This is a genomic window from Pantoea sp. BJ2 (assembly GCF_040255075.1).
In the GTDB taxonomy this organism is placed as follows: Bacteria; Pseudomonadota; Gammaproteobacteria; order Enterobacterales; family Enterobacteriaceae; genus Pantoea; species Pantoea leporis.
This window is the reverse complement of record NZ_CP158292.1, coordinates 1210364-1268034: the sequence shown is the minus strand read 5'-3', so window position 1 is coordinate 1268034 and position 57671 is coordinate 1210364. Positions and strand designations below refer to the sequence as shown.

The following is a 57671-nucleotide window of genomic DNA, read 5'->3' as shown; positions in this document are numbered from 1 at the left end:
TGTCCCATGTCTACCACGAGGTCGCGGATCACCGGCAAACCTGGCAGTGGACGGATAACAATTTTCTTCGAACCGTTGCCCAGCGCAGAGATCGGCGTGATACACGCCAGACCATTTTTACCGTTCATGTTCAGACCATCTGAACCGCACACGCCTTCACGGCAAGAGCGACGGAAAGCCAGCGTAGGGTCTTTCTCTTTCAGACGGATCAGCGCATCCAACAGCATCATGTCGCGACCATCTTCCGACTCCAGGGTGTACTCCTGCATGCGCGGCTTGGCATCGACTTCCGGGTTGTAACGATAGATTGAAAATTCGAGTCTCATGATGATCTCCGCAATTAGTAGGTACGCGCTTTCGGCGGGAAGGCCGCACGCAGTTTCGGTTGCATGTTCACCTCACGGCGCGTCATGCTTTCCGTCTGCGGAACATAGAGACTGTGGCACAGCCAGTTTTCATCATCGCGGTCCGGGAAGTCGAAGCGGCTATGTGCACCACGGCTTTCGGTACGGAAGTTGGCGGCAACAGCGGTGGCGTAAGCGGTTTCCATCAGGTTATCCAGCTCAAGGCACTCGATACGCTGGGTGTTGAAGTCTGGCGAACGGTCATCAAGACGCGCTGATTTCAGACGCTCACGAATCAATTTCAGCTCTTCCAGACCTTCACGCATCGCATCGCCATCGCGGAACACCGAGAAGTTGTTCTGCATGCAGCGCTGCAGCGCTTTACGGATTTCGACAGGATCTTCACCGGTGGTGTTATTTTCCCAGCGGTTGAAGCGCGCCATCGCTGCATCGATATTTTCCGGCGTGGCTTCACGCAGTTCGCCCTGCTCTTCAATACACTCCAGCAGATGCACACCAGCTGCGCGACCGAACACCACCAGATCGAGCAGCGAGTTGCCGCCGAGGCGGTTAGCGCCATGAACCGATACGCAGGCGATTTCACCGACGGCGAACAGACCCGGAATCACCTCATCCTGGCCCTGCTCATTCACGCGCAGCGCCTGGCCGGTCACTTTGGTCGGCACGCCGCCCATCATGTAGTGACAGGTTGGGATCACCGGAATCGGTTCTTTAATTGGGTCAACGTGGGCAAAGGTACGCGACAGCTCAAGGATGCCAGGCAGACGCGACTCCAGCACTTCGGCACCGAGATGGTCGAGTTTCAGTTTGATGTGCGGACCCCAGGGGCCATCGCAACCGCGACCTTCACGGATTTCCACCATCATCGAACGCGCAACCACGTCACGCCCCGCCAGATCTTTGGCGTTCGGCGCATAACGTTCCATGAAGCGTTCACCGTGCTTATTCAGCAGGTAACCGCCTTCACCACGGCAACCTTCGGTGACCAGCACGCCCGCACCGGCAATACCGGTTGGGTGGAACTGCCACATTTCCATATCCTGCACCGGCACGCCGGCGCGCAGCGCCATGCCAACCCCGTCACCGGTGTTGATGTGGGCGTTAGTGGTGGATTGGTAAATACGGCCCGCGCCGCCAGTCGCCAGAATAGTGGCCTTGGCTTTGAAATAGACGGTTTCGCCGGTTTCCATGCAGATAGCCGTACAGCCGACAATCGCGCCGTCTTCGTTTTTCACCAGATCCAGCGCATACCATTCGGAGAAGATGGTGGTTTTGTTTTTCAGGTTCTGCTGATACAGCGTATGCAGCAAGGCGTGGCCGGTACGGTCGGCAGCCGCAGCGGTACGCGCCGCCTGCTCACCGCCGAAATTCTTCGACTGACCACCAAACGGACGCTGATAGACGCGGCCATCATCAAGACGGGAGAACGGCAATCCCATATGTTCCAGTTCCAGAATCGCTTCCGGACCGACATGACACATATATTCGATCGCGTCCTGGTCGCCGATAAAGTCGGAACCTTTGACGGTGTCGTACATGTGCCATTCCCAGTTATCGTCATGGGTGTTACCCAGCGCAACGGTAATACCGCCCTGCGCCGATACGGTATGGGAACGGGTTGGGAATACTTTGGATAACAGGGCACAAGTCTGGCCCGATTGGGAGATTTGCAGAGCGGCGCGCATTCCTGCGCCACCCGCGCCGATCACCACGGCATCAAATTCTCTGACTGGCAAACTCATTTACACACCCCACACAACAACGGTTCCATAAATCGCATATGACAACAGCGCAACCACAATCACAAACTGCAGCAACAAACGGGTTGCAACAGGTTTCACGTAGTCAGTCAGCACCTGCCACATTCCAATCCAGCCGTGGATCAGAATCGAGAACAGCGTCAACATGGTGAACACTTTCGTGAAGGCGGACGAGAAGAAGCCATGCCAGACGTCATACGTCAGCGTGCCTGTCATCACGACAAAACCGAGGATGTAGAGAATATAGAGCGTAATTAAGATTGCAGCAGCACGCAGTAACAGCCAGTCATGGATACCGTTGCGTCCTAATGCAGAAGCATTGCTTACCATACGAGGACTCCAGCCAAAATTGAGAGCACGACAGTGATAACAAAAGCCGCTTGCGCGGAACGGGTTCCCACCTGCAGGGTTTCTGCTGTTACACCAAAATCAGCCAACATATGGCGAATACCGCTCACAGCGTGATACGCCAGCGCAGTTAAAATGCCCCACATGATGAATTTGGCGAAGAAGCTATCCATGATGGATGCCGCTTGCTGGAAACCTTCTGGAGAGGAGAGAGAGAGACCCAGTAACCAGAGCAGAATTCCGAGAGCGACAAAGGTGATCACGCCGGAGACGCGGTGGAGAATGGACGATATTGCAGTAACGGGAAACCGGATCGTCGAGAGATCCAAGTTAACAGGTCTTTGTTTTTTCACGGTTTTGCCCACACAGCTCTTTTTTATTTTGCTTCCTCCGGTCCTGAGTTGCATCAGAGACACAGCGTGTGTTCAGACTGCAACCGCCACCAAAATAGCAACATCCAGTGTTAAATAAAGCGGGTAAAACGCTGGGTGGCTCCTGGTGTCAGGGTGTTCCGGAGACCTGGCCGCAGTATAGGAGGATCACATTCTGATTACAATTCCCCTACAATCTCTTTGGTCACATTTAGGCTGAACAGTGATCAGTCTCACGAATTTCACAATTCATACATTTTTAATTATCTGATTTGACAAAAGATCAACATTTCAGTTACAAACAATCGCATTAAAGTCCTATGATGCACAAAAGTTATGGGGATACACTTTCCCCTAAGCTCAAGTTATGTAACATTGCCAATACAAGTAACACAAAGCATCAGGTTATTGGTTACCAAGAAGTTATGTCGTGACAGGAACTTTAACATCCTCGATGTGCAGCATGTCATGCCCCGACGCCACCGAATGGCCCAGTTCAGCATTTACTCTGTAACCCTGCACGACCAACGTTACCGCAGAGTGATGCTGTGAAGATTGTGGTTTTACGTAACAACATGGCTATTCTGGTGTCTAAGATCCTTACCTTAAAGGCGCTATGGAGACGAAATAATGACAGATAAAAAAGTGACGCTAACCCTACAAGATAATACTTCTGTTGAACTGGACGTGATGCAAGGCACGCTGGGACAAGATGTAGTTGATGTCCGCGCCCTTGGCTCACAAGGCCTGTTCACCTTCGATCCCGGCTTCACCTCTACGGCGTCCTGCGAATCTAAAATCACCTTTATTGATGGTGACGAAGGTATTCTGTTACACCGCGGTTTCCCGATTGATCAGCTGGCAACCCACTCTAACTATCTTGAAGTGTGTTACATCTTGCTGAATGGCGAAGCCCCGACCCAAGCCCAGTTTGAAGAGTTCCGCACCACCGTTACCCGCCACACCATGATTCACGAGCAAATCACCCGACTGTTCCACGGCTTCCGCCGCGATTCGCATCCAATGGCAGTAATGTGTGGTGTGACCGGTGCGCTGGCAGCGTTTTATCACGACTCATTAGACGTCAACATTGAACGTCACCGTGAAATCGCTGCGTTCCGCCTGCTGTCGAAAATGCCGACCATGGCAGCGATGTGCTACAAGTACTCGATTGGCCAGCCGTTTGTGTATCCGCGCAACGACCTCTCTTATGCCGGTAACTTCCTGCACATGATGTTCGCCACGCCGTGCGAAGAGTACAAAGTGAATCCAGTGCTGGAACGCGCGATGGACCGTATTCTGATTCTGCACGCCGACCATGAGCAGAACGCTTCTACCTCTACCGTCCGTACCGCAGGCTCTTCAGGCGCGAACCCGTTTGCCTGTATCGCCGCCGGTATCGCTTCTCTGTGGGGACCAGCACACGGCGGTGCCAACGAAGCGACTCTGCGCATGCTGGAAGAGATCAGCACCGTTGATCACATCCCTGAGTTTGTTAAACGTGCGAAAGATAAGAACGATTCGTTCCGTCTGATGGGCTTCGGCCACCGCGTGTATAAAAACTACGATCCACGTGCCACCGTGATGCGCGATACCTGTCACGAAGTGCTGAACGAACTGGGCATGAAAGATGATCTGCTGGAAGTGGCGATGGAGCTGGAACACATCGCGCTGAACGACCCGTACTTCATCGAGCGTAAACTCTATCCAAACGTCGATTTCTATTCAGGCATCATCCTGAAAGCAATGGGCATTCCGTCTTCCATGTTTACCGTTATCTTCGCCATGGCGCGCACCGTGGGCTGGATTGCACACTGGAAAGAGATGCACGACGAAGGCATGAAAATCGCCCGTCCGCGTCAGCTTTATACCGGTTACACCGAGCGTCCATTCACCTCGGCGCTGGATAAATAAGAGAAAGGCGGCCATCTGGCCGCCTTTTTTATAGCGCTACAACTGGCATCCCGGGCACCAGTAAAACGGCCGCGATGACAGCACGCCCTTCTCAATCACCGCGCCGCACCGCCGACACTTTTTCCCCTGCCGATGAAACACCTCGAAGCGAAACGCTGCTTCTTCATGATACTTCTTCATGCTGCCACGCATCTCGTATGACAAACGCGGCACCGCCAGCATCGCCTCACTTAACGCCGTCAGCTGCTGTTCGCTGAGGTCCTGCGCCCGATGCGACGCCAGCAATCCGGCATGCCACAAAATCTCCACGCGCAGATAATTGCCGAGGCCGGCTAAAAAGGCCTGATCAAGCAGCAAGCCGCTGAACTGGCGACGACGAAAACGCGGCGACAGCAAACGCTCGCGCACCTCTTCCACCGTTAAGCTGGCATCCAGCACATCCGGGCCCACGCGCTGCAAAAACGGATGCGCGGCTAAGGTATCGGCGTTGAGCAGCTCAATATCCGAGGCGCTATACAACAAAATGGTTTTATCCGCCGTCGCGAGCCGCACGCGCAGCTGACGCGTGGTATTCGGTTGCGTACCGGTTGGCACCACGCGCCACACGCCGTACAGCTGATTGTGGCTGTAGAGCGTCAAACCATTGGAGAAGTGGGTGAGCAGCGCTTTACCGCGCGTTTCGAAGGCGTTGATGGTGGCATCCATCAGCGCCGGTTCGTAGGTTTTCAGCTGTAGAAAGGCAAACCACACATCGGTAAGGGGTTTGCCGACCATTGCCTCTGCCAGCTGATCCGCCGCGCGACGGATCTCCGGTCCCTCAGGCATAACAACTCCTTTTAATGCGTAGCGCCACCGACGACGCGGATATCATTTTCGGTACTCAGGATCACCTGCAGCGAGGTTTCCAGCGCCTGAATCACGCTTGCAGTCGCCATGCTGGCCACGCCGGGATGGTGCACCGCTTGTTCCGGCATATACGGGATATGAACAAAACCGCCGCGCGCCTTGCTGTTGGTGGTGTGGATCCAGTGCAGCAGGCTGTACATCACGTGGTTACAGGTGAAGGTGCCGGCGGTTTGCGATACCGAGGCCGGCACACCCACTTCACGCAGCGCGGCAACCATCGCTTTGATCGGCAGCGTGGAGAAATAAGCCGCCGGGCCATCCGCCTCGATGGGCTGATCGATCGGTTGCTGCTGGTTGTTATCCGGTATGCGCGCGTCATCCACGTTGATCGCAACGCGTTCAACGGTAATATCGGCGCGGCCGCCGGCTTGCCCGACGCACAACACGCGGTCGGGTTGAATCTCCTCCAGCGCGCGCGTCAGCACTTCACCGCAAGTGGCAAATACCACCGGCAGCTGGCGTACCACAATGCGTGCACCGGCGATCTCTTTGCCGTCGAAGGTGCGCACCGCTTCCCACGAAGGGTTGATGTTTTCGCCACCAAAAGGCTCAAACGCCGTCATTAACACCGTTTTCATTGCAACCTCACAAGAACATCAGGAAGTAGAGCAGGAAAATATTCACTACCAACAGTAGCACACCGGTTGGCACCTGAGCCTTGATCACCGCGTTGCGGTCCGGCAGCTCTAGCAGGCGCGCCGGCACAATGTTGAAGTTGGCCGCCATTGGCGTCATCAACGTGCCGCAATAGCCGGAGAACATCCCAATCGCCGCCATTACCGCCGGATTGCCGCCGTGCTGCAGCACCAGAATCGGAATACCAATGCCGGCGGTCACAATCGGGAAGGCAGCAAACGCATTGCCCATCACCATGGTCAGCAATGCCATGCCACCCGCATATACCGCGACGGCAATCAGGCGATTATCTACCGCCAGATACTGTTCGGTGAGATGCGAAATTGCCGTGCCGACACCGGCGCTGGTGAACAGCAGGCCAAGCGTGGCCAGAATCTGCGGCAGAATAAATGCCCAACCGACCGCATCCAGCAGGCGACGGGTTTCCTGCATCGACTGCAGCGGCTTTTCATGGGTGATTTTCAACGCAATCAGCCAGCCCAGCAGGCAGCCAATCATCATGGAGAACAGCGTCACCAGCGTGGAATGATTGCCGGAACCAAACACCGTATCCTGCAAACCGGGAATATGGTTAAACGCCAGCACGCCAATCACCGTCACCAGTGGAATCGCCAGCGCTGGCAGGAACAGTTTGTTTTGCAGACGTTTAGCACTTTCCTGTTTCTGCTCATCGCTGCGCTGATGATAACGCCCCAGACGCACGCCGCCGAAACCGGCAATCAGCGCCATCAACACCACGGCCACGCCCACGCCGATATGCAACCCGCGGCGGCCCAGTTCCGCATCGCCCGCCCATTGTCCCATCAGCTGATAAGCACCGTCGCCAATCAGGAAAATCAGGCCATACAGTGCCCAGAACAGACCGGTGGTAAAACGGCGCGGGTTAGCGCTGTCACGCCATGAAAGCACGGCAACCACCAGCAGGATCACCCCTGCCAGCCACATCAAATATTGTTGCTGGAACATTACTTCGCTCCTTTGGCGTTCAGCGCCTGCTGGTTTAACGCGCCCAATTCACGCGACAGCTGGCGATCGAGACGCACCAGACGAGCTGAATGAATGAGGAAAGCACAGAGCGCGGTAGGAATGCCCCACAGCGCGATATGCAGCGGTTCGGTGCTGATACCGGCAGATTCCTGCATAAAGTTATGCATGAAGATAATCGCGCCAAAGGCAACGAAGATATCCTCGCCAAAGAACAGACCGACGTTATCGGTCGCCGCAGACATGGCGCGCAGACGATGGCGCACGTCTGGCGGGACATCACCGTAGCGGTTTTCTGTGGCACCTTCGGCCATCGGCGCCAGCAGCGGACGCACCATCTGCGGATGCCCGCCCAGGCTGGTTAAGCCCAGCGCGGCGGTGGCTTCACGCACAAACAGGTAGACGATCAGCAAGCGGCCGGCGGTGGCGGTTTTGATCTGCGCAATCCAGCTTTGCGCCCGCTCTTTCAGGCCATGACGCTCCAGCAAACCGATAACAGCCAGCGGCAGCAGCAGAATCAGCGGCAGATTACGCGTATTGAGGAAGCCAGAGCCGAGCTTTTCCAGAATGTCTGCCAGCGGCAGATGCGCTGCCAGCCCGGTGACGAAGCCCGCCACAATCACCACCAGCACCGGGTTAAAGCGCAGCACAAAACCCAGAATGATGGCGGCAATGCCCAGCAGCGGCCAGAGGTTTACCACGTTATCCATGTTGTTCCCTTATGTGAAAAGACAAAGCCCGGCGTGATGCCGGGCAATGAGTAAAAACGTTATGCGCTGGTGACCGCAATCTGACTGGTCGCAAATGCCGCGCGCAGCGTGCGGGCGAACTGCAGCGCATGTGCGCCATCACCGTGTAAACAGACGGTTTCGGCGTTAACCTTGACCCATTCTCCGCTGATGCTCTGCACCTGACGCTGCTGCACCATCGCCAGCGTTTGCGCCAGCGCCTGTTCGGCATCTTCAATCATCGCTTGCGGCTGGCTGCGTGGCACTAACGCCCCGCTCGCCAGATAGCCGCGATCGGCAAACACCTCTTCGCGGGTGCGCAGACCATGATGCGCCGCCGCCGCAATCGACGCGCTGCCCGCCAATCCGACCAGAATCAATCCGCTATCCACGGCTTTTACCGCGCGCGCGATGGCATCCGCCAGTTGCGGATCGCCCGCCGCCTGGTTGTACAGCATGCCGTGCGGCTTGACGTGTACCAGCCGTTCGCCTTCGCTCTCGGCAATGCTTTTCAGCGCACCAATCTGGTAGATCATCTGCGCATACACCGTTTCCGGCGGCAGCTGCATGGCGGTACGGCCAAAGTTTTCCCGATCGGGGAAACTCGGATGCGCGCCAATCGCCACGCCCGACGCTTTCGCCCAGCGCACCGATTGCAGCATGGTTTGCGCATCACCAGCGTGGAAGCCGCAGGCGATATTGGCTGAACTCACCAGCGTCAGCAGCTCCCGATCGCTGGCGCTGCCTTCGCCGAGATCGGCGTTAAGATCAATCTTCATGGGCCAATCCCCAGGCTATTTGGTCGAAGGAACGTTGTTGATGCTGTTTGGCGTGAATCGCGTCTTCCAGCGTGCAGTGGATAAAGTGAATCGGTTCGCCGAGACGAATTTGCGCCAGATGATAAAGATCGGCTTCGATGATGCAGGCAATGCGCGGATAGCCGCCGGTGGTTTGTGCATCCGCCATCAACACAATCGGTTGACCATTGGGCGGCACCTGTACCACGCCAGGCACTAAACCGTGCGACAGCAAATCGCGCGTCGCATCGCGATGCAGTTGACGTCCCTGCAGGCGATAACCCATGCGATTACTTTGCGGACTGAGCTTCCACGGGCTGCGCCAGAAACCCTGCTGCGCCTCACGCGAGAACTCGTTATATTCCGGGCCCGCTAAGGCGCGGATGCGGTTGCCCCACAGCAGTTGACGCACGCCGGCTTTATCTTTGAAGTCGCGCGTCGGTTTACCCAACGGCAGCTCATCGCCATCCTGCAGTTTACGTCCCTGCCAGCCGCCAAACGCTGCCTTGAGATCGGTACTGACCGAACCGAGCATGTCCGGCACGGCAAAACCACCGTTGACCGCCAGATAACTGCGCATGCCGCGCGTGGGCGTTGCCAGCGTCAGCACCTGCCCTTTTTTCACCGGCAGACGCCAGCCGGTCCAGACCGGTTTGCCATCCAGATCGGCATTGCAGCCCGCGCCCGTCAATGCAAACCAGCCATCACGGGTAAACTGCGTTTTAAATTGTCCCAGCACGATTTCCAGCACCGCGCTCTGCTCGGGGTTGCCCACCAGCATATTGGCGGTGCGCATTGCCGGTTGATCGAGCGCGCCGCCCACGCTGATGCCATATTGGCGGAAGCCGGTGCGGCCGTGGTCTTGCAGCGAGGTCATCATGCCCGCGCGGAGAATTTTCAACATACGCCCTCCTGCTGCGGCACAAAGCGCACGCTATCACCGGGACGTAACAGTGTCGGTGGATGCTGAAGCGGGTCGAACAGGCTGAGCGGCGTATGGCCAATCAGTTGCCAGCCGCCGGGCGCGGCTAATGGATAGATGCCGGTTTGGCTGCCGCCGATGCCCACCGAGCCGCTCGGCACCAGCACGCGCGGTTCAGCGCGGCGCGGCGTGTGTAAACGCTCATCCAGGCCGCCGAGATAAGGGAAACCAGGCTGGAAGCCGATGAAATAAACCACATAATCGATGCTGCTGTGCAGTTCTACCGCTTGCCTGGGCGTCATGTTGGCGCGCTCCGCCACCTCCAGCAGATCCGGCCCGCCTGCGCCGCCGTACACAACTGGAATTTCGACGCGGCGCGATTCCGGCAGCTGCGCTTCGCTCTCTTCCCACCAACGCTGCAAACGCTCAATCGCGTCCAATGCATTGCGTTGCGGATCGCGCAGCAGCAACGTCAGGTTGTTCATGCCAGGAATCACTTCCTCAACCTGCTCGTTTTGCTGCAGTCGCTGACACAATCCCCAGATGCGCTGCTGGCTGGCCAACGAAACCGGTGGCTCCAGTTCCAGCGCCACCGCGCGCTCACCTAGCAGATAACAACGTGCTCGTTGCAAAAACAACCTCCTGGTAAAAGTCTTACATGTCGCAGAACGAATGTTGCAGGATCGCCATTCATAGCGAACGAACTTCTCGTTTATGCGTAAAAGCCATAAGTTATGCGAAAGTGACAGAGATGTGTCAACAGATTTGCGCCCTTAACGCAGGTTAAGGGCGTGAGAGGAGAGAAATCAGGCCGGATTGTCGATGTCGATAAAGGTCACATCAAGGCCATGATGGGCAGCTAACCATTCGCCCAGCGCCTTGATGCCGCCGCGTTCGGTCGCGTGGTGTCCGGCGGCAAAGAAGTGCAAACCTTGTTCGCGCGCGCTGTGGATGGTTTGCTCGGAGACTTCACCGGTAATAAAGGCATCGACGCCAAAGGCTGCCGCGCTATCGATAAAGCCCTGACCGCCGCCGCTGCACCAGGCAACGCGCTTGATCAATGCCGGCGCGTTATCACCACTGTGAAGCGGTGTGCGACCTAAACGTTGGGCAATTTTTTCCGCCAGCGCCGCGCCACTCAGTGGTTGTGCCAGCTCGCCCCACGGTACCAGTGGCTGAATCTCGCCTTTCACTGCAATATCAAACAGACGCGCCAGCTGCGCGTTATTACCCAACTCGGGATGCGCATCCAGCGGCAGATGCCAGCCATACAAATTGATATCATTGGCCAGCAGCGTGCGCAGACGCTGGCGCTTCATGCCTTTAATCACCGGCGCTTCGCTTTTCCAGAAGTAACCGTGATGTACCAGCACCGCATCGGCGTTGCGCTTCACCGCCTCATCCAGCAGCGCCTGACAAGCGGTTACGCCAGTGATGATGGTTTTCACCTCGGCGCGCCCTTCCACCTGCAAACCGTTCGGTGCGTAGTCGCTGAAGGCGCAGTTATTCAGCTGCTGGTTAACGATCTGTTCTAACTCGACATTATTCATTACGGCTCCCTGACCGCCTCAAGCCGCGCTGCGGGCGCGCTCAAAGGCGTCTAGTGTCTTTTTACGTGCGTCCTTATGTTCCACGATTGGCGCGGGATAATCGAGTTTCTTGTTATTTTTCTGCGCCCACACTTGCGGCTGATGAATATCGCTGTCGGGCACGTCGCTGAGTTCCGGCAGCCACTGACGGATAAAGTCGCCCTGTTTATCAAAGCGCTCGCCCTGCGTGGTGGGATTGAAGATACGAAAATAGGGCGCGGCATCGGTGCCAGTTGACGCGGCCCACTGCCAGCCGCCATTGTTGGCGGCCAGATCGCCATCGATCAGCTGCTGCATAAAATAACGCTCACCTTCACGCCAGTCGATCAGCAGATCCTTCACCAGGAAACTGGCGGTAATCATGCGCAAGCGATTATGCATCCAGCCGAGCGTGTTGAGCTGGCGCATCGCCGCATCAACAATCGGATAGCCGGTTTTGCCCTGTTGCCAAGCCGTTAAATGTTCCTGGTTAGACTGCCAATCCACGTTGCGCGTCCAGTCGACAAACGGCTGGTGCTTACACAGCGCCGGAAACGCCACCATCAGATGACGATAGAATTCGCGCCAGATCAGTTCGTTCAGCCAGGTAAAGGCCTTGCCCTCGTTGAGCGCATCGGGATGCTCTTTGAGCACGCGATGAAGACATTGGCGCGGCGACAGCACGCCAGTGGTCAAATAAACCGATAAGCGGCTGGTGCCGTCAATGGCCGGTAAATCACGCTGATCTGGATAATGCTGCACCGCCTGTTTAGCGAAGTGGCGCAGCTGTTTTAACGCCGCCTCTTCTCCCGCCGGGAACAGGCTTTCATCAAAGGCTTCACAAGGATAATCAAAAGCGGGAATCTTCTTTTCGATACTGATGGGCGCACCATCACGCGCTTTCGGTGCCTGATGGCACTCCGGTAAGCCCTGATGTAAACGACGAACAAAGGCTTTGCTGAACGGCGTGAACACTTTGAACATGGTGTTGCTGCCGGTTTGCACGCTGCCCGGCGGCAACAGCAAGCTGTCATCGAATCCCTGACATATTACGCCCTGCGCATCCAGACGTTTCTCCGCCTGCGCATCGCGTTCACGCTCGTTAATTTCGTACTGGTAGTTGTAGAACAGCGCATCAACCCGTTGCTGCTGGCAAAATTTCGCCAGATATTCAATCGAAGCGGCAAAGTCATCACACTGATGGAAATGCAGAGGAATGCCGCGTTCAGCCAGTGACTTCTGCAACAAACTGAGACTTTGCTGGATGAACGCCGCCTGCTTTGGCGCCATATGGTGTTGCTGCCACTGCTGCGGTGTGGCGATAAACAGCGCAATCACTTTGGCCTGGCTATCGCGGCAGGCGGCGGCCAGCGCCGTGTTGTCATTGAGGCGCAGATCGTTGCGCAGCCAAACTAAATGGGTGGTCATAAAGCCCCGAAATTATTGGCCGTAGCGCAAACGCAGCGCTTCCGGATAAGGATCAAAATAGCGCTGCTGTGCCAGCCACGGATGCGGGTATTCCGCCATGTAGTGTTTCAGCATGGTGATCGGTGCTAACAGCGGCTGTACGCCCTGACGATAACGATCAATCAGTTGCGCCAGCTCCTGACGCTGCGGCGAACTCAACTGCGGACGGAAGTAGCCTTGTACATGCATCAGCACGTTGGTGTGATTGCGTCGTGATGCCTGATGTGACATCAGGTGCATCAGACGACTGCGGTACTCAAAGGCGTAATCCTCCAGCGAATCCCATTGGTCCATCGCCGCCACAAAGCGGCCCATCTCGCGATATTCGTCCTGCGCATGAGATAGCAGCAATAATTTGTAGCGACTATGGAAGGCCATCAGCTTGTGGCGCGATAATCCGCTGCGCCACATTTCGTTGAATTCGTGCAGCGCATAGACGCGTCCGATAAAGTTTTCGCGGATAGCGTCGTCATGCAGACGACCATCCTCTTCCAGCGGCAGCCATGGCATCTCTTTCTGTAAAAATGCGGTAAACATGCCGGTGCCCGCTTTACGATTGTTGTTGGTTTCAGGCTCGTAAACGCGGACACGTTCCAGCCCACAGCTAGGGGATTTGGCACAGAGGATGTAGCCGCACAGATGATGTAGCGACTTCACGCGTTCGGCGGACCAGCGCTGCATCTTTTCCGTCACCTCTTCGCCGCCATCTTTGCTGAAACAGAGATGGATGTTTTCATCGCTCTCTTTTACCAGGCGCAAAGCCGGACGCGGCGTCGGTAAGCCAATCGCCATTTCGGGACATACAGGTTCAAAGCGCACAAATGGCACGAGTTCGTCCGTGGCGAAAGCAAAACGTTTATGGCCACCATCAAATCGGACGTTATCCCCGAGCAGGCAAGCGCTGATACCAACAGGAATTTTCTCGCTCATACTTGTACAACCTCATAAATCTTGTAGAGGTTTTAAGTGTAGCTGAAATGCGCGGAGATAACAGCGGGAACGCGCGGTGGGCGTGAAAATTATCAATAAAAAACCCGGCGCTTCACGTGAAGTCGCCGGGTTAATACTGCGCTAAATTCGCTTACCAGTGAATGCCGGCAGCCGCTTCAGACTGCGCCAGCCAGACGGGTTTCGTGCTGGTTTTGCACCACATACGATGCAGGTAACTGTACAAACGTGCGCGATCTGAGCGGAATAACATCACTGGCAACGCCAGCAAACCGATTGCTACCACCAGCACGCGGCGCAGTACGATTTTATACAGTGGATATGCGCGATCCATCTTTGGCCCCCTTGTGGTAAACATTGCGTTGAAATGTGATCTGGTTCAGATATTAACCGTTGTTGTGTAATTTTACTACTCATCCGACCACTATATTTGCACTTTTTTTCAGCAATTTGTGTGGTGATGAAAGTTAGTTACAAGATTGTGAATTAAACGATGCTTTCAAGTTAAAAACTTCGTGACGGACGCCGGGCCGCTTTATTGCTAAAGTGATGCGTTAACTTTTTTGCCGCTGGAGGCAGCGTGACGACCATCTTGATAGTGGAAGATGAAAAAGAGATTCGCCGTTTCGTGCGCCTTGCGCTGGAGAGCGAAGGCCTTAAGATTGTGGAAGCGGAGCAACTGCAGCGCGGCCTGATTGAAGCGGCGACGCGTAAGCCGGATCTGGTGATCCTCGATCTCGGCTTGCCGGATGGTGATGGCAATGACTTTATCCGTGAAGTACGTCAATGGAGCAGCATGCCGGTGATTGTGCTGTCGGCACGGAGCGATGAGCAGGATAAGATTGATGCGCTGGACGCGGGTGCGGATGATTATCTCACTAAGCCGTTTGGCATAGGTGAACTGCTGGCGCGCGTGCGCGTGGCGCTGCGTCGCCATCAAAGCAACCAGCCAGAACCGATTGTGAAATTTGGTGAAGTGAGCATAGATTTAGCGGCGCGCCGTGTATTGCGCAGCCGACAGGAAGTGCATCTGACACCGACTGAATTCCGCCTGCTGAGTTTGCTGGTGAACAACGCCGGAAAAGTGCTGACCCAGCGTCAATTACTGAATCAGGTTTGGGGGCCCAATGCGGTGGAACACAGCCATTATTTGCGCATCTATATGGGGCACTTGCGGCAGAAGCTGGAAGCGAATCCCACGCAGCCCAGCCATTTGCTGACCGAAACCGGCATCGGCTATCGATTTATGCCATAAAAAAAGGCCGCTAAGCGGCCTTTTTTCTTCACTGCCCAATCAGGCGTTTTTCAGTACTTCGCTAACAATCTCAACCGCTTCTTTCTCGATTTGCTGACGATGTTCAGCACCCAGGAAGCTTTCGCAGTAGATTTTGTACGCGTCTTCTGTACCTGATGGACGCGCGGCGAACCAGCCGTTTTCCGTCATTACTTTCAGACCGCCGATTGACGCACCGTTACCTGGCGCGGCAGTCAGGCGTGCGGTGATCGGATCACCCGCCAGCGTATCTGCGCTCACCATTTCGGGTGACAGCTTAGACAACGCGGCTTTCTGTGCAGAAGTCGCCGGAGCCTGCAGACGGTTATAGCTTGGCGCACCAAAGCGTTCGGCCAGCTCGTCATAGTGCTGCTGCGGGTTCTTGCCAGTTACCGCCGTGATTTCAGCAGCCAGCAGGCACAGAATGATGCCGTCTTTATCGGTTGACCAGGCTGAGCCATCGAAACGCAGGAAGGATGCGCCCGCGCTCTCTTCACCGCCGAAACCGAAGCTGCCATCGAACAAACCATCAACGAACCATTTGAAACCAACCGGCACTTCCACCAGCTTACGTCCAATGTCGTTGACCACGCGGTCGACCATCGCGCTGGAAACCAGGGTTTTCCCTACAGCAACGTCTTTGCCCCACTGCGGGCGATGCTGGAACAGGTAGTTGATCGCCACCGCCAGATAGTGGTTCGGATTCATCAGACCCGCAGGCGTGACGATGCCGTGACGGTCGTAATCAGGATCATTACCAAAGGCCAGATCGAATTTGTCTTTGTACGCCAGCAAACCGGCCATCGCGCACTCGGATGAGCAGTCCATACGCACCACGCCATCTTTATCCAGATGCATGAAGCGGAAAGTCTGATCGATCGCATCGTTCACGATGGTCAGATCCAGTTTGTAGTGCTCAGCAATGCGCTGCCAGTAAGCAATGCCGGAACCGCCTAACGGATCGACGCCAATTTTCAGGCCGGCTTTCTGGATGGCGGCGAAGTCAATCACCTGAGCCAGACCTTCAACGTATGGCTGGATCAGATCCTGCTCAACGATGTGGCCGCTCGCCCATGCCTGATCCAGCGGCAGACGTTTCACGTCTTTCAGCTCGCCTTTGATCAGCTGGTTAGCGCGATCTTCCACCACTTTGGTAACGTTGGTATCAGCCGGGCCACCGTTTGGCGGATTGTATTTGATACCACCATCTTCCGGTGGATTATGCGAAGGCGTGATAACGATGCCGTCCGCCTGCGCGCCGCCGCGTTTGTTGTGCTCAAGAATCGCGTTCGAGATTGCAGGCGTTGGCGTGTAGCCATTGTCCTGCTGAACAATTACGTCCACGCCGTTAGCGGCCAGCACTTCCAGCACCGACAGAATCGCTGGCTCAGACAGTGCATGCGTGTCTTTACCGACGTAGCACGGACCGGTGATGCCATTCTTTTTACGCTCTTCAGCAATCGCCTGCGCGATCGCCAAAATGTGCTGTTCATTGAAGCTTTGGCGTCCCGCGCTACCGCGGTGGCCTGAAGTGCCAAATTTCACCGCATGATCCGGATTCGCCACATCGGGCTTCAGGACGTAATACTGCGAGGTTAATTGTGCAACGTTAATCAAATCGCTCTGCTGGGCAGGCTGCCCGGCACGGGGGTGATTGGCCATTGGCGCTTCTCCCTGACGCTTCAGTTAAATGGTGCCGCGAACTTTCTCTGTCAGTTCCTGCGGGAACTGCATAGCCAGCATGATGTGTTCCACCATGCTGCATTTGCGACCTGTATTGGTGTTCGTGATCACCCAGTACGGTGTGCCGGGAACGTGCTTCGGCTTGGTATGGGTGCCATTTTGCAGCAGCGTGTGCTCGTCGCCCGCAAAGTAGACGCGGGTACGGCCCTGCAGCGAGGCAGTAGCTTCAGCAAACGCAGCCGGATCAAGACGATAGAGCGTTGACAGTACCAACATGAAGCGGTTAACCGCCTTATTCTGCTCGGCATATTCATCGGAAAGCAGCAGCTCACGTACCGCACGGACGCGATCCTGAGGACGCGCTTCACGGCTGGCAGGTTGCGCTTCTTTCATTGATGCACCAGCGGCGGGCGCAGCGGGTGCGCTCTGTCCGGCGGTGAACTTCAACATGCGGCGCAAAATATCTGAGGCGCTTTCACCAATGTGCTGCGTGTGGCTGGCAATATAACGGTAGAGTTCTTCGTCAACTTCAATCGTTTTCATCTTTTTCCGTACGATTCTGGCAAATGACAGAACCACGCATTCTTGCAACGTCCTTAGCAAAATCCAGTCGTGCAAAACGTGAGCGGGTTCTAACATAAGGATTATAAAGTTAAATCCGTGGCAGCCGATAGCGTTGGCAACGTTTACGGGCAAAAGTCGGAATATGCCCTAATGCCCACCGGCCTGACTGCTGGACAGGTGAATCCATGATAACCTAAGCCAAGGTCACAACCGTAAGAACTTTAGCCATGATTTTGAACGCCCGTCTGCAAACTGAACAATCTGCCCCCAATGCCACGCCGATTCTGTTGATCCATGGTCTTTTTGGCAGTCTTGATAACCTTGGCGTGCTGGCGCGTGGGGTGCGTGATGCACGTCCGACGCTGCAAGTTGACGTGCGCAATCACGGCTTGTCGGCGCGTAGCGATGAGATGAATTATCACGTGATGGCGCAGGACATTGTCGAAACGCTGGATGCGCACCATATCGATCGCGCGGGTGTAATCGGACACTCGATGGGCGGCAAAATCGCGATGGCACTCAGTGCCATCGCGCCGGAGCGTATTGATAAAATGGTAATGATCGATATCGCGCCCGTTGATTACCAAACGCGCCGCCATGACGAAATTTTTGCCGCTATCCGGGCCGTGAGCGCCGCGGGCGTCACGCGCCGCAGCGAAGCCGCTGAAGTAATGCGTCAGCATATTGATGAAGAAGGCGTGATCCAGTTCATCCTCAAATCTTTCGCAGAGGGCGAATGGCGCTTTAATGTGCCGGTGCTGTGGGATAACTACAGCACCATTTCCGGCTGGGAAGAGATTCCTGCGTGGCCGCATCCGGCGCTGTTTATCCGCGGCGGCGACTCGCCTTATCTGGATAATCAGCATCGCGATGCGCTGCTGCGTCAGTTCCCGCAGGCACATGCACATGTGATCAGCGGTGCTGGACACTGGGTGCACGCCGAGAAACCCGATGCGGTGTTACGCGCCGTTCGGCGTTTTTTTAACCTGTAAAAGCAAAAGCTTGCCGCTTGCGCTTTAGGGTTGGCGTCAGGGAAGGCGCTGGAGTATGATGTCGCGCTAAAAATTTGCCACGGATATTTTTTCGCCGTGGTCGGGCCGATAATGTTTTAATCGCGCAGCGCCTTTCCGCCGTTCGCGCCCACTCAGTTTTACAAACCATGGCAAAAGAACAGACAGACCGCACTACGCTTGATCTCTTCGCAGACGAGCGGCGTCCTGGTCGCCCGAAAACCAGCCCGCTGACGCGTGATGAACAGTTACGCATCAACAAACGCAATCAGCTCAAGCGCGATAAAGTGCGTGGGCTGCGTCGTGTTGAGCTGAAGATGTCGAGCGAGGCGGTTGACGCCCTCAGCACGCTGGCCGATCAGCAAAACATCAGTCGCAGCGAATTGATTGAACAAATGCTGCTGGCACAGCTCAAACTGTCGTAACGCGCGAAGACCGCACGCTGGAACACAAAGTCACGGCTTTATACGTTCCGCACTTTTTACCGGTCTGCTATTATTCGCATAACTGTGCAGTCAACTGACTTACTTTCACAATCAGGATTTAAGAGGTTACCTAACCCATGGCAATCGTAGGCATTTTCTTCGGCAGCGATACCGGCAACACTGAAAACATTGCAAAGATGATCCAGAAACAACTGGGTAAAGATGTCGCCGAAGTGCATGACATTGCTAAGAGCACCAAAGAAGATCTCGAATCGTTCGACATCCTGCTGCTGGGTATCCCAACCTGGTATTACGGCGAAGCGCAGTGTGACTGGGATGATTTCTTCCCGACGCTGGAAGAGATTGATTTCAATGGCAAGCTGGTAGCGCTGTTTGGTTGTGGCGATCAGGAAGATTACGCCGAGTACTTCTGTGATGCGATGGGCACTATTCGTGACATCATTGAGCCGAATGGTGCGGTGATCGTCGGTCACTGGCCAACCGAAGGCTATCACTTCGAAGCCTCTAAAGGCCTGGCCGATGACAAAAACTTCCTTGGTTTGGCCATTGACGAAGACCGTCAGCCGGAATTGACCAACGAACGCGTTGAGAAGTGGGTGAAGCAGATCTTTGATGAGCTGCAGCTGAAAGAGATTATTGAAGCTTAATTCCCTGCTCTGCCCGATGTGCGCACTGCCTCACATCGGGTAACGGAATTTCCTATAAAAATAATAGCTACGGTTTTTTAACTTTTCCCCGCAAATCTGTAGAATACCCGCAATGGTCATCCGCTTATTCCTCTGGCAGTAGAATGAGGCTGAGTGAAATGGAATCCAAAACCCAAGCGTCTTGAAGACGTTAGTGACGATATCCTTACAACCTTTGGTGATTAAGGACGTTGCCTTGGTTTTCATTTCACTGCTTGAGTTCTATAATGAGACGCAAATGAGAATGCGCGTTGACCTAAACATTCAAGGCCCCTGCGCCGCAAGTGACTAGCAAAGTAACAGGACAATATCCGCATGACTGACAACAACTCCGCATTGAAGAAGGCTGGCCTGAAAGTCACGCTACCCAGACTGAAAATTCTGGAAGTGCTTCAGGGACCCGGCCCAGAGTCCCATCACGTCAGTGCGGAAGATTTGTATAAGCGCCTGATTGATATGGGCGAAGAGATTGGTCTGGCAACGGTGTATCGCGTTCTTAACCAGTTTGACGACGCGGGCATCGTAACCCGTCACAACTTTGAAGGCGGCAAATCTGTCTTCGAATTGACTCAGCAGCATCACCACGATCACTTGATCTGCCTGGATTGTGGCAAAGTTATAGAATTCAGCGATGAATCAATCGAAACGCGTCAGCGTGAAATTGCCACTCGCCACGGCATTAAGCTCAGCAACCACAGCCTGTACCTGTACGGTCATTGTGCTCTGGGAGACTGCCGCGAAGACGATACGCTCCACGATAAGTAATTGAGTGTGCTATGCAGTATAAAAAAAGCCGGCGCTTGAGCCGGTTTTTTTATGCCTGTAATCAGGCGACAAGCGTTTCCTGCAGGTAACGCCAGCGCGGAATGGCGGTGCTGCAATCCAATACCGCCAGTGAAATGCGGCTCTGATTGATGCCGTTCATCATCTGTAATTCACGATACTGAATCGTCACTTCCTCGCTTTGCTGCGAGATGATGGCGTGCTCACTGGTGGCAATGCGCATGCCTTCACGCTGCCCCTGTAACTGGCGAAACAGCACTTCCATTTCATTGAGGTCCAATCGTTTGCCTTGCGGCGTGACCATTTTGAAGTCGGGATGAAAGTGCGATAAAAACAGATCAATGCTGTCGTCACTGCCTTCCGCCTGATTGAAAATACGTTCAATAAGCTGATGTAAAACCACCACGCTATGCCTGGCTTCCTGGGCGAGAGTTGTCATTTTTTTTCCTTAGATAAGCCGCAGAGCACCGTCTGAGAGCGCATAGCCTACCTGAAAAAAAGTTTTTCACACTGCCAAATGGGTTAATTTTTCTAAAGTCAGAATAGTCGCAAATAGGGAATTAAAGGCGGATTGAGGCGTGCAGCATAAAAGGTCGTATCTGGCCAAATTGAGATAATAAAAAAGGGCGATTGCTCGCCCTTTCATGATCTTATCGTGCTCGCGACTAAAACTATTAATCGCCGATTTTTGCCCAGGTATCACGCAAACCTACAGTGCGGTTAAACACCAGCCCGGAGGGCTGTGAATAGACGCTATCAGCACAGAAATAGCCTTCACGTTCGAACTGGTACGGTGCCATCGAATCGGCAGCACGTAAACCAGGCTCAACGAAGCCCTGTTTGATTTCCAGTGAGTTTGGGTTGATGGTGGTGAGGAAATCCTCAGCCGCGCCCGGATTTGGCACACTGAACAGACGATCGTACAGGCGGAATTCCGCTGGCAGCGCGTGGATTGCAGAAACCCAATGGATAACGCCTTTCACTTTACGGCCATCGGCCGGATCTTTGCTCAGCGTATCAACGTCGCAAGTACAATAGATGCAGGTAATATTGCCTTCAGCATCCTTCGCCACACGTTCGGCACGGATCACGTAAGCATTACGCAGACGCACTTCTTTACCCAGCACCAAACGCTTGTACTGCTTGTTGGCTTCTTCACGGAAGTCAGCGCGATCGATCCACACTTCACGGCTGAATGGCACTTCACGCGTGCCCATCTCCGGTTTGTTCGGATGATTCGGCATAGTGATGATCTCATCGTGACCTGCAGGCAGGTTCTCGATCACCACTTTCAACGGATCCATTACCGCCATCGCACGCGGTGCGTTTTCATTGAGATCGTCACGAATGCACGATTCCAGTGAAGCCATCTCCACGATATTGTCCTGTTTGGTCACACCAATACGGCGGCAGAACTCACGGATAGAAGCGGCGCTATAACCACGACGACGCAGACCCGAAACGGTTAGCATGCGCGGATCGTCCCAGCCTTCTACCACCTTCTCGCTCACCAGCTGAGTCAGTTTACGCTTCGACATCACCGCATATTCCAGATTTAGGCGTGAGAACTCGTACTGACGCGGATGAACCGGAATGGTGATGTTATCCAGCACCCAATCATACAGACGACGGTTATCCTGGAACTCCAACGTGCAGAGAGAGTGCGTAATGCCTTCGATCGCATCCGAAATGCAATGAGTGAAGTCGTACATCGGGTAGATGCACCACTTGCTGCCGGTCTGATGGTGATCGGCAAACTTAATGCGGTACAGCACCGGATCGCGCATCACGATAAAGCTGGACGCCATGTCGATTTTGGCACGCAAACAGGCTTTGCCCTCTTCGAAACCGCCATCGCGCATCTTCTGGAACAGCGCCAGGTTTTCTTCCACGCTGCGATCGCGGTATGGGCTGTTTTTACCCGGCGCCGTCAGTGAACCGCGATACTCACGGATTTCATCCGCCGACAGTTCATCAACGTAAGCCAGACCTTTGTTGATCAGCTCAACCGCATAGTTGAACAGTTGGTCGAAGTAGTCTGAGGAGTAACGAATGTTGCCGCTCCACTCAAAGCCCAGCCATTGCACGTCACGCTTAATGGATTCGACAAACTCCAGATCTTCTTTAACTGGGTTAGTGTCGTCGAAACGCAGATTGCACTGACCTTGATAGTCTTGCGCGATACCAAAGTTCAGGCAGATAGATTTCGCATGGCCAATATGCAGATAACCATTGGGCTCAGGCGGGAAACGGGTATGCACACTGTTGTGCTTACCGCTCGCCAAATCTTCGTCGATGATCTGACGAATAAAGTTCGTTGGGCGGGCTTCAGCCTCACTCATCTCAAAATCCTCAAAAACTATAACGGGTGATTTGTACCACGAAGTAACGGAGTATGATCCACAAAGCGCAGGAGGGAAACAACCGTTTGTTGGTCGTTTTAAAACAAAAAAGGCAGGAATCGCTTCCTGCCTTCTGGCTCAATCACAAGGACTTAGCCTTTAACCTCGTACAGCGGGGTTTCGCCTGCAACCACTGAACCGGTTGCCAGTAAATTCAGACCAGCGAAATCATCGCTATTGCTGACCACAACCGGACTGATCATCGAGCGGGCGTTGGCATTGAGGAAGTCCAGATCCATTTCCAGGATTGGCTGACCTGCAGTGACCGTTGCGCCCTCTTCAACCAGACGCGTGAAGCCTTTACCTTCCAGCGCTACTGTATCCAGCCCCATATGTACCACGATTTCGACGCCGTTTTCCGCCTCAAGGCAGAACGCATGGTTGGTGTTGAAGATCTTCACCACAGTTCCGGCGGTTGGCGCAACCACGGTTTTGCCGGTTGGCTTGATGGCCAGACCATCACCGACTGCCTTGCTGGCGAATGCTTCGTCAGGCACATTTTCCAGCGCAACGATGTCACCGGTTACTGGCGCCAGCAGCGTAGCAATCACGGCTTTTTCGCTGTTCAGCACCGCCTGCGGTTTTACTGCAGCAGCAGGAGCAGCCGTTGACGCCGCGGCAGATGCCGCAACTGGACCTTTGCTCAGTACGGTTTTCATTGCTGTTGCAATGCTTTCCGCCTGCGTACCGACAATAACCTGTACGCTCTGCTTGTTCAGACGAATCACACCTGAAGCGCCGAGACGTTTAGCGACACCTTCATTAACCTGCGCGGAATCTTTAACGTTCAGACGTAGACGTGTGATACAGGCATCGATGTTGGTCAGGTTTTCTGAGCCACCTACCGCCGCAATATAACGACGCGCCAGAGATTCAGTTTGGCTTTCACCGTTGCCGCTGTTATCGACATTGACGTCATAACCATCGGTTTCATCGCCCGCAGAGAGTTCGCGGCCCGGCGTCATCAGGTTGAATTTCTGGATGGTGAAGCGGAATACCACGTAGTAGATAACGAAGAACACCAGACCTTGTGGGATCAGCATCCACCAGTGCACCGCCAGCGGGTTACGCGTTGACAGCACCATATCCACCAGACCCGCACTGAAGCCGAAACCGGCAATCCACTGCATGCTCGCGGCGATGAATACAGAAAGACCGGTCAGTGCCGCGTGAATCACATACAGCACCGGCGCCACGAACATAAAGGAGAATTCCAGCGGTTCAGTGATACCCGTAAAGAAGGCGGCAAAGGCCGCCGCCAGCATAATGCCGCCGACTTTAGCGCGGTTTTCCGGGCGTGCACAGTGGTAAATTGCCAGCGCTGCTCCTGGAAGACCAAACATCATGATTGGGAAGAAGCCCGCCTGATAACGACCGGTGATGCCTGGGATACCTGTACCTTCAGCGATAGACTGCGCGCCGCCAAGGAATTTAGGAATATCGTTGATACCGGCAACATCGAACCAGAATACCGAGTTCAATGCGTGGTGTAAGCCAACAGGAATCAGCAGACGGTTAAAGAAGGCGTAGATGCCCGCACCGACGGAACCCAGCTTCTGAATATGCTCACCAAAACTTACCAGTCCACCGAAAATGATCGGCCAGATATACATCAGAATGAACGCAACCAGGATCATCAGGAACGATACAAGGATCGGCACCAAACGGCGACCGCTAAAGAAGGACAACGCTTTTGGCAACTCAACATGACTAAAGCGGTTATAGACTTCAGCAGAAAGAATCCCGACAAGAATGCCAACAAACTGGTTATTAATTTTACCGAAGGCAGCGGGAACTTGCTCCACCGGCATCTTCTGAATCATTGCCACCGCTGCCGGAGAACAGAGTGTGGTCACAACCAGAAAGCCGACAAAACCGGTTAACGCTGCAGCGCCATCTTTATCTTTTGACAGACCGTATGCCACACCAATGGCAAACAGCACTGGCATATTGTCGATGATTGCCGAACCGGATTTGATCAACAGTGCTGCCAGCGCATTGCCTGCGCCCCAGCTATCTGGATCGATCCAGTATCCAACGCCCATCAAGATTGCCGCTGCCGGCAAAGTCGCTACCGGCACCATAAGCGCGCGGCCGACCTTTTGCAGATATCCTAGAATACTCACCTTATTCTCCCCCTATGAGACTGGCGTTTTGCCGTGGCGCAGGTTGATTTTATTATCCCGTCGCCCGGTACCTTGATGACACTTTTCACCACGAGGCGCAGTGTAAAGATAAATTAATTCGCCTCGCAAATTAAAACCACTACAACTGTGACTTTAATCACCAAAATGGTGGTTTGATAATGCGAAATGCTAGCCAGCACCACAAACTTATTTTATGATAAAAAATATCGAGTCGCACTTATCCCTGGTGGCTACGCTTAAACGCATTACGCTTAAGGGCAAAAACTGTCAGAGAAACGGCAACTCCACATTCCCAATCTTAATTGAGGTGAAGACATGAGACTGATCCCTTTGGCCACACCGACCCAAGTGGGTAAATGGGCTGCACGCCACATTGTTAACCGCATTAATGCGTTTAAGCCTAGCGCAGAGCGTCCCTTCGTGCTGGGTCTGCCAACCGGTGGAACACCGCTGGAAGCTTACAAGCACCTGATCGATATGCACAAAGCGGGCCAGGTTAGTTTCAAGCACGTCGTCACCTTCAACATGGATGAGTACGTTGGCCTGCCAAAAGAGCATCCGGAAAGTTACCACAGTTTCATGTACCGTAACTTTTTCGGTCATGTTGATATTCAACAGCAAAATATCAATCTTCTGAATGGTAATGCCGAAGATATTGACGCAGAATGTCGCCAATACGAAGAGAAGATCCGCACTTACGGCAAAATTAACCTGTTTATGGGCGGCGTGGGCAACGATGGTCACATCGCCTTTAACGAACCGGCTTCTTCCCTCTCCTCACGTACCCGCATCAAAACCCTGACGCACGATACGCGTATTGCAAACTCACGCTTCTTTAATGGTGATGTGGATCAGGTGCCGAAATACGCCCTGACGGTTGGTGTCGGTACGCTGCTGGATGCTGAAGAAGTGATGATTCTGGTTACCGGCCACTTGAAAGCGCAAGCGCTGCAGGCTGCGGTTGAAGGTAACGTCAACCACATGTGGACCATCAGCTGCCTGCAGCTGCATGCCAAATCTGTCGTGGTATGTGACGAGCCAGCCACCATGGAACTGAAAGTGAAAACCGTGAAATATTTCCGCGAAATGGAAGCGGAAAATATGAAAGGTGTGTGAAAACACGTTGTAACAAAACCTGCTGCTTTCAGGCAGCAGGCTTAGCCGGGAGAGAGAAACGATGTACGCATTAGTGAACGGCCGGATTTTTACTGGTCATGAAATTCTGGACAATCATGCAGTTGTGATTGCAGATGGCCTGATTGAGCGCGTGTGTCCGCGTGATGCCCTGGACGCGGCAATTGCACAGCAGGATGTGGCTGGTGCGTTTATCGCTCCTGGTTTTATTGATTTGCAGCTTAACGGCTGCGGCGGCGTGCAGTTCAATGATGACATCAATGCGTTAAGCGTTGAAACGCTGGAGATCATGCAGCGCGCCAACGAGAAATCAGGCTGCACCAGCTATTTGCCAACACTGATTACCAGCACCGATGCGCTGATGAGACGCGCAGTCGAAACCATGCGCGCTTACCTGGCCAAGCATCAGAATCAGGCAATCGGCCTGCATCTGGAAGGTCCGTGGCTGAATAAAGCTAAAAAAGGTACGCACAATCCTGAATTAATTCGCCTGCCGGATGCCGAGCTGGTGGATTTCCTCTGCGCCAATGCCGACGTCATCACTAAAGTCACGCTGGCACCTGAAAATGCGGGCAGCGAGGTGATTCGTCAGCTGCGTGATGCCGGCATCATCGTGTCAGCGGGTCACTCCAACGCGACCTATGAAGAAGCAAAAATTGGCTTCAGCGCGGGCGTCAGCTTTGCTACGCATCTCTACAATGCCATGCCAACCTTCGCTGGACGTGAGCCAGGTCTGATCGGTGCGCTGTTTGATTCGCCTGATGTATACTGCGGCATCATTGCGGATGGTTTACATGTCCATTACGCTAATGTGCGCAATGCAAAGCGCATTAAAGGCGACAAGCTGGTGTTAGTGACGGATGCCACAGCACCGGCGGGCGCATCGATTGATCAATTTATTTTTGCAGGCAAAACAATATACTATCGCGATGGCCTGTGCGTTGACGAGAACGGTACGCTCAGCGGTTCTGCCTTGACCATGATTGAAGCGGTGCAGAACAGCGTTGAACATTGCGGTATCGCTCTTGATGAAGCGCTGCGTATGGCGACGCTCTATCCAGCGCAGGCGATAGGTGTGGAGAAGCAGTTAGGCACGGTCGAAGCAGGAAAAGTCGCCAACCTGACTGTCTTTACCCGCGATTATCAAATCACTAAGACGTTCGTCAACGGAGACAACGTCCTCAGCGAGTAAGCATTGAATGACCACTGGCGGCCAGTCTCAAATAGGAAATGTTGATCTTGTTAAACAACTCAATAGTGCAGCCGTTTATCGGCTAATCGATCAGCAGGGGCCAATTTCGCGCATTCAGATTGCCGAACACAGTCAGCTTGCGCCCGCCAGTGTCACCAAAATTACCCGCCAGCTCATTGAGCGCGGCCTCATCAAAGAGGTGGAGCAACAAGCCTCCACCGGTGGGCGTCGCGCGATCTCCATCATTACTGAAACCCGTCATTTTCATACTATCGGCGTGCGCTTAGGGCGTAATGACGCGACGTTGACGCTGTTTGATCTGAGCGGAAAATCGCTGGCGCAGGAAGATTATCCGCTGCCCGAGCGCACGCAGGAAACGCTGGAGAACGCGCTGTTCAATGCCATCAGCGCCTTTATGGCCGCGCATCAGCGTAAGATTCATGAACTGATTGCTATCTCGGTGATTCTGCCCGGTTTGGTCGATCCCATTAACGGCATCATTCGCTACATGCCGCACATCGCGGTAAGTCATTGGCCGCTGGTTTCCAGCCTGAAAAAACGCTTCAACGTCACCAGCTTTGTTGGTCATGACATCCGTAGCCTGGCGCTGGCCGAGCACTACTTCGGTGCAAGTCGCGATTGCGCAGACTCCATTCTGGTGCGTTTGCATCGCGGCACCGGTGCCGGAATCATCGCCAACGGTCACATTTTCCTCGGCAGTAACGGCAACGTGGGCGAGATTGGCCATATTCAGGTTGATCCGCTGGGTGAACGTTGTCACTGCGGCAACTTTGGCTGCCTGGAAACCATTGCGGCTAACGGCGCGATTGAAAACCGCGTGCGTCACTTGCTGAATCAAGGCTATCCCAGTTCATTAACGTTGAATGATTGCCTGATGCCGCAGATTTGCCGCGCCGCTAATCATGGCGACGCGCTGGCGTGCGAAGTGATTGAACATGTCGGCCGCTATTTAGGCAAGGCGATTGCTATCGCCATCAACCTGTTCAATCCGCAAAAAGTGGTGTTGGCCGGTGAAATCACTGAAGCGGATAAAGTACTGTTTCCTGCTATTGAAGGGTGTATCAATACGCAGACGCTGCCTGCCTTTCGTAAAAATCTGCCGGTGGTGCGTTCCGAGCTCGATCATCGCTCGGCGATTGGCGCCTTTGCGTTGGCAAAACGCGCAATGCTGAATGGCATTTTGCTGCAACATCTGCTGGAAGAGTAATCACCAGCCTGCTGTCAAGCAGGCCCGACCGGATGCAATCTATGACGATTAAAAGCGTAATCTGTGACATCGACGGCGTGTTGATGCATGACAATACCGCCGTTCCCGGCGCGAACGAATTTCTGCAGCGCATTCTGGCGAAGGATATGCCGTTGGTGGTGTTGACCAACTATCCTTCGCAAACCGCGCCGGATCTGGCGAACCGCTTTGCCAACGCCGGCATTGACGTACCAGATTCGGTGTTTTACACCTCGGCGATGGCCACCGCCGATTTCCTGCGCCGTCAGGAAGGGAAAAAAGCCTACGTAATTGGCGAAGGTGCGCTGATTCATGAGCTGTATAAAGCTGGCTTCACCATCACTGACGTTAATCCAGATTTCGTTATCGTCGGCGAAACCCGCTCCTTCAATTGGGAAATGATGCACAAAGCCGCTTTCTTCGTGGCCAATGGCGCCCGCTTTATCGCCACTAATCCCGATACACATGCACGCGGCTTTGTTCCTGCCTGCGGAGCACTCTGCGCCGGTATCGAAACCATCTCCGGCCGTAAACCGTTTTACGTCGGAAAACCGAGTCCGTACATCATGCGCGCAGCGTTAAACAAAATGCATGCGCATTCGGAAGAGACGGTCATTGTGGGCGATAACCTGCGGACAGACATTCTGGCAGGCTTCCAGGCGGGTCTGGAAACCATTCTGGTGCTGTCTGGCGTTTCCACACTGAGTGATATTGATGCGATGCCTTTCCGCCCGGATTGGATTTACCCATCGGTCGCCGATATCGACCTGTTCTGATTCCAGCCATTACCTCTTCTTATGGCCCTGCTTATGCAGGGCTTTTGTTTTTTCTGTGGTTATGCCTTTCTTTACCGCTCGCCTTATGCCTACAAAACGAACGATAATGCAGTTTTATTAGATGGCATCTAAAATAAACGCTTATTAATTGAATAATATTCAATATTATTTGCCCATCAACATTCTTTTTATCAAAGAATCGCAATTTTGCTTGCACTAACACCGCCATTTAGCGCATTTTCTTATACATCACGCAGCCAAGGCTGCCGGACAAACGTAGAAATAACTTCGCCACAAGGTGAGATCAGGAGTCAGTTATGTGTTCAATTTTTGGTGTGCTGGATCTGAAAAGCGATCCTATTGAGCTGCGCAAGAAAGCGCTGGAATCTTCTCGTCTGATGCGTCACCGCGGCCCGGATTGGTCAGGTGTTTATGCGGATGATAAAGCCATTCTGGTGCATGAGCGTCTGTCGATTGTTGACGTTAACAACGGCGCACAGCCGCTGTATAACGCTGACCACACCCACGTACTGGCTGTTAACGGCGAAATTTACAACCATCAGGCGCTGCGTGCTGAGTTGAGCGATCGTTACGCTTTCCAGACCGGTTCTGACTGTGAAGTGATCCTCGCGCTGTATCAGGAAAAAGGTGTCGATTTCCTCGACGAGCTGCAAGGCATGTTCGCCTTCATTCTGTGGGACAGCGTGAAGCAACAATATCTGATTGGTCGCGACCATATCGGCATTATCCCGCTGTATATGGGCAACGACGAGCACGGCAACCTGTATGTCGCTTCCGAGATGAAAGCGCTGGTGCCGGTGTGCCGCAGCATCAAAGAGTTCCCGCCGGGAAGCTACATGTCGAGCGCCGATGGTGAAATCCGTCGTTACTGGCAGCGTGACTGGATGGAATATTCCGCTGTTGAGCACAACACCACGGATGCCGCCGAGCTGAAACATGCGCTGGAAGAGTCAGTAAAAAGTCACCTGATGTCTGACGTGCCTTACGGCGTTCTGCTGTCTGGCGGCCTGGACTCATCCATCATCTCTGCCGTGACCAAACGCTTTGCTGCGAAACGTGTTGAAGATGCGGATAAGAGCGATGCATGGTGGCCGCAGCTGCACTCCTTCGCGGTTGGCCTGGAAGGTTCTCCAGACCTGAAAGCAGCGAAATCAGTCGCAGAACACCTCGGTACCGTGCACCACGAAATCCATTTCACCGTGCAGGAAGGCCTGGATGCGATCCGTGACGTGATTTACCACATCGAAACCTATGATGTGACCACCATTCGCGCCTCTACGCCGATGTATTTAATGTCGCGTAAGATCAAAGCGATGGGCATCAAAATGGTGTTGTCCGGTGAAGGTGCGGATGAAGTCTTTGGCGGCTACCTCTATTTCCATAAGGCGCCAAACGCCAAAGAATTCCACGAAGAGAACGTACGTAAACTGCTGGCTCTGCACATGTTTGACTGTGCTCGCGCCAACAAAGCGATGTCCGCCTGGGGCGTGGAAGCGCGTGTGCCGTTCCTCGACAAGAAATTCCTCGACGTGGCGATGCGCATCAACCCGGCAGACAAACTCTGTGGCAGCAACGGCAAGATGGAAAAACACATCCTGCGCGAATGCTTCTCTTCTTACCTGCCGGAGAGCGTGGCGTGGCGTCAGAAAGAGCAGTTCTCTGATGGTGTGGGCTACAGCTGGATAGATACGCTGAAAGAAGTGGCGGCGAAGCAAATCACCGATCAACAGCTGTCGACTGCGCACTTCCGCTTCCCGTACAACACGCCGAACTCGAAAGAAGCGTATCTGTATCGCGAGATCTTCGAGGAATTGTTCCCGATCGCCAGCGCCGCAGAGTGTGTGCCAGGCGGTCCGTCGGTGGCCTGTTCTTCGGCTAAAGCGATCGAGTGGGATGAAGCCTTTAAATCCATGGATGACCCTTCTGGTCGTGCCGTAGGTGTGCATCAGTCCGCGTATAAATAAGGTTTTTACTCAACAAGATATGGGGCTCATTCGAGCCCCTTTTTTATGCAATCCCTCGTACAACCTGAGAAATTAGCCGAATAAATCACCAGCCTGGTTACAAGCCAGACAAACAGGCGTTTTAAGGCGAAAAACGGCAAAAAAATTGTTGACGCTACAAGACTCAATACGCATAATGCGCCCCGCAACGCCGATGAAGGTTACGCGAAAAAGATGGCTACGTAGCTCAGCTGGTTAGAGCACATCACTCATAATGATGGGGTCACAGGTTCAAATCCCGTCGTAGCCACCATCTTTTTGCGGGAGTGGCGAAATTGGTAGACGCACTAGATTTAGGTTCTAGCGCCGCAAGGTGTGCGAGTTCAAGTCTCGCCTCCCGCACCATTTCAGTCTTCGGCAGCCGGATGGGGTATCGCCAAGCGGTAAGGCACTGGTTTTTGATACCAGCATTCCCAGGTTCGAATCCTGGTACCCCAGCCAATCCGGATTATGTTGTGGATACAAAGTCGACGAATGGGATATCGCCAAGCGGTAAGGCACCGGTTTTTGATACCGGCATTCCCTGGTTCGAATCCAGGTATCCCAGCCATCGTCGGACGCAGTAAGCAGTACAAAGGCTACGTAGCTCAGCTGGTTAGAGCACATCACTCATAATGATGGGGTCACAGGTTCAAATCCCGTCGTAGCCACCAAATTATTGGGGTGTCGCCAAGCGGTAAGGCTCTGGTTTCTGATACCAGCATTCCGGGGTTCGAATCCCTGCACCCCAGCCATAAAAAGACAATTTGATCAAACACCTATTGGGGTGTCGCCAAGCGGTAAGGCACTGGTTTCTGATACCAGCATTCCGGGGTTCGAATCCCTGCACCCCAGCCAAATTGCACAATAAAGCCCGCTTATGCGGGCTTTATTGTTTTCTGCGTTTGGCAAAGTGGCGAGCAAACTTTTAACCAAGAGCGCATCAATGCGCTCCATACAATCACAAACCTAATGCGTAACGCAGCACCTTACGTTTCAACTCTCCGGCATTCTCCGCCGCAATCAGCGCCAGGTTTCGCGCAAAACGCAGCGGCGGCAGTTTATTGCTAAACGCGAAGTAGAACAGATCCATTCCGCCCTGCATCAGTAAATTATCTTTGTAACGCTGACGATGATAACGCTGCAGCACAGCATCCGATGACCAGAGCTCCGCCTGGTTGCGCGCCTCGACCAGCGTCGTGATCAACGCATCCACATCCCTATAGCCCAGATTAACGCCCTGCCCGGCCAGCGGATTGATGGTGTGCGCCGCATCCCCCACCAGCGCCAATCCCGGCATCACATAACGCGTAGCATGACGTCGCACCAGCGGGAAAGAGGCCGCAGTTTTGACCTGAATACGGCCAACGCGTGCCGGGAAGTGAGCATAAATCTCTTTCTCCAGTTGCGGGAGCGGCAAACTTTGCAGCTGACGGATACGCGCGGGTGCGTCGTACCACACCAGCGAAGCACGACGATCAAACAGCGGCAGGAAAGCGCGCGGCCCTTGCGGCGTAAACTGCTGCCAGGTGGCATCGCCCGCCTCCTGCTCGCACTCCATGCTTATCAGCATGCAGGATTGCGCATAGTTCCAGCCGCGCACGCCAATGCCCGCTAACTGACGCACACGCGAGTTAGCACCATCTGCGCCGACCACTAAACGCGCATCCAGCGTTTGGCCATTATCGAGTTGCACCTGCCAGCCGGCGCTGTGCGGCTGCAAACCCTGCAAGCTCGCCGGGCAAATCAGTGTGATGCCTTCTTGCTGCATTTTTTCCCACAACGCACGCTGCAGCACGCTGTTTTCCACCATAAAGCCCAGCTCGGGCAACCCAAGCGACGCCGCATCAAACTTCACATGCGCGTTTTGCCACTCCCAGGTTTCCAGCTGGCGATAGGGCGCACAGCGCATTGCCTGCACACGTTGCCAGACATCCAGTTGCTGCAGCAGCGCAACCGACGACGCACCGATGGCGGAGATACGCACATCTGGCTCGCTGCAGGCATCAAAGCTTGCCGGTTCCGCCCGTTCAATGACCGCTACGCGAAACTGCTGCTGCGCCAGGCCACACGCCAGCGCCGCACCAACCATGCCACCGCCCACGATCACCACATCAAAATGTGAATCCTGCATCGACTCTAATCCTTCTTTTTGCCGTGAAACCTTCCAGCATCACGTTGATAGCTAAAGTGTACCGGAAATTAGCAGCGCGATGCGATGCAGATGCGTGAAGCCTGGTAACAACAGCGTCGAAGCATTACAATACGCGCCCTGCACTTCGCTTGAATCAATGGCTAGTTCGATGACCAAAAAACTGCACATCAAAACCTGGGGCTGTCAGATGAATGAATACGATTCATCGAAGATGGCCGATCTGCTGAACAGCACGCACGGCTACACCCTTACCGAGGAAGCTGAAGAGGCGGACGTTCTGCTGCTCAACACCTGCTCCATCCGTGAAAAGGCGCAGGAGAAGGTTTTTGCTCTGTTAGGCCGTTGGAAAAAGCTGAAAGCGAGCAATCCCGATCTGATCATCGGCGTGGGTGGCTGCGTGGCCTCACAAGAAGGTGAACGTCTGCGCCAGCGCGCCAGTTACGTCGATATCGTCTTTGGCCCGCAGACCTTGCATCGTCTGCCGGAGATGATTAACACCGTGCGCGGCAGTAAAAGCCCGGTTGTTGACATCAGCTTCCCTGAAATTGAGAAGTTTGATCGCCTGCCAGAACCGCGCGCCGATGGCCCAACCGCCTTTGTGTCGATCATGGAAGGCTGCAACAAATATTGTACTTTCTGCGTGGTGCCTTACACGCGCGGTGAGGAAGTTAGCCGTCCGAGCGACGATATTCTGCTGGAAATCGCCCAGCTTGCCGCTCAGGGCGTACGTGAAGTCAACCTGCTGGGCCAGAACGTCAACGCCTATCGCGGCGCCACCTTTGATGGCGATATCTGCACCTTTGCTGAGTTGCTGCGCTTAGTGGCGGCGATCGACGGCATTGACCGTATTCGCTTCACCACCAGCCATCCTATTGAATTTACCGATGACATCATCGAGGTTTACCGCGATACACCCGAGCTGGCGAGCTTCCTGCATCTGCCGGTTCAGAGCGGATCAGATCGCATCCTGACGCTGATGAAGCGCGCGCACACCGCACTCGAGTACAAAGCGATTATCCGCAAGCTGAAAGCCGCACGTCCGGATATCCAGCTGAGCTCTGATTTCATCATCGGTTTCCCCGGCGAAACGCAGCAGGATTTTGAGCAGACCATAAAGCTGGTCGGTGAAGTGAATTTCGATGTCAGCTTCAGCTTTATCTACTCCATGCGCCCAGGCACGCCGGCGGCCGATCTGCCCGACGATGTGACAGAAGAGGAGAAAAAGCAGCGTCTTTTCATCCTGCAGGACCGCATCAATCAGCAGGTGATGGCGTGGAGCCGCCGCATGCTGGGCACCACGCAGCGCGTGCTGGTGGAAGGCATTTCGCGTAAGAATGTGATGGAACTGACCGGCCGCACCGATAATAACCGCGTGGTGAACTTCGAAGCACCGGTTGAAATGATCGGTAAGTTTGTTGATGTCGAAATTGTTGATGTCTATGCCAGCTCCCTGCGCGGCGTGCTGGTGCGCACCGAAGATCAAATGGCGCTCCGTGTGGCCGAAAGCCCGGCGTCAGTGATTGCGCGTACCCGCAAAGAGAACGACATCGGCGTCGGACTGTTCCAGCCTTGAAACCTCGAACGTTGAGCGATAGCGCACAAAGCGCTGTCGCCTGTTTCATCCCCAGGCCCTTGCTTTCCACAAGTGCTGCCCAAATATCGACTCTGAAGCTTGCGCCAGTGCGCAGCGCCATAAATAATTTCATAAAGATGTGGAGAGATTGCTCTTCGACATCCGGCACACCTTTTCAACTGGCCCTGAGTGACCTTAAGGATTCATTTGAATATCGAAACGCGTGAAATCGCCCTTGAACCGGCAGATAACCAACGACTGATGAGCTTGTGCGGTCCGATGGATGACAATGTGAAACAGCTGGAGCGCCGTTTGGGCCTTGAAATCAAACGCCGTGACAACCAATTCACGCTTACCGGCCGCTCGCTCTGTGTGGACGCTGCCGTCAATATCCTGCGCACGCTGTATGTTGATACCGCCCCAATGCGCGGTCAGATCAAAGATATCGAACCGGACCAGATTCACCTGGCGATCAAAGAGAGCGGCGTTCTGGAACAAAGCGCTGAGAGCGTGCCGGAATTCGGCAAAGCGGTGAACATCAAAACCAAGCGTGGCGTAATCAAACCGCGTACGCCTAACCAGGCGCAATACATCGCCAATATCTTCTCGCACGACATTACCTTTGGTATCGGCCCGGCCGGTACCGGTAAAACCTATCTGGCGGTCGCTGCCGCAGTGGATGCGCTGGAGCGTCAGGAGATTCGCCGTATTCTGCTGACGCGTCCGGCGGTTGAAGCGGGTGAGAAACTCGGCTTCCTGCCCGGCGATCTCAGCCAGAAGGTCGATCCCTATCTGCGCCCGCTGTACGACGCGCTGTTCGAAATGCTCGGCTTTGAGCGCGTAGAGAAACTGATTGAGCGCAACGTGATTGAAGTAGCTCCGCTGGCCTACATGCGCGGACGCACGCTGAACGACGCCTTTGTGATTCTCGATGAGAGCCAGAACACCACTATCGAACAGATGAAGATGTTCCTGACGCGTATCGGCTTTAATTCGAAAGCGGTCATTACCGGCGATATCACGCAGATTGACTTGCCGCGCAGCACCAAATCCGGCCTGCGCCACGCCATTGAAGTGCTGGCAGAAGTCGATGAGATTAGCTTTAACTTTTTCCACAGCGAAGACGTGGTGCGTCATCCGGTTGTCGCACGCATCGTGAATGCTTATGAAGCCTGGGAAACCGCCGACCAGAAACGCCGTGATCAACAGGCAGAAGAGCGCAAACGCGAAGCTATCGCGGCTCAGCTTGCCAGCCAAACCAGCCCGCAGGAGCGTTCATGAGCGCGGTGATTCTTGATTTACAACTGGCCTGCGCCGATGAAAACCATCTGCCAGCGGAGAGTGATTTTCAACGCTGGCTGGAAGCGGCGGTAACGCCGTTTCAACCAGAAAGCGAAGTCACGATTCGTCTGGTGGATGAAGCCGAGAGTAATGAGCTTAATCTGACTTATCGCGGCAAAGATAAGCCGACCAACGTGCTGTCATTCCCGTTTGAAGCACCGCCGGGGATTGAACTGCCACTGCTCGGCGATCTGATTATTTGCCGTCAGGTTGTCGAGCAAGAGGCTGCTGAACAGGGCAAAACCGTTGAAGCCCACTGGGCGCATATGGTGGTGCACGGTACGCTGCATCTGCTGGGTTACGACCATATCGAAGATGAAGAAGCCGAAGAGATGGAGGCGCTGGAGACCGAGATAATGCTTGCTCTTGGTTATCCTGATCCGTACATTTCGGAGAAAGAAGACGCCTGAGCCGCTGGTTCAGGTTATTGCGCTGCTGGCGCGGATGCCAGCAGCCCCAATCCCTCATTAGAGAGAACGAAATAAAAACGCCATGAGCGACGACCATTCTCAAAACAGCGACGCACCCAGTAGTAAAAAGGGATTTTTCTCCCTGTTAATCAACCAACTGTTTCACGGTGAACCTAAAAACCGTGATGAACTGCTGGGGTTAATCCGCGATTCTGAGCAAAAAGAGCTGATTGATCAGGACACCCGCGACATGCTCGAAGGGGTGCTGGACATTGCCGAACAGCGCGTGCGCGACATCATGATCCCTCGCTCGCAAATGATCACCCTGAAACGCAACCAAACGCTGGAAGAGTGCCTTGCGGTGATTATTGAATCCGCCCACTCACGCTTCCCGGTGATCAGCGAAGACAAAGACCACGTCGAAGGCATTTTGATGGCCAAAGACCTGCTGCCGTTTATGGCCAGCGCGTCTGAGCCGTTCAGCATGGAAAAAGTGCTGCGCACCGCCGTGGTGGTTCCTGAAAGCAAGCGCGTCGATCGCATGCTGAAGGAGTTCCGCTCGCAGCGTTATCACATGGCGATTGTCATTGACGAATTTGGTGGCGTCTCTGGTCTGGTGACCATTGAAGATATTCTTGAGCTGATTGTTGGCGAAATTGAAGATGAGTATGACGATGAAGAAGATCGTGATATCCGCCAGCTCAATCGTTACACCTATACCATGCGCGCCTTAACGCCAATTGAAGATTTTAATGAGGTCTTTGGCACCGATTTCAGCGATGACGAAGTCGATACCATTGGCGGATTGGTCATGCAGGGATTCGGCCACCTTCCCGCTCGCGGCGAAAGTATTGTCATTGATGGCTATCAGTTCAAAGTCGCCATGGCTGACAGCCGCCGTATCATCCAGGTGCATGTGAAAATTCCGGAAGACTCACCACAACCGCAACTGGAAGACGAATAACGTTATGGCTTTAGCCTCTCTTTACTCGCAGCAGCGGGTTCGCCTGCTGCTGGCGTTAATGACGGGTGCCATTGGCACCCTTTCCTTTTCCCCCTACGATTTCTGGCCTGCGGCGATAATTTCGCTGATTGGTCTGCAACTGTTGCTGCTGGAACGTCGCACTGCGCAGGCTGCGGCAATTGGCTTCGTTTGGGGCTTTGGACTGTTTGGCAGCGGCATCAATTGGGTTTACGTCAGCATCGCCACCTTTGGCGGCATGCCCGGCCCGGTAAACATCTTGCTGGTGATTCTGCTGGCGGCTTATCTGTCGCTTTATCCGATGCTGTTTGCCCTCCTGCTCAACCGTTTCTGGCCGCGCGCCACAATCTGGCGATTGGCTTTAGCGGCACCCGCGCTGTGGCAGATTAGCGAATTCCTGCGCGGTTGGGTGCTCACCGGCTTTCCGTGGCTGCAGTTTGGCTACAGCCAGATTGACGGTCCGCTCAAAGGCCTCGCGCCGCTCGCAGGCGTCGAAACCATTACCTTCCTGTTGATGGTGATCGCCGGCTTGCTGGTGCACGCGCTGCATCATCGTACGGTGAAAAGCTTGATAGCCGCCGCGCTCCTGCTGTTACTGCCCTGGCCGCTGCGCATGATGCAGTGGTATCAGCCGCTGCCGGAACGCAGCGTTGATGTTGCGATGGTGCAAGGCAATATTCCGCAGTCGATGAAGTGGGATCCGCAGCAACTGCTGAACACGCTGCGCGTTTACACCTCCTATAGCCAGCCGTTTATCGGCAAAGCACCGATCATTATCTGGCCCGAATCAGCGATTACCGATCTGGAAAGCAACCAGCAGCCGTTCCTGCGGGCGCTGGATGCTGACCTGCGCGCGCGCGGCAGCTCACTGATTACCGGTATCGTGGATTCTCGCGTGGAAGGCGATAATCGCTATCACGACTATAACTCGGTAATTGTGCTGGGTGGCGAGCAGCCTTACAGCTATCAAAGCCAGAACCGCTATCAGAAGAATCATCTGGTGCCATTTGGTGAGTTTGTGCCGCTGGAAGCGTTGCTGCGTCCGCTGGCGCCGTTCTTCGATTTGCCGATGTCCTCCTTCAGCCGTGGCGCCTATGTCCAGCCGCAGCTGAAAGTAGCGGGTTATCACCTGACCAGCGCTATCTGCTATGAGATCGTGCTGGGCGAACAAGTGCGCGCCAACTTCCGTCCCGATACCAACTTCCTGCTGACCGTCTCCAACGATGCCTGGTTCGGTCACTCCATCGGACCGTGGCAGCATTTCCAGATGGCGCGCATGCGTGCGCTGGAGCTGGGACGTCCGTTACTGCGCTCCACCAATAACGGTGTTACCGCAGTAGTAAATGCCAATGGTGAGGTGGAGAAAGCGTTGCCGCAGTTCACACGCGATGTGCTGGAAGCCAAAGTCACGCCAACCAAGGGTGAAACGCCGTATGCGAAAGCGGGCATCTGGCCAGTGTGGCTAGTGACGTTGATTAGCATTGTGGTGGCCATTCTGCGCCGTCGCCACTAGTTCAGGCAGCTATGCAAACAGGCGAAGTGAATACTTCGCCTTTTTTATGCGCTGTTTTCTCTTCCTTCCGTGGTGCTTTCCCCGATTCTCTGCTGGCTTTTTACACTTCTTCATCGTGCTGGCACGATCATTGCTATTTATTTCAGTGATTTTCGCAAACATCGGCTTTTGTCAGCGTAGTGCAACCTTTACGCACTAATTTATGGCAATGATGCGCACTCTATTGGCGCATTGGGGAATTTTTGCCTTTTATTGGTGCGGAGCGGCTCGCAAAAAAGAAACTTTTTTGTTTCATTGCGTTAACAATTCGCTATGTTAATCACTATCCTGCGTGCGGTTGCGCTATGGGATAACAAAAAAAGCAGCACGAAATACACACAACATCACAATCTGCGCAGTTTATGTTCTGCGCGACATCCATACGAAGGAGTTGGAACATGCAGATACGCAAAGTGGCATTATCTCTTTTGCTGTTGGGAGCAGCAGCGGGAGCGGCCCAGGCGGAAGATCTCACCGGTACCCTGAAAAAAATCAATGATAGCGGCGTGATCGTCGTTGGGCATCGTGAATCATCAGTTCCCTTTTCTTACTATGACAACCAGCAAAAAGTGGTTGGCTATTCACAGGATTATTCAAACGCCATCATCGCGGCTATTAAAGCCAAACTGAATAAGCCTGATTTGCAGATCAAAATGCTGCCGATTACTTCGCAGAACCGTATTCCTCTGTTGCAGAACGGAACTTACGATTTTGAGTGCGGTTCTACCACCAACAACCTGGAGCGTCAGAAGCAAGCGGCATTCTCTGACACCGTGTTCATCATCGGTACGCGTCTGCTGGTGAAAAAAGGCGGCGACATCAAAGATTTCCCTGATCTGAAGGGTAAAACCGTTGTCGTGACCTCCGGTACCACTTCAGAAGTTCTGCTGCACAAACTGAACGACGAGCAAAAAATGGATATGCGCATCATCAGCGCGAAAGACCATGGCGATTCTTTCCGTACGCTGGAAACCGGTCGTGCTGTGGCCTTCATGATGGATGACGCGCTGCTGGCAGGTGAACGTGCCAAAGCCAAGAAGCCAGACAACTGGGACATCGTGGGTACACCGCAGTCGAAAGAAGCTTACGGCTGCATGCTGCGTAATCAGGATCCACAGTTCAAACAGCTGATGGATGAAACCATTGCTAAAGCGCAAACCTCTGGCGAAGCCTCAAAATGGTTTGAAACCTGGTTCAAAAAACCGATTCCACCGAAGAATCTGAACCTGAACTTCGAACTCTCAAGCGATATGCAGGCCCTGTTCAAAGCACCGAACGACAAAGCACTCTGAATTAACAACGACAACAAGGGCAGCCCCGCTGCCCTCTCGATTGCTGAACATGCGGTGCGGACAGACAGACTGTAACAGGCCGTTCCCCTGAAGCAGGATGCAAGACACCGCTCAACAATCTTATGGGTAGCCTCGCTACCCTTTTTTTACCGGAGCTCGTTATGGGTATCGATTGGAACTGGGGCATTTTTCTTGAACAGGCCCCGTTCGGCAATACGACTTACCTCGGCTGGCTGTGGTCCGGTTTTCAGGTCACCATTGCGGTGTCCTGCTGCGCCTGGATTATCGCCTTCCTGGTAGGTTCCTTATTTGGCATTCTGCGTACCGTGCCCAACCGCCTGTTGGCGGCAATTGGCACCTGCTACGTGGAGCTATTCCGTAATATCCCGCTGATTGTGCAGTTCTTCTTCTGGTATCTGGTTGCGCCAGAACTGGTGGGCGAAAAGCTGGGCATGTGGTTTAAGTCGGAATTGGATCCCAATATTCAGTTCTTCGTCTCCTCGACGATTTGCCTTGGTTTGTTCACCGCAGCGCGCGTCTGTGAACAGGTACGCGCGGCGATTCAGTCGCTGCCACGCGGTCAGAAAAATGCCGGCCTGGCGATGGGCCTGACGCTGCCGCAAACCTATCGCTATGTGCTGCTGCCGAATGCCTATCGCGTGATTGTGCCGCCGATGACGTCGGAAATGCTTAATCTGGTGAAGAACTCGGCGATCGCCTCAACCATCGGACTGGTGGATATGGCGGCGCAGGCCGGCAAGCTGCTGGATTACTCCGCGCATGCCTATGAATCCTTTACCGCCATCACTCTGGCGTACGTCGGCATTAACCTGGTCATCATGCTGATTATGAGTGTGGTAGAACGCAAAATTCGCCTGCCTGGCAATATGGGAGGCAAATAATGTACGAGTTTGACTGGAGTTCAATTGTTCCCAGCCTGCCTTACTTGTGGAACGGGTTGATCATTACCTTCAAGATCACCGCGATTGCCGTGGTGTTTGGCATTATCTGGGGCACGATTTTGGCGGTGATGCGCTTGTCGCCGATTGCGCCGATACGCTGGTTTGCCAAGCTGTACGTCAACCTGTTCCGCTCCGTACCCTTGGTGATGGTGCTGCTGTGGTTCTATTTGGTGGTGCCCGCCTTCCTGCAACAGGTGCTGGGCTTATCGCCTAAATCAGATATCCGCCTGATTTCTGCCATGGTGGCATTTGCGCTCTTTGAGGCCGCGTACTACTCGGAAATCATCCGCGCCGGTATTCAGAGCATCTCACGCGGGCAGTCCAATGCCGCGCTGGCGCTCGGCATGACGCACTGGCAATCGATGAAACTGATCGTATTGCCGCAGGCGTTCCGCGCCATGGTGCCGCTGCTGCTGACGCAGGGCATCGTGCTGTTCCAGGATACCTCGCTGGTGTATGTACTGAGCCTGGCCGATTTCTTCCGCACCGCTTCAACCATAGGTGAGCGTGACGGAACCCAGGTTGAAATGATTTTGTTTGCTGGTCTGGTCTACTTTGTGATCAGCCTGAGCGCTTCGCTGTTGGTTACCTATCTGAAAAGAAAGAGGACGGTTTAAATGATTAGCCTGAAAAATGTTTCAAAGTGGTATGGGCACTTTCAGGTGCTGACCGACTGCTCCACCGAAGTGAAAAAAGGTGAAGTGGTGGTGGTCTGCGGTCCGTCTGGCTCAGGTAAATCAACGCTGATTAAAACCGTGAATGGGCTGGAGCCGATTCAAAAGGGCAGCATTCAGGTGACCGGCACCGAAGTGAATAACAAAAAAACCAACCTCGCTCAATTGCGTAGCAAAGTGGGCATGGTGTTCCAGCATTTCGAGCTGTTCCCTCATCTCAGCATCATCGAGAACCTGACGCTGGCGCAGGTCAAAGTGCTGAAGCGTGATAAAGCGGCCTCGCGTGAGAAAGCGCAGGGCTTGTTAAAACGCGTTGGGCTCTCTGCGCACGCGGATAAGTTTCCAGGCCAGCTTTCCGGCGGCCAGCAGCAGCGCGTAGCAATCGCGCGTGCGTTGTGCATGGATCCGGTGGCGATGCTGTTTGATGAGCCGACGTCAGCACTTGATCCTGAAATGATCAACGAAGTGTTGGACGTGATGGTTGAGCTGGCGAATGAAGGCATGACCATGATGGTGGTAACGCATGAAATGGGCTTTGCGCGCAAAGTCGCTAACCGCGTCATCTTTATGGATGAAGGGAAAATTATTGAAGACACCAATAAGGATGACTTCTTTAACAATCCGCAATCCGATCGTGCGAAAGACTTCCTGGCAAAGATCCTGCACTGATTAGCGCAATAAATTGCGCCGCTACGATAAGTGCTCGTACCCGTAGCGGCGCGATTCATCGCGCGGGGTTATTCGTTCATAAAATCAGGGTTCAAACGGCTGGCGCTGGAACTGATCGTGCCCGCACTCCGGGCAGCGCGTTAAGCTCTCTGGCGTATAAATCGCCCGTGTGAAGCCGCACTTCTCACAGACTAAATTCCCCAGCCCCACCACTTCACCGCTCTGGTAGACGCCGTGATGGCGCAAATCCTGAAACACTTCACGCCACTCGAGCTGACTTTTATCGGTGATATCCGCCAGCTCTTTCCACAGGCTTTCACGAATCACGCGCAAAAACACTGAATCGCCGACCACATCAGAAGACTCCTGATAGCTCAGCGCAAACTCGTGTAAATCGCGCCGCACGGCGCGCATCACTTCATTGACCTCGGCGGGTGACAGCGTTTTTTTCGCCAGCAAACTTTGCCGCGCCTCGGCCACCAGCGCATCAACATCGCGCTCGCCATGATCCAATCGTTGGGATAATGCTTCAATCGTTGCACGGTATTCCTGCGCCACGTTATTCATTTTATTCTCCTTTCCGCTGCGGATACTGCTGTTAAGTTTAGCGGTTTTGTCACAATTGCATCGGCAGCAACCTAAGAAATCACAAAAGGGTGAAAGCGGCGGCGCATTCGGCAGAAATCCGGCCAGCGAGGGCGTGAAAAGTTGTTGATGCGCAGCCTTATGGGTATGCTATGCGGATCTAAAAGTATGCTTAGCGATTTTCACAAAGGACCACAGGCAGCCATGCAAGAGCAATACCGCCCGGAAGAGATAGAATCCCGCGTCCAACAACACTGGGACGAAAACGAAACCTTTAAAGTGACCGAGCAGGAAGGCAAAGAGAAATATTATTGCCTTTCGATGCTGCCCTATCCTTCTGGCCGCCTGCACATGGGGCACGTGCGTAATTACACCATTGGCGATGTGATTGCGCGTTACCAGCGTATGCTCGGCAAAAACGTTTTGCAGCCAATTGGCTGGGATGCGTTTGGTCTGCCAGCCGAAGGCGCTGCGGTGAAAAACAACACCGCGCCGGCGCCGTGGACGTACGACAACATCGCTTACATGAAGAACCAGTTGAAATTACTGGGCTTTGGCTATGACTGGAGCCGCGAACTGGCGACCTGCCAGCCAGAATACTATCGCTGGGAACAGTGGTTCTTCACTAAGCTGTATGAAAAAGACATGGTCTATAAAAAGACCTCGGCGGTGAACTGGTGCCCGAACGATCAGACCGTGCTGGCCAACGAACAGGTTATCGACGGCTGCTGCTGGCGCTGTGATACCAAAGTTGAGCGCAAAGAGATCCCACAGTGGTTCGTCAAAATCACCGCCTATGCGGAAGAGCTGCTCAACGATCTCGATAAGCTGGAAGATTGGCCGGAGCAGGTCAAAACCATGCAGCGCAACTGGATTGGCCGCTCTGAAGGCGTAGAAATCACCTTTGACGTTGCCAACAGCGCTGAGAAGCTGACCGTTTACACCACCCGTCCAGATACCTTTATGGGTGCAACCTATGTGGCGGTTGCCGCAGGTCACCCACTGGCGCAGCAAGCAGCTGCCACTAATCCTGCGCTGGCTGAATTTATCGACGAATGCCGTACCACCAAAGTCGCCGAAGCCGACATGGCAACGATGGAGAAGAAAGGCGTGGCCACCGGCCTGTTCGCTATCCATCCGCTGACCGGTGAAGAAATTCCGGTGTGGGTCGCTAACTTCGTGCTGATGGAATACGGCACCGGCGCGGTAATGGCTGTTCCAGGCCACGATCAGCGTGACTGGGAGTTCGCTACCAAGTACAACCTGAACATTAAGCCGGTGATCCTGAATCTCGACGGTTCTGAACCGGACCTGAGTGCTGCCGCGATGACCGAAAAAGGCGCGCTGTTCAACTCGGGTGAATACAACGGTCTGGATCATCAGGCGGGCTTTAACGCCATCGCCGATGCGCTGGCTGCCAAAGGCGTGGGCGTGCGTAAAGTCAATTACCGTCTGCGCGACTGGGGCGTTTCCCGTCAACGTTACTGGGGCGCGCCAATTCCAATGGTGACGTTGGAAGATGGCACCGTGATGCCAACGCCAGAAGATCAGTTGCCGGTCATCCTGCCAGAAGACGTGGTGATGGATGGTATCACCAGCCCAATCAAAGCCGATCCTGAGTGGGCCAAAACCACCGTTAATGGCCAGCCTGCGCTGCGTGAAACCGACACCTTTGACACCTTTATGGAGTCATCCTGGTACTACGCGCGTTATACCTGCGCCAACTACCATGAAGGCATGCTGGATCCGGCGGCGGCGAACTACTGGCTACCGGTCGATCAGTATGTTGGCGGTATCGAACACGCCATCATGCACCTGATGTATTTCCGCTTCTATCACAAGCTGCTGCGTGATGCTGGCCTGGTGAACTCTGATGAGCCGGCCAAACGCCTGCTGTGTCAGGGCATGGTGCTGGCTGATGCGTTCTACTACCTCGGCGTGAACGGCGAGCGTAACTGGGTTTCTCCGGTTGACGTGACCGTAGAACGCGACGAGAAAGGCCGCATTATCAAAGCCACCGACAACGAAGGTCGTGAAGTGGTTTACGCCGGCATGAGCAAAATGTCGAAGTCGAAAAACAACGGCATCGATCCCCAGCTGATGGTTGAGCGTTACGGTGCAGATACCGTTCGTCTGTTCATGATGTTTGCTTCGCCAGCAGAGATGACGCTGGAGTGGCAGGAATCGGGCGTTGAAGGTGCTAACCGCTTCCTGAAGCGCGTATGGAAACTGGCTTACGAGCACATTGCGAAAGGCGCGACCGTGGCGCTGGACGTCAATAACCTGAATGACGACCAGAAAGCGCTGCGTCGCGATCTGCACAAAACCATCGCCAAAGTGGCCGATGATGTGGGTCGTCGTCAGACGTTCAACACCGCTATCGCTGCCATTATGGAGCTGATGAACAAACTGATCCGTGCCCCGCAGGAGAGCGAGCAAGATCGCGCGCTGCTGCAGGAAGCGCTGGTCGCGGTGACGCGTCTGCTCTATCCATTCACCCCGCACGCCAGCTATGTATTGTGGCAAGCGCTGGGCGGCGAAGGCAGCATCGACGAAGCCAGCTGGCCGGTAGCCGATGAAGCGGCCATGGTGGAAGATTCGCTGCTGGTGGTGGTGCAGGTGAATGGCAAAGTGCGCGGCAAGATTACCGTTGCGCCGGATGCCACGCAGGAGCAGGTGCAGGCGCGTGCTGCGCAGGAGCATTTGGTGGCGAAATATCTGGATGGCGTCACCATTCGTAAAGTGATTTATGTCCCTGGCAAACTGCTTAACCTGGTCGTAGGTTAAGTTCAGGAGGAACTGTGCGACAACTGATTATCAGGCTGTTTGTCCTGCTTGCGGTAGTGATTACCGCAGGCTGTGGTTTCCACCCGCGCGGCACCACCTCGGTGCCGAGTGAGATGAAAACCCTTATCGTCCAGAGCGGCGATCCCTATGGCCCACTGGCACGTGCCGTGCGCCAGCAGCTGCGCATCAACAATGTCACCATCATTGAAGACAGCAAAGCGGCCAGCGCCAAATACCCAACGCTGCGTCTGGGTGCTGAAGGCCAGGGACGTGATACCGCATCGGTGTTTATCAGCGGTACCACCGCGGAATACTCGCTGGTGATGACGGTCACCGCACAGGTTCTGCTGCCGGGTAAAGGTATCTACCCGATCAGCACCACCGTGTATCGTTCTTTCTTCGACAACCCGAACGCCGCACTGGCGAAGGATGCCGAGCAAGATATGATCGTGCAGGAGATGCGTCAGCGCGCGTCCGAGCAGTTAGTACGTAAACTGCTGACCGTGCATGCCGCGCAGGAAAGCAACAAAGATACTTTGCCGCAGCCTGAGACGATTGCACCGGGACAGAACTCACCGGAAGTGTCCTCTTCGTCAGCTACCAGTCTGCAATGATCAGGATTTATCCTGAACAACTGAGCGCGCAGCTTCGAGAGGGGCTGCGCGCCTGTTATTTTCTCACCGGTAATGAACCTCTGCTGATTCAGGAAAGCGCGGATGCAATCCGTGCTACCGCTAGCGCACAGGGATTTGAAGAGCACTTCAGCGTCACCATTGATGCGCAAACCGATTGGGATGCGATCTTCGTTAGCTGTCAATCGCTCAGCCTGTTTACCCAACGCCAAACCCTGACGCTGCAACTGCCCGAAAACGGCCCCAATGCCGCTATCGCCGAGCAGTTAGTGAAACTCTCCACGCTGCTGCACAGCGATATTTTGCTGGTGCTGCGCCTGGCGAAACTGACCAAAGCGCAGGAGAACAGCGCCTGGTTCAAAGCGCTGAGTACGCAGGCGGTAATGGTTCCGTGCCAGACGCCTGAACAGGCACAGCTGCCGCGCTGGGTGGCGAGTCGCGCCAAAGCGATGAAACTCAGCGTAGATGATGCGGCGATCCAGCTGCTTTGCTACTGCTACGAAGGGAATCTGCTGGCGCTTTCGCAGGCGCTGGAACGCTTATCGCTGCTGTGGCCGGATGGCAAATTAACGCTGCCGCGTGTGGAAGCCGCCGTCAACGATGCCGCGCACTTTACTCCGTTCCATTGGGTGGATGCATTGCTGGCAGGGAAAAGTAAACGCGCCCTGCACATCCTGCATCAGCTGGAGAAAGAGGACAGCGAAGCGGTGATTCTACTGCGCACGCTGCAACGCGATTTACTCACGCTGCTGCACCTGCAGCGGAATCAGGCGAAACAAGCGCTGCGCACGCTAATGGATCAGCAACGTATCTGGCAAAACCGTCGCGCGCTGTTTACCGAAGCTTTGCAGCGCCTTGATGCTCAGCGTTTACAGCGCGCGGTGCATTTGCTGGCAGAGCTGGAACTCAGCATGAAGCAAGATTACGGACAAAACCTGTGGCCGCAGCTGGAAACACTGTCGCTGCTGCTGTGTCACCGCGATTTCCCATTGAGCTTTACTGATGTCTAAACTCTACGCTCTGTTTGGCGGCACCTTCGATCCGATTCACTACGGCCATTTGCGCCCGGTAGAAGCGCTGGCACAGCAAGTGGGATTAAAAAAGGTCACGCTGCTGCCGAACAACGTGCCGCCGCATCGCCCGCAGCCGGAAGCCAGTGCACAACAGCGCGTTGAGATGCTGCGCTGTGCTATTGCCGATCGCCCGCTATTTGATATCGATACGCGTGAACTGGCGCGTGCAACGCCGTCCTGGACAGTTGCCACGCTGGAAGCACTGCGTGCGGAACGCGGCCCAGAACAGCCCCTCGGGTTTATCATTGGTCAGGATTCTCTGCTAACGTTAGCCAAATGGCATCGCTGGCAGGATCTATTGTCGCTGTGCCATTTGCTGGTGTGTAAGCGTCCAGGTTACGCCACGCAGATGGAGACGCCAGAGATGCAGCAGTGGCTTGATGAGCATCTGGCCGATGATGTGCAGCAGCTTCATCACTCGCCAGCAGGACACATCTGGCTGGCGGATACGCCGCTGTTCGACATTTCCGCCACCGAAATCCGTCAGCGCCGCCATGCAGGCATCTCCTGCGCGGATTTACTGCCAGATGCAGTGATCGGCTACATCGATAGCGTTGGCTTATATCGCAGCTAAAGGCAGCATGCTATACTGCGCCGCTTCATTTTCGGCTACCTTTCTCGCATCGTTAGCCCGTCCGTAATCACCTGTTTTTAAGGGGAACCTTTTGCAAGGTAAAGCACTCCAAGAGTTCGTTATTGATAAGATTGATGATCTCAAAGGCCAGGACATCATTGCTATTGATGTTCAGGGCAAATCCAGCATCACCGATTGCATGATCATTTGCACCGGCACTTCAACACGTCACGTCGCTTCTATCGCCGATCATGTGGTGCAGGAATCGCGCACTGCGGGCCTTAAGCCGCTGGGTGTAGACAGTAAAACCGCCTCCGATTGGGTGGTCGTTGACCTGGGTGACGTGATTGTGCACGTGATGGAAGCAGAGAGCCGCCAGCTGTACGAGCTGGAAAAACTCTGGAGCTAAGACGTGAAACTGCAGCTTGTGGCCGTCGGCACCAAAATGCCCGACTGGGTTCAGACCGGTTTCATGGAGTATCTGCGCCGCTTCCCGAAAGATATGCCGTTTGAACTGATCGAAGTAACTGCCGGCAAACGCGGCAAGAACGCTGACATCAAACGCATTCTGGAAAAAGAAGGTGAAGCGATGCTGGCCGCCGTGGGTAAAGGCAATCGTATTGTCACGCTGGATATTCCCGGACAGCCGTGGGAAACCCCACAGCTGGCGCAGCAGCTTGAACGCTGGAAACTGGATGGCCGCGATGTCAGCCTGTTAATCGGCGGTCCGGAAGGACTGGCGCCCGCGTGCAAAGCCGCTGCTGAACAAAGCTGGTCACTGTCAGCGCTCACGTTGCCACATCCGCTGGTGCGTGTGCTGGTAGCGGAAAGCCTGTATCGTGCGTGGAGCATCACCACGAATCATCCTTATCATCGTGAATAAACGCCTGACAACCCCAGACAATAAATGTAGCGGATGAAATTACAGAGCAACGCCTTTCGCGATTACACTGCCGAACAGAAACTTTTTGTCCGCCGAGCATTGGTGGCTTTTGTTGGCATTCTGCTGCTCTCCAGCATTCTGGTGGTCAACATGTACCACCTGCAAATTCTGCGCTTTGACGACTACAGCACCCGTTCAAATGAAAACCGCATTAAGCTGGTGCCGGTGGCACCGAGCCGCGGCATTATTTTCGATCGCACCGGCGTCCCGCTGGCAGTAAACCGCACGATTTATCAGGCCGAACTGATGCCGGAAAAGGTCGAAAACCTGAAGCAGACCTTGCAGGATCTGCGTCCGGTACTGGATCTGACCGACGACGATCTCGATGCGTTTGACAAAGAGCGCAAACGCTCGCGCCGCTTTACCTCGATTCCGGTCAAAATCGGTTTAAACGAAGTGCAGGTGGCGCGTTTCGCCGTTAATCAATACCGTTTTCCTGGCGTGGAAGTAAAAGGCTATCAGCGCCGCTACTATCCGTACGGCCAGACGCTGACGCACGTGGTGGGCTACGTCTCCAAAATCAACGATCGCGACGTTACGCGCCTCGATCAGGAAGGCAAATGGCCGAACTATGCGGCTACGCATGATATCGGCAAGCTCGGCATCGAAAACTATTACGAAGATGTGCTGCACGGTAAAACCGGTTATGAAGAGGTTGAAGTTAACAACCGTGGCCGCGTCATTCGACAGCTGCACGAGCAATCTCCGCAGGCCGGACGCGATATCTACCTGACGGTTGACCTCAAACTGCAGCAGTACATCGAAACCTTGTTGACCGGCAGCCGCGCGGCAGTGGTGGTGAGCGATCCACGCACCGGCGAAATTCTTGCACTGGTTTCTACCCCCAGCTACGACCCGAACCTGTTTGTCGACGGTATCTCGAGCAAAGATTATAAAGCGCTGTTAAGCGACGAAAACCGTCCGCTGTATAACCGTGCGCTGCAGGCCTCCTATCCCCCAGCGTCAACGGTGAAACCTTACGTTGCCGTGTCGGCGCTGAGCGCAGGCGTGATCAACCGCAATACCAGCCTGTTCGATCCCGGCTGGTGGCAACTGCCCGGCTCGGAAAAGCGCTATCGTGACTGGAAAAAATGGGGCCACGGTCGCCTGAACGTCACTAAATCGCTGGAAGAATCGGCGGATACCTTCTTCTATCAGGTTGCCTACGATATGGGCATCGATCGCCTGTCAGAGTGGATGACCAAGTTTGGTTACGGCCATCGCACCGGCATTGATCTGCCGCAGGAGAGCGCGGGCAACATGCCCACGCGCGAATGGAAGCTGAAGCGCTTTAAGAAGCCGTGGTATCAAGGTGATACCATTCCGGTGGGTATCGGCCAGGGTTACTGGACCGCGACGCCCATTCAGATGAACAAAGCGATGATGATCCTGATTAATGACGGTGTGATCAAAGTGCCGCACTTACTGCGCGCCACGCGTGAAGGCCAGGTCATGGTGCCCTATCGCCAGGTTCCGGATGCGCCGATTGGCGATATTCATTCAGGTTACTGGGAAATTGCCAAAGACGGCATGTATGGCGTAGCCAACCGCGCTAACGGTACCGCGCACAAGAGCTTTGCCGATGCGCCCTACAAAATCGCTGCCAAATCCGGTACCGCGCAGGTTTACGGACTGAAAGAAAATGAAGTCTATAACGCGCACAAGATTGCCGAACGTCTGCGTGACCATAAATTAATGACTGCCTATGCGCCTTACGATAAACCGCGCGTGGCCGTCACCATGATTCTGGAAAACGGCGGCGCAGGCCCGGCTGTCGGCACCGTTATGCGCCAGATTCTCGACCACATTATGTTAGGCGACAACAATACCGTGCTGCCAGAAGCCGCACCGACACCGCCCGGCTACGAAGGTGAATGACAATGTCCATGAACGATAGTCCGCAGAAAAGATCGATCTGGACGCGCATCCATATCGACCCCCTGTTTATGCTGATCATTCTCAGCTTGCTGACCTACAGCGCCATCGTCATCTGGAGCGCCAGCGGACAGGATCCAGGCATGACCGAGCGTAAGTTCGGGCAGATTGCCATGGGCATCATCGTTATGCTGGTGCTGGCGCAGGTGCCGCCGCGCGTCTATGAAAGCTGGGCGCCCTATCTCTATATTGTCTGCGTGATATTGCTGATAGCGGTGGACGCGTTTGGTCACATCAGTAAAGGCGCACAGCGCTGGCTCGATCTTGGTTTTGTGCGTTTTCAGCCCTCGGAGATCGCCAAGATTGCCGTGCCGCTGATGGTGGCGCGCTTTATTAACCGCGATGTCTGCCCGCCGACGCTGAAAAACACCGGCATCGCGTTGATTCTGATTTTCATGCCGACGCTGCTGGTGGCGGCACAACCCGATCTCGGCACCTCGATTCTGATCGCCGCTTCCGGCCTGTTTGTACTGTTCTTATCCGGCATGAGCTGGAAGCTGATTGGTATCGCGGTATTGCTGGTCGCCGCCTTTATCCCGATTTTGTGGTTCTTCCTGATGCATGACTACCAGCGCGCCCGCGTGATGATGCTGCTGGACCCGGAAAGCGATCCGCTCGGCGCCGGTTATCACATCATTCAGTCGAAGATTGCTATCGGTTCCGGTGGCCTGCGCGGCAAGGGCTGGCTGCACGGCACCCAATCGCAGCTGGAGTTCCTGCCTGAACGCCATACCGACTTTATTTTTGCCGTTTTAGCGGAAGAACTTGGTCTGGTTGGCGTGTTGTTACTGCTGGTACTCTATTTGCTGCTGATCATGCGCGGACTGATTATCGCGGCGCGCGCGCAAACCACCTTTGGTCGCGTGATGGCGGGCGGTTTGATGCTGATTTTATTCGTTTATGTTTTCGTTAACATTGGCATGGTAAGTGGTATCTTACCGGTGGTTGGCGTACCGCTGCCGCTGGTGAGCTACGGCGGATCGGCATTGATTGTGTTAATGGCTGGATTTGGCATCGTGATGTCGATCCATACTCATCGAAAAATGTTATCTAAAAGCGTTTAAGAGGCTGCACATGCGTAAGGACTGGCTTGGGGTTGCACTGGCATCATTGGTACTGGCTGCCTGTTCCACACCGGAACAGCAGAATAATACTGCGCCACCGCAACCGGCCTATAACGGCCCGGTAGTAGAAATTCCTGGCGTGGAACCACGTTATGAACCGATCAATCCTTCCACCAGCCAGGATTACAGCGTCAACGGTAAAAACTACCGCGTGATCAAAGATCCTTCGAACTACAGCGAAGTGGGTTTAGCCACCTGGTACGGTGACGAAGCGCAGGGGAATCGCACCGCTATCGGTGAATCTTACGATCCGGAAGGCATGACCGCCGCGCATCCAACGCTGCCGCTGCCGAGCTATGTGCGTGTCACTAACCTCGCCAACGGCCGCCAAATTGTGGTACGCGTCAACGATCGTGGCCCTTACACGCCAGGCCGCATTATCGACTTGTCGCGTGCGGCGGGCGATCGCCTGAATATCTCTAACAACACCCGCGTGCGCGTTGATTACATTAAAGTGGCGCCGGATGGTTCCGTTTCCGGTCCCGGCACCATCGGTACCACCGTCGCCAAACAGAGTTACGCCCTGCCCGCGCGTCCCGATCTCGGCGGCGGCATGGTGATGATGGGTGGCAGCGCCAATGCGGCGCCAGCGCCTGCACCGCAGGATGTGCGCGCTGTCGATAACAGCACCTTGCAAAGCAATGACAGCATGGGTGCGCCCGTCCAGAGCAGCGGTTTTCTCGGCGCGCCACAGCCGTTAGCCACGGGCGTGCTGGAAGGCAACGAGCCGGTTGCCGCGCCAGCCGCTGCTGCCCCACCAGCTACCAGCCAGAATGCCCATGCCGACAGCGGTTATGTGGTTCAGGTCGGCGCGATTAACGATCCGGCGCGTGCACGTCAGCTGGCCGAAAGTCTGGGTAAACGCTTTGGCGTGCCGGGCGCGGTTGAAGCCAATGGCAACGTCTATCGCATTCAGTTAGGTGGCTATAAAAGCCGTGCCGAAGCCGCTGCCTTGCAGCAACGTCTTAACACTGAAGCGCAAATGAGCTCATTTATTACCACTGCCCGTCCATCGATGTAACGGACAGTGACATTTCCTGCTGAAACTGATTTGCAAAGCAAGATGTCGCCCGATCGGACGTTTGCTATAGTTAGGCACTTTTTTCACTCTAAACCCACGGATGTTGTAGTCCTGAACATGAATACGCTGAAACCTTCTCGTTTTCTGAAACGCCTGACAGTGGGATCACTGGTCGCCCTTTCTCTCAGCCATGCCGCATTTGCGGACGATGTTAATCTTAAGACTATGATTCCGGGTGTACCGGACATTGATGCTGAAGCTTATGTGCTGATCGACTATAACTCCGGCAAAGTGCTGGCCGAAAAGAACGCGGATGCACGCCGCGATCCGGCAAGCCTGACCAAAATGATGACCAGCTACGTGATTGGTCAGGCGGTCAAAGCGGGAAAAATCCATAACGATGACATCGTGACCGTGGGTAAAGACGCCTGGGCAACCGGTAATCCGGTATTCAAAGGTTCATCACTGATGTTCCTCAAGCCTGGCGATCGTGTGCCGGTTTCTCAGCTGACGCGCGGTATCGTGCTGCAATCAGGTAACGACGCTTGTGTAGCGATGGCGGATTACGTTGCTGGCAGCCAGGACGCATTCGTCAACCTGATGAACAACTACGTTGGCGCGCTGGGTCTGAAAAACACCCACTTCCAGACCGTGCACGGTTTGGATGCCGAAGGCCAATACAGCTCGCCGCGCGATATGGCGTTGATCGGCCAGGCGCTGATCCGTGACGTACCCGATGAGTACGCGGTTTACCGTGAAAAAGATTTCACCTTTAATAATATCAAGCAGACCAACCGTAACGGTTTGCTGTGGGATACCAGCCTGAACGTCGATGGCATTAAAACCGGCCACACCGACGCAGCGGGTTACAACCTGGTCGCCTCGGCAACAGAAGGCCAGATGCGTTTGATCTCCGCGGTGATGGGCGGTCGTACCTTTAAAGGCCGTGAAACCGAGAGCAAGAAGTTGCTGACGTGGGGCTTCCGCTTCTTTGAAACCGTCGCACCGCTGAAAGCGGGCAAAGAGTTTGCCTCTGAGCCTGTGTGGTTCGGTGACAGCGATCGTGTCCAGCTGGGCGTGGAGAAAGATGCCTATCTGACCATTCCGCGTGGCCGCATGAAAGATCTCAAAGCCAGCTATGTGCTGAACAACACTGAACTGCATGCGCCGCTGCAGAAAAATCAGGTAGTGGGCAGCATCAACTTCCAGCTCGACGGCAAAACTGTGGAACAGCGTCCGCTGGTGGTGCTGAATGAAGTGAAAGAAGGTGGTTTCTTCGGCCGCATCATCGATTACATCAAACTGATGTTCCACCACTGGTTCGGCTAAGGCGCGCTTGAAAAAACGCCAATTTGCCCCCAATTAAGTTACTATCTTTGCTCCCGCCTCGGCGGGAGCCTGTTTTTTAAGCACCGGAGTCAATGTATGAAAACCAAATTGAATGAACTGCTCGAATTCCCTACGCCTTTCACTTACAAAGTGATGGGTTTGGCGCAACCGGAGCTGGTTGATCAAGTGGTTGAAGTGGTGCAGCGCCACGCGCCAGGCGATTACAAACCGGACGTTAAGCCAAGCAGCAAAGGCAACTATCACTCTGTTTCCATTACCATCATCGCCACCCACATTGAGCAGGTTGAAACCCTGTACGAAGAGCTGGGCAATATCGAAATCGTGCGCATGGTGCTGTAATTCTGGCGCTGGCAAAGTCCGCTTTGCCAGCGTTATACTCTGCCTTCCACTCTTTACCGGATCTCTGCTTTGTCAGCTAATACGCTTCTTGTTCGTCAACTCGGCCAGCGCGATTGGCAACCCATCTCCGATGCCATGCATCACTTTACCGATCAACGCGACAGCAGCACTGCCGATGAAATCTGGCTGGTGGAACATCATCCGGTGTTTACCCAAGGCCAGGCAGGGAAAGCTGAACATCTGCTGATGCCGGGCGATATTCCGGTGGTACAAAGCGATCGCGGCGGCCAGGTAACCTATCACGGCCCCGGCCAACAGGTGATGTATGTGCTGATTGACGTAAAACGTCGCAAGATGGGCGTGCGCGAGTTAGTGACGGCGTTAGAAGAAACGGTGATCGCCACGCTGGCCGACTATGACATCAGCGCGCGGGCGCGACCGGATGCGCCGGGCGTGTACGTTGGCGATGACAAGATTTGTTCGCTGGGACTGCGCATTCGTAAAGGCTGCTCGTTTCACGGCCTGGCACTGAATGTGGCGATGGATTTAGCGCCGTTCCTGCGCATCAATCCGTGCGGATATGCCGGGATGCAAATGACGCAGCTTAGCCAGCTGCAGCCGGGCGTCACGCCCGCCGATGTGCGACCACGTCTGGTGCAACATTTCGCCCGTTTAACCGGATTTACCCAACTGGAATGGCAAAGTGATGCCGCGGTCTGACCTTGACTGTACGTGCCTATTTACAAAATTGTAACTTTTGCACCGGCGAATCGGCTGCTTATGAGCAGACGAGATGATATAATTTTTGCCATATTTTCAAAAAAAGTTGAAAGCCTGGTTCTCAGTTTGAGTGAGGAAGCTTTCAAATCGCAATCCCGACCGGAACCTGCAGATTTATGAGTAAACCAATTCAGATGGAACGTGGCGTCAAGTATCGCGATGCCGACAAAATGGCGCTGATCCCGGTGAAAACCGTGATGGTTGAGCGTGAAGAAATTCTGCGTAAGCCGGAATGGATGAAGATCAAACTGCCTGCAGACTCCAGCCGCATTCAGGGCATCAAGGCCGCGATGCGTAAAAACGGTCTGCACTCAGTGTGTGAAGAAGCCTCCTGCCCTAACCTCGCAGAGTGTTTCAACCACGGTACCGCGACCTTTATGATCCTCGGCGCGATCTGCACCCGTCGCTGCCCATTCTGCGACGTGGCGCACGGCCGTCCGAATATGCCTGACGCTAACGAACCGCTGAAACTGGCACAAACCATCGCCGATATGGCGCTGCGTTATGTGGTCATCACTTCAGTGGACCGTGATGACCTGCGCGACGGCGGTGCCCAGCACTTTGCTGACTGCATCAGCGCGATTCGCGAAAAAAGCCCAACCATCAAAATTGAAACATTGGTGCCGGACTTCCGTGGTCGTATGGATCGCGCGCTGGAAATCCTCACCGCGACGCCACCGGATGTGTTTAACCACAATCTGGAAAACGTGCCGCGCGTGTACCGTCAGGTCCGTCCTGGCGCCAACTACGATTGGTCACTGAAATTGCTGGAGCGTTTCAAAGAAGCGCATCCGGATATCCCGACTAAATCGGGTTTGATGGTCGGTCTGGGCGAAACCAATGCTGAAATCATTGAAGTGATGCGCGATCTGCGTCGCCACGGCGTCACCATGCTGACGCTGGGACAGTATTTGCAGCCGAGCCGTCACCACTTGCCGGTGCAGCGCTACGTTAGCCCGGCCGAGTTTGACGAAATGAAAGAAGAAGCAATGGCAATGGGCTTCACCCATGCCGCCTGCGGCCCGTTTGTGCGCTCTTCTTATCATGCTGATATGCAGGCCAAAGGTCTGGAAGTTAAGTAATATGCTTCGCGATTGCGCTCTTACCAGGGCGCAATCGCAAATATCTCCTTAAAAATCTTAATCCCTGTCTCAAATCTGTCGCTTTAATCGCTGAGGCCATAAGAGCCTATTTCTCTTTTCTCAGTGTTTATTTTGAAGGTCAGATAATGCAAACATCCTCTCACTTAAAGGGGCTCGATTTTCTCCGGGAACCCGATTTGTCAGGTCAATTACCCGATGTGCGGCTCAACAGTGCATCCGGAGAGAGTTTGGATGCGCTTAAAGCGCGCACCACGCCCATAGATAACACCAATCCCTATACTTCATCTCACGCCTCATGTGCCAATGCATTTATCGCTACCGCTATCAGTATTGAGCATCGATACGATGAAATTCATTTAGAGTTGCCACTAAAGGGTCATGAAACTATCGCTGTGATGCCCGAAGTGGTGCGACACATCATGCCTTATGCTGAAGATATCGCTTTTCAAACTTCTCAGGAGAATGTACTCCCTGTGATTAATGAAGAGCCTGAACCTGAATGGAATTTTGATTTGCTGGAAGCGAAATTCAATGCTCCTCTGCCACAACTGTGGCAACCGGCTATCGGCATGCACCACGAGAGTGTGGAAATTGCCACGCTACCTGAACGCGAGAGTGCCAAACCTCAACTTTTAGTACAGGTACAGTCTAAGGTTATCGCTGAAAATGAGGTCATCATCGATGATCTGAATGAGGATGAAGGGTCTTTCAGCGGTGATGCGCCAGTTGGTACGACGTTATACTTTTATCTTGATG

56 protein-coding genes and 7 tRNA genes (2 of these 63 running past the window's edge) are annotated in these 57671 nt (G+C 54.2%); 41 read left to right on the top strand and 22 right to left on the bottom strand.

From position 1 onward, the window contains the following. The 4 genes in view from AAF463_RS05760 to sdhC are tightly spaced (at most 14 nt apart) and all read right to left on the bottom strand, a layout consistent with a single transcriptional unit that may run on beyond the window. On the bottom strand, positions 1 to 326 hold the start of the coding sequence (locus AAF463_RS05760) for a succinate dehydrogenase iron-sulfur subunit (RefSeq protein WP_007890649.1). The gene continues 391 nt to the left of window position 1, outside the view; only the first 326 of its 717 coding nucleotides appear in the window; its start codon is at positions 324 to 326; the stop codon falls past the left edge of the window. Positions 327 to 340: 14 nt separating this feature from the next. Next, the gene (sdhA, locus tag AAF463_RS05755) at positions 341 to 2107 is read right to left on the bottom strand and encodes a succinate dehydrogenase flavoprotein subunit (RefSeq protein WP_217547241.1); all 1767 of its coding nucleotides are present in this window, start codon (positions 2105 to 2107) and stop codon (positions 341 to 343) included. Then, on the bottom strand, positions 2108 to 2455 hold the full coding sequence (sdhD, locus tag AAF463_RS05750; RefSeq protein ID WP_049850912.1) for a succinate dehydrogenase membrane anchor subunit: 348 nt from the start codon (positions 2453 to 2455) through the stop codon (positions 2108 to 2110). Next, positions 2449 to 2880: a succinate dehydrogenase cytochrome b556 subunit gene (sdhC, locus tag AAF463_RS05745; protein ID WP_168197448.1), complete on the bottom strand. Its 432-nt coding sequence runs from the start codon at positions 2878 to 2880 to the stop codon at positions 2449 to 2451. The genes sdhD and sdhC overlap by 7 nt, the downstream gene beginning before the upstream one ends. Positions 2881 to 3474: 594 nt before the next feature. Between sdhC and AAF463_RS05740 the strand changes: the two genes are divergently transcribed. After that, positions 3475 to 4758, top strand: a complete 1284-nt coding sequence (locus AAF463_RS05740; RefSeq protein WP_008107361.1) for a citrate synthase — start codon at positions 3475 to 3477, stop codon at positions 4756 to 4758. Between the two features lie 36 nt (positions 4759 to 4794). Here AAF463_RS05740 and nei read toward each other — a convergent pair whose 3' ends face one another. The 11 genes from nei to AAF463_RS05685 form a co-directional block, all read right to left on the bottom strand. Further along, entirely contained in the window at positions 4795 to 5583 is a 789-nt protein-coding gene (nei, locus tag AAF463_RS05735) for an endonuclease VIII (RefSeq protein WP_350261682.1), read from the bottom strand. A gap of 11 nt (positions 5584 to 5594) precedes the next feature. After that, positions 5595 to 6242, bottom strand: coding sequence for a pyroglutamyl-peptidase I (pcp, locus tag AAF463_RS05730; protein WP_101763220.1), 648 nt, complete (start codon positions 6240 to 6242; stop codon positions 5595 to 5597). A gap of 7 nt (positions 6243 to 6249) precedes the next feature. Further along, positions 6250 to 7266 (bottom strand): DUF979 domain-containing protein, encoded by a 1017-nt coding sequence (locus AAF463_RS05725; RefSeq protein WP_350261681.1) that lies wholly within the window; start codon positions 7264 to 7266, stop codon positions 6250 to 6252. Next, positions 7266 to 7994, bottom strand: coding sequence for a DUF969 domain-containing protein (locus AAF463_RS05720; RefSeq protein ID WP_101763222.1), 729 nt, complete (start codon positions 7992 to 7994; stop codon positions 7266 to 7268). The genes AAF463_RS05725 and AAF463_RS05720 overlap by 1 nt, the downstream gene beginning before the upstream one ends. Before the next feature lie 59 nt (positions 7995 to 8053). Continuing rightward, the gene (pxpA, locus tag AAF463_RS05715) at positions 8054 to 8791 is read right to left on the bottom strand and encodes a 5-oxoprolinase subunit PxpA (protein WP_101763223.1); all 738 of its coding nucleotides are present in this window, start codon (positions 8789 to 8791) and stop codon (positions 8054 to 8056) included. Next, entirely contained in the window at positions 8781 to 9713 is a 933-nt protein-coding gene (gene pxpC, locus AAF463_RS05710) for a 5-oxoprolinase subunit PxpC (RefSeq protein WP_101763224.1), read from the bottom strand. The genes pxpA and pxpC overlap by 11 nt, the downstream gene beginning before the upstream one ends. Then, on the bottom strand, positions 9707 to 10363 hold the full coding sequence (pxpB, locus tag AAF463_RS05705; RefSeq protein ID WP_350261680.1) for a 5-oxoprolinase subunit PxpB: 657 nt from the start codon (positions 10361 to 10363) through the stop codon (positions 9707 to 9709). Before pxpB ends, pxpC begins: the two co-directional genes overlap by 7 nt. A 174-nt stretch (positions 10364 to 10537) precedes the next feature. Further along, positions 10538 to 11281 (bottom strand): type 2 GTP cyclohydrolase I, encoded by a 744-nt coding sequence (locus AAF463_RS05700; protein ID WP_350261679.1) that lies wholly within the window; start codon positions 11279 to 11281, stop codon positions 10538 to 10540. Between the two features lie 18 nt (positions 11282 to 11299). Continuing rightward, entirely contained in the window at positions 11300 to 12727 is a 1428-nt protein-coding gene (gene phrB, locus AAF463_RS05695; RefSeq protein ID WP_350261678.1) for a deoxyribodipyrimidine photo-lyase, read from the bottom strand. A gap of 12 nt (positions 12728 to 12739) precedes the next feature. Then, positions 12740 to 13696 carry a 2-thiouracil desulfurase family protein gene (locus tag AAF463_RS05690; protein WP_101763228.1) on the bottom strand — a complete coding sequence of 319 codons (957 nt, stop codon included), beginning with the start codon at positions 13694 to 13696 and terminating at the stop codon, positions 12740 to 12742. Positions 13697 to 13847: 151 nt separating this feature from the next. Beyond that, positions 13848 to 14048: a YbfA family protein gene (locus AAF463_RS05685; protein WP_008107019.1), complete on the bottom strand. Its 201-nt coding sequence runs from the start codon at positions 14046 to 14048 to the stop codon at positions 13848 to 13850. 246 nt (positions 14049 to 14294) lie between these two features. Between AAF463_RS05685 and kdpE the strand changes: the two genes are divergently transcribed. Next, positions 14295 to 14969 (top strand): two-component system response regulator KdpE, encoded by a 675-nt coding sequence (gene kdpE / locus AAF463_RS05680; protein ID WP_350261677.1) that lies wholly within the window; start codon positions 14295 to 14297, stop codon positions 14967 to 14969. A gap of 39 nt (positions 14970 to 15008) precedes the next feature. Here kdpE and pgm read toward each other — a convergent pair whose 3' ends face one another. Together pgm and seqA are read right to left on the bottom strand one after the other, a co-directional pair. Then, a complete protein-coding gene (gene pgm / locus AAF463_RS05675) occupies positions 15009 to 16649 on the bottom strand; it encodes a phosphoglucomutase (alpha-D-glucose-1,6-bisphosphate-dependent) (protein WP_350261676.1) in 1641 nt (546 codons plus the stop codon). A 24-nt stretch (positions 16650 to 16673) separates the two neighbouring features. Next, positions 16674 to 17213 carry a replication initiation negative regulator SeqA gene (gene seqA / locus AAF463_RS05670; protein WP_110865729.1) on the bottom strand — a complete coding sequence of 180 codons (540 nt, stop codon included), beginning with the start codon at positions 17211 to 17213 and terminating at the stop codon, positions 16674 to 16676. A 248-nt stretch (positions 17214 to 17461) separates the two neighbouring features. Between seqA and ybfF the strand changes: the two genes are divergently transcribed. The 4 genes from ybfF to fur all read left to right on the top strand — a co-directional run bounded on the left by ybfF (position 17462) and on the right by fur (position 20141). Continuing rightward, positions 17462 to 18226: an esterase gene (ybfF, locus tag AAF463_RS05665; RefSeq protein WP_110865728.1), complete on the top strand. Its 765-nt coding sequence runs from the start codon at positions 17462 to 17464 to the stop codon at positions 18224 to 18226. Between the two features lie 167 nt (positions 18227 to 18393). Further along, positions 18394 to 18669, top strand: a complete 276-nt coding sequence (gene ybfE, locus AAF463_RS05660) for a LexA regulated protein (RefSeq protein WP_007890670.1) — start codon at positions 18394 to 18396, stop codon at positions 18667 to 18669. 137 nt (positions 18670 to 18806) lie between these two features. Further along, positions 18807 to 19337 carry a flavodoxin FldA gene (fldA, locus tag AAF463_RS05655; RefSeq protein ID WP_350261675.1) on the top strand — a complete coding sequence of 177 codons (531 nt, stop codon included), beginning with the start codon at positions 18807 to 18809 and terminating at the stop codon, positions 19335 to 19337. A 354-nt stretch (positions 19338 to 19691) separates the two neighbouring features. Further along, positions 19692 to 20141: a ferric iron uptake transcriptional regulator gene (gene fur / locus AAF463_RS05650; RefSeq protein ID WP_007890672.1), complete on the top strand. Its 450-nt coding sequence runs from the start codon at positions 19692 to 19694 to the stop codon at positions 20139 to 20141. 61 nt (positions 20142 to 20202) lie between these two features. On the opposite strand, the gene AAF463_RS05645 is transcribed toward fur, so the two are convergent. From AAF463_RS05645 to nagE, 3 genes are all read right to left on the bottom strand, one after another. Further along, positions 20203 to 20598 carry a hypothetical protein gene (locus AAF463_RS05645; RefSeq protein WP_210081547.1) on the bottom strand — a complete coding sequence of 132 codons (396 nt, stop codon included), beginning with the start codon at positions 20596 to 20598 and terminating at the stop codon, positions 20203 to 20205. 235 nt (positions 20599 to 20833) lie between these two features. Next, entirely contained in the window at positions 20834 to 22501 is a 1668-nt protein-coding gene (gene glnS, locus AAF463_RS05640) for a glutamine--tRNA ligase (RefSeq protein ID WP_350261674.1), read from the bottom strand. A 152-nt stretch (positions 22502 to 22653) separates the two neighbouring features. Beyond that, positions 22654 to 24681: an N-acetylglucosamine-specific PTS transporter subunit IIBC gene (nagE, locus tag AAF463_RS05635; RefSeq protein WP_350261975.1), complete on the bottom strand. Its 2028-nt coding sequence runs from the start codon at positions 24679 to 24681 to the stop codon at positions 22654 to 22656. 342 nt (positions 24682 to 25023) lie between these two features. Between nagE and nagB the strand changes: the two genes are divergently transcribed. The 12 genes from nagB (at position 25024) to AAF463_RS05575 (ending at position 31917) form a co-directional block, all read left to right on the top strand. Next, complete coding sequence (gene nagB, locus AAF463_RS05630) at positions 25024 to 25824, top strand: glucosamine-6-phosphate deaminase (protein WP_350261673.1); 801 nt, start codon at positions 25024 to 25026, stop codon at positions 25822 to 25824. 61 nt (positions 25825 to 25885) lie between these two features. Next, the gene (nagA, locus tag AAF463_RS05625) at positions 25886 to 27034 is read left to right on the top strand and encodes an N-acetylglucosamine-6-phosphate deacetylase (protein WP_350261672.1); all 1149 of its coding nucleotides are present in this window, start codon (positions 25886 to 25888) and stop codon (positions 27032 to 27034) included. 7 nt (positions 27035 to 27041) lie between these two features. After that, the gene (locus AAF463_RS05620; protein ID WP_101763239.1) at positions 27042 to 28262 is read left to right on the top strand and encodes an N-acetylglucosamine repressor; all 1221 of its coding nucleotides are present in this window, start codon (positions 27042 to 27044) and stop codon (positions 28260 to 28262) included. Between the two features lie 41 nt (positions 28263 to 28303). Continuing rightward, entirely contained in the window at positions 28304 to 29056 is a 753-nt protein-coding gene (locus AAF463_RS05615) for an HAD-IIA family hydrolase (protein WP_350261671.1), read from the top strand. A 317-nt stretch (positions 29057 to 29373) separates the two neighbouring features. Next, positions 29374 to 31041, top strand: coding sequence for an asparagine synthase B (asnB, locus tag AAF463_RS05610; protein ID WP_008107047.1), 1668 nt, complete (start codon positions 29374 to 29376; stop codon positions 31039 to 31041). A 215-nt stretch (positions 31042 to 31256) separates the two neighbouring features. Beyond that, a tRNA-Met gene (locus AAF463_RS05605) sits at positions 31257 to 31333 on the top strand. Positions 31334 to 31340: 7 nt separating this feature from the next. Then, positions 31341 to 31425, top strand: a tRNA-Leu gene (locus AAF463_RS05600). Between the two features lie 21 nt (positions 31426 to 31446). Continuing rightward, a tRNA-Gln gene (locus AAF463_RS05595) sits at positions 31447 to 31521 on the top strand. A gap of 34 nt (positions 31522 to 31555) precedes the next feature. Further along, positions 31556 to 31630: transfer RNA gene (locus AAF463_RS05590), tRNA-Gln, on the top strand. A 26-nt stretch (positions 31631 to 31656) separates the two neighbouring features. After that, positions 31657 to 31733, top strand: a tRNA-Met gene (locus tag AAF463_RS05585). 6 nt (positions 31734 to 31739) lie between these two features. Continuing rightward, positions 31740 to 31814 (top strand) — tRNA-Gln (locus AAF463_RS05580). A gap of 28 nt (positions 31815 to 31842) precedes the next feature. Beyond that, positions 31843 to 31917: transfer RNA gene (locus AAF463_RS05575), tRNA-Gln, on the top strand. A 103-nt stretch (positions 31918 to 32020) separates the two neighbouring features. On the opposite strand, the gene ubiF is transcribed toward AAF463_RS05575, so the two are convergent. Beyond that, entirely contained in the window at positions 32021 to 33193 is a 1173-nt protein-coding gene (gene ubiF / locus AAF463_RS05570) for a 3-demethoxyubiquinol 3-hydroxylase (RefSeq protein ID WP_350261670.1), read from the bottom strand. A 169-nt stretch (positions 33194 to 33362) separates the two neighbouring features. Between ubiF and miaB the strand changes: the two genes are divergently transcribed. The 9 genes from miaB (at position 33363) to AAF463_RS05525 (ending at position 42669) form a co-directional block, all read left to right on the top strand. Then, the gene (gene miaB, locus AAF463_RS05565; protein WP_350261669.1) at positions 33363 to 34787 is read left to right on the top strand and encodes a tRNA (N6-isopentenyl adenosine(37)-C2)-methylthiotransferase MiaB; all 1425 of its coding nucleotides are present in this window, start codon (positions 33363 to 33365) and stop codon (positions 34785 to 34787) included. A gap of 207 nt (positions 34788 to 34994) precedes the next feature. Then, complete coding sequence (locus AAF463_RS05560; RefSeq protein WP_101763243.1) at positions 34995 to 36068, top strand: PhoH family protein; 1074 nt, start codon at positions 34995 to 34997, stop codon at positions 36066 to 36068. Next, a complete protein-coding gene (ybeY, locus tag AAF463_RS05555) occupies positions 36065 to 36538 on the top strand; it encodes an rRNA maturation RNase YbeY (protein ID WP_008103651.1) in 474 nt (157 codons plus the stop codon). Before AAF463_RS05560 ends, ybeY begins: the two co-directional genes overlap by 4 nt. A gap of 82 nt (positions 36539 to 36620) precedes the next feature. Beyond that, the gene (gene corC, locus AAF463_RS05550; RefSeq protein ID WP_101763244.1) at positions 36621 to 37502 is read left to right on the top strand and encodes a CNNM family magnesium/cobalt transport protein CorC; all 882 of its coding nucleotides are present in this window, start codon (positions 36621 to 36623) and stop codon (positions 37500 to 37502) included. A 4-nt stretch (positions 37503 to 37506) separates the two neighbouring features. Continuing rightward, positions 37507 to 39033, top strand: a complete 1527-nt coding sequence (gene lnt, locus AAF463_RS05545) for an apolipoprotein N-acyltransferase (protein WP_350261668.1) — start codon at positions 37507 to 37509, stop codon at positions 39031 to 39033. Positions 39034 to 39470: 437 nt separating this feature from the next. Further along, positions 39471 to 40364, top strand: coding sequence for a glutamate/aspartate ABC transporter substrate-binding protein (locus AAF463_RS05540; protein WP_101763246.1), 894 nt, complete (start codon positions 39471 to 39473; stop codon positions 40362 to 40364). 161 nt (positions 40365 to 40525) lie between these two features. Beyond that, positions 40526 to 41266, top strand: a complete 741-nt coding sequence (locus AAF463_RS05535; RefSeq protein WP_061717388.1) for an amino acid ABC transporter permease — start codon at positions 40526 to 40528, stop codon at positions 41264 to 41266. After that, entirely contained in the window at positions 41266 to 41943 is a 678-nt protein-coding gene (gene gltK, locus AAF463_RS05530) for a glutamate/aspartate ABC transporter permease GltK (protein WP_101763247.1), read from the top strand. The genes AAF463_RS05535 and gltK overlap by 1 nt, the downstream gene beginning before the upstream one ends. Next, complete coding sequence (locus AAF463_RS05525; protein WP_008103661.1) at positions 41944 to 42669, top strand: amino acid ABC transporter ATP-binding protein; 726 nt, start codon at positions 41944 to 41946, stop codon at positions 42667 to 42669. An 84-nt stretch (positions 42670 to 42753) separates the two neighbouring features. Here AAF463_RS05525 and AAF463_RS05520 read toward each other — a convergent pair whose 3' ends face one another. Next, the gene (locus AAF463_RS05520) at positions 42754 to 43236 is read right to left on the bottom strand and encodes a zinc ribbon-containing protein (protein ID WP_007890691.1); all 483 of its coding nucleotides are present in this window, start codon (positions 43234 to 43236) and stop codon (positions 42754 to 42756) included. Positions 43237 to 43458: 222 nt separating this feature from the next. Here AAF463_RS05520 and leuS point away from each other — a divergent pair, with 222 nt between their 5' ends. The 14 genes from leuS to AAF463_RS05450 form a co-directional block, all read left to right on the top strand. Beyond that, positions 43459 to 46041 (top strand): leucine--tRNA ligase, encoded by a 2583-nt coding sequence (leuS, locus tag AAF463_RS05515; protein ID WP_101763315.1) that lies wholly within the window; start codon positions 43459 to 43461, stop codon positions 46039 to 46041. A 14-nt stretch (positions 46042 to 46055) separates the two neighbouring features. Then, a complete protein-coding gene (lptE, locus tag AAF463_RS05510; protein ID WP_110865718.1) occupies positions 46056 to 46655 on the top strand; it encodes an LPS assembly lipoprotein LptE in 600 nt (199 codons plus the stop codon). After that, positions 46652 to 47683 carry a DNA polymerase III subunit delta gene (holA, locus tag AAF463_RS05505; protein ID WP_110865717.1) on the top strand — a complete coding sequence of 344 codons (1032 nt, stop codon included), beginning with the start codon at positions 46652 to 46654 and terminating at the stop codon, positions 47681 to 47683. Before lptE ends, holA begins: the two co-directional genes overlap by 4 nt. Continuing rightward, entirely contained in the window at positions 47676 to 48320 is a 645-nt protein-coding gene (gene nadD / locus AAF463_RS05500) for a nicotinate-nucleotide adenylyltransferase (protein ID WP_192414165.1), read from the top strand. The genes holA and nadD overlap by 8 nt, the downstream gene beginning before the upstream one ends. Positions 48321 to 48411: 91 nt before the next feature. Next, positions 48412 to 48729 carry a ribosome silencing factor gene (gene rsfS / locus AAF463_RS05495; protein ID WP_008103673.1) on the top strand — a complete coding sequence of 106 codons (318 nt, stop codon included), beginning with the start codon at positions 48412 to 48414 and terminating at the stop codon, positions 48727 to 48729. 3 nt (positions 48730 to 48732) lie between these two features. After that, positions 48733 to 49203, top strand: a complete 471-nt coding sequence (gene rlmH, locus AAF463_RS05490; RefSeq protein WP_008103678.1) for a 23S rRNA (pseudouridine(1915)-N(3))-methyltransferase RlmH — start codon at positions 48733 to 48735, stop codon at positions 49201 to 49203. A gap of 33 nt (positions 49204 to 49236) precedes the next feature. Continuing rightward, a complete protein-coding gene (gene mrdA / locus AAF463_RS05485) occupies positions 49237 to 51141 on the top strand; it encodes a peptidoglycan DD-transpeptidase MrdA (protein ID WP_217547264.1) in 1905 nt (634 codons plus the stop codon). 8 nt (positions 51142 to 51149) lie between these two features. Next, positions 51150 to 52262 (top strand): peptidoglycan glycosyltransferase MrdB, encoded by a 1113-nt coding sequence (mrdB, locus tag AAF463_RS05480; protein ID WP_101763316.1) that lies wholly within the window; start codon positions 51150 to 51152, stop codon positions 52260 to 52262. Between the two features lie 10 nt (positions 52263 to 52272). After that, the gene (gene rlpA / locus AAF463_RS05475; RefSeq protein ID WP_350261666.1) at positions 52273 to 53343 is read left to right on the top strand and encodes an endolytic peptidoglycan transglycosylase RlpA; all 1071 of its coding nucleotides are present in this window, start codon (positions 52273 to 52275) and stop codon (positions 53341 to 53343) included. Positions 53344 to 53460: 117 nt separating this feature from the next. Then, complete coding sequence (gene dacA / locus AAF463_RS05470; protein ID WP_101763253.1) at positions 53461 to 54672, top strand: D-alanyl-D-alanine carboxypeptidase DacA; 1212 nt, start codon at positions 53461 to 53463, stop codon at positions 54670 to 54672. Positions 54673 to 54768: 96 nt separating this feature from the next. Further along, entirely contained in the window at positions 54769 to 55032 is a 264-nt protein-coding gene (gene ybeD / locus AAF463_RS05465) for a DUF493 family protein YbeD (protein WP_008103691.1), read from the top strand. 69 nt (positions 55033 to 55101) lie between these two features. After that, a complete protein-coding gene (gene lipB / locus AAF463_RS05460; protein ID WP_217547269.1) occupies positions 55102 to 55752 on the top strand; it encodes a lipoyl(octanoyl) transferase LipB in 651 nt (216 codons plus the stop codon). Positions 55753 to 55928: 176 nt separating this feature from the next. Then, entirely contained in the window at positions 55929 to 56894 is a 966-nt protein-coding gene (gene lipA, locus AAF463_RS05455) for a lipoyl synthase (RefSeq protein ID WP_101763255.1), read from the top strand. Positions 56895 to 57040: 146 nt separating this feature from the next. Further along, on the top strand, positions 57041 to 57671 hold the 5' portion of the coding sequence (locus tag AAF463_RS05450; protein ID WP_350261665.1) for a hypothetical protein. 398 nt of this gene lie beyond the right edge of the window; only the first 631 of its 1029 coding nucleotides appear in the window; the start codon lies at positions 57041 to 57043; the stop codon falls past the right edge of the window.

Bases quoted from the DNA above. Each gene is read 5' to 3' on its own strand.
- asnB (WP_008107047.1), top strand. From the start codon at position 29,374: ATGTGTTCAATTTTTGGTGTGCTGGATCTGAAAAGCGATCCTATTGAG.
- nadD (WP_192414165.1), top strand. From the start codon at position 47,676: ATGTCTAAACTCTACGCTCTGTTTGGCGGCACCTTCGATCCGATTCAC.
- rlpA (WP_350261666.1), top strand. From the start codon at position 52,273: ATGCGTAAGGACTGGCTTGGGGTTGCACTGGCATCATTGGTACTGGCT.
- AAF463_RS05645 (WP_210081547.1), bottom strand. From the start codon at position 20,598: ATGACAACTCTCGCCCAGGAAGCCAGGCATAGCGTGGTGGTTTTACAT.
- mrdA (WP_217547264.1), top strand. From the start codon at position 49,237: ATGAAATTACAGAGCAACGCCTTTCGCGATTACACTGCCGAACAGAAA.
- AAF463_RS05535 (WP_061717388.1), top strand. From the start codon at position 40,526: ATGGGTATCGATTGGAACTGGGGCATTTTTCTTGAACAGGCCCCGTTC.
- pxpA (WP_101763223.1), bottom strand. From the start codon at position 8,791: ATGAAGATTGATCTTAACGCCGATCTCGGCGAAGGCAGCGCCAGCGAT.
- nagB (WP_350261673.1), top strand. From the start codon at position 25,024: ATGAGACTGATCCCTTTGGCCACACCGACCCAAGTGGGTAAATGGGCT.
- mrdB (WP_101763316.1), top strand. From the start codon at position 51,150: ATGAACGATAGTCCGCAGAAAAGATCGATCTGGACGCGCATCCATATC.
- AAF463_RS05740 (WP_008107361.1), top strand. From the start codon at position 3,475: ATGACAGATAAAAAAGTGACGCTAACCCTACAAGATAATACTTCTGTT.
- AAF463_RS05720 (WP_101763222.1), bottom strand. From the start codon at position 7,994: ATGGATAACGTGGTAAACCTCTGGCCGCTGCTGGGCATTGCCGCCATC.
- ybeD (WP_008103691.1), top strand. From the start codon at position 54,769: ATGAAAACCAAATTGAATGAACTGCTCGAATTCCCTACGCCTTTCACT.
- AAF463_RS05620 (WP_101763239.1), top strand. From the start codon at position 27,042: ATGACCACTGGCGGCCAGTCTCAAATAGGAAATGTTGATCTTGTTAAA.
- ybfE (WP_007890670.1), top strand. From the start codon at position 18,394: ATGGCAAAAGAACAGACAGACCGCACTACGCTTGATCTCTTCGCAGAC.
- ybfF (WP_110865728.1), top strand. From the start codon at position 17,462: ATGATTTTGAACGCCCGTCTGCAAACTGAACAATCTGCCCCCAATGCC.
- sdhD (WP_049850912.1), bottom strand. From the start codon at position 2,455: ATGGTAAGCAATGCTTCTGCATTAGGACGCAACGGTATCCATGACTGG.
- AAF463_RS05540 (WP_101763246.1), top strand. From the start codon at position 39,471: ATGCAGATACGCAAAGTGGCATTATCTCTTTTGCTGTTGGGAGCAGCA.
- phrB (WP_350261678.1), bottom strand. From the start codon at position 12,727: ATGACCACCCATTTAGTTTGGCTGCGCAACGATCTGCGCCTCAATGAC.
- pxpC (WP_101763224.1), bottom strand. From the start codon at position 9,713: ATGTTGAAAATTCTCCGCGCGGGCATGATGACCTCGCTGCAAGACCAC.
- AAF463_RS05700 (WP_350261679.1), bottom strand. From the start codon at position 11,281: ATGAATAATGTCGAGTTAGAACAGATCGTTAACCAGCAGCTGAATAAC.
- AAF463_RS05690 (WP_101763228.1), bottom strand. From the start codon at position 13,696: ATGAGCGAGAAAATTCCTGTTGGTATCAGCGCTTGCCTGCTCGGGGAT.
- sdhC (WP_168197448.1), bottom strand. From the start codon at position 2,880: ATGCAACTCAGGACCGGAGGAAGCAAAATAAAAAAGAGCTGTGTGGGC.
- ybeY (WP_008103651.1), top strand. From the start codon at position 36,065: ATGAGCGCGGTGATTCTTGATTTACAACTGGCCTGCGCCGATGAAAAC.
- nei (WP_350261682.1), bottom strand. From the start codon at position 5,583: ATGCCTGAGGGACCGGAGATCCGTCGCGCGGCGGATCAGCTGGCAGAG.
- ubiF (WP_350261670.1), bottom strand. From the start codon at position 33,193: ATGCAGGATTCACATTTTGATGTGGTGATCGTGGGCGGTGGCATGGTT.
- pgm (WP_350261676.1), bottom strand. From the start codon at position 16,649: ATGGCCAATCACCCCCGTGCCGGGCAGCCTGCCCAGCAGAGCGATTTG.
- seqA (WP_110865729.1), bottom strand. From the start codon at position 17,213: ATGAAAACGATTGAAGTTGACGAAGAACTCTACCGTTATATTGCCAGC.
- corC (WP_101763244.1), top strand. From the start codon at position 36,621: ATGAGCGACGACCATTCTCAAAACAGCGACGCACCCAGTAGTAAAAAG.
- gltK (WP_101763247.1), top strand. From the start codon at position 41,266: ATGTACGAGTTTGACTGGAGTTCAATTGTTCCCAGCCTGCCTTACTTG.
- leuS (WP_101763315.1), top strand. From the start codon at position 43,459: ATGCAAGAGCAATACCGCCCGGAAGAGATAGAATCCCGCGTCCAACAA.
- sdhA (WP_217547241.1), bottom strand. From the start codon at position 2,107: ATGAGTTTGCCAGTCAGAGAATTTGATGCCGTGGTGATCGGCGCGGGT.
- fldA (WP_350261675.1), top strand. From the start codon at position 18,807: ATGGCAATCGTAGGCATTTTCTTCGGCAGCGATACCGGCAACACTGAA.
- AAF463_RS05525 (WP_008103661.1), top strand. From the start codon at position 41,944: ATGATTAGCCTGAAAAATGTTTCAAAGTGGTATGGGCACTTTCAGGTG.
- AAF463_RS05615 (WP_350261671.1), top strand. From the start codon at position 28,304: ATGACGATTAAAAGCGTAATCTGTGACATCGACGGCGTGTTGATGCAT.
- fur (WP_007890672.1), top strand. From the start codon at position 19,692: ATGACTGACAACAACTCCGCATTGAAGAAGGCTGGCCTGAAAGTCACG.
- glnS (WP_350261674.1), bottom strand. From the start codon at position 22,501: ATGAGTGAGGCTGAAGCCCGCCCAACGAACTTTATTCGTCAGATCATC.
- nagA (WP_350261672.1), top strand. From the start codon at position 25,886: ATGTACGCATTAGTGAACGGCCGGATTTTTACTGGTCATGAAATTCTG.
- dacA (WP_101763253.1), top strand. From the start codon at position 53,461: ATGAATACGCTGAAACCTTCTCGTTTTCTGAAACGCCTGACAGTGGGA.
- AAF463_RS05725 (WP_350261681.1), bottom strand. From the start codon at position 7,266: ATGTTCCAGCAACAATATTTGATGTGGCTGGCAGGGGTGATCCTGCTG.
- lipA (WP_101763255.1), top strand. From the start codon at position 55,929: ATGAGTAAACCAATTCAGATGGAACGTGGCGTCAAGTATCGCGATGCC.
- AAF463_RS05685 (WP_008107019.1), bottom strand. From the start codon at position 14,048: ATGGATCGCGCATATCCACTGTATAAAATCGTACTGCGCCGCGTGCTG.
- miaB (WP_350261669.1), top strand. From the start codon at position 33,363: ATGACCAAAAAACTGCACATCAAAACCTGGGGCTGTCAGATGAATGAA.
- pcp (WP_101763220.1), bottom strand. From the start codon at position 6,242: ATGAAAACGGTGTTAATGACGGCGTTTGAGCCTTTTGGTGGCGAAAAC.
- AAF463_RS05520 (WP_007890691.1), bottom strand. From the start codon at position 43,236: ATGAATAACGTGGCGCAGGAATACCGTGCAACGATTGAAGCATTATCC.
- holA (WP_110865717.1), top strand. From the start codon at position 46,652: ATGATCAGGATTTATCCTGAACAACTGAGCGCGCAGCTTCGAGAGGGG.
- lnt (WP_350261668.1), top strand. From the start codon at position 37,507: ATGGCTTTAGCCTCTCTTTACTCGCAGCAGCGGGTTCGCCTGCTGCTG.